The organism is Roseobacter sp. N2S, from assembly GCF_031454055.1.
Lineage (GTDB): Bacteria > Pseudomonadota > Alphaproteobacteria > Rhodobacterales > Rhodobacteraceae > Amylibacter.
The window spans coordinates 628,267-684,612 of the sequence record NZ_JAVDQB010000002.1; the positions used below are offsets into that span (position 1 = coordinate 628,267).

General features: G+C 56.0%; 57 protein-coding genes and 1 pseudogene (2 of these 58 cut by a window edge). 17 read left to right on the forward strand and 41 right to left on the reverse strand.

The window, feature by feature from the left end; translation table 11 throughout:
* The 7 genes from GGE09_RS08800 to GGE09_RS08830 form a co-directional block, all read right to left on the reverse strand.
* A protein-coding gene (locus GGE09_RS08800) for a mechanosensitive ion channel domain-containing protein (RefSeq protein WP_309745733.1) crosses the window boundary here: on the reverse strand, positions 1-417 show its 5' portion. 1,953 nt of this gene lie to the left of the window's left edge; the window shows 417 of its 2,370 coding nt (coding positions 1-417); its start codon is at positions 415-417; its stop codon lies beyond the left edge, outside the window.
* On the reverse strand, positions 417-1,577 hold the full coding sequence (locus GGE09_RS08805) for a 2Fe-2S iron-sulfur cluster-binding protein (RefSeq protein WP_309745734.1): 1,161 nt from the start codon (positions 1,575-1,577) through the stop codon (positions 417-419). Before GGE09_RS08805 ends, GGE09_RS08800 begins: the two co-directional genes overlap by 1 nt.
* A gap of 98 nt (positions 1,578-1,675) precedes the next feature.
* The gene (locus tag GGE09_RS08810) at positions 1,676-2,443 is read right to left on the reverse strand and encodes an HpcH/HpaI aldolase/citrate lyase family protein (protein WP_309745735.1); all 768 of its coding nucleotides are present in this window, start codon (positions 2,441-2,443) and stop codon (positions 1,676-1,678) included.
* An 11-nt stretch (positions 2,444-2,454) separates the two neighbouring features.
* Complete coding sequence (hpaH, locus tag GGE09_RS08815) at positions 2,455-3,255, reverse strand: 2-oxo-hept-4-ene-1,7-dioate hydratase (RefSeq protein WP_309745736.1); 801 nt, start codon at positions 3,253-3,255, stop codon at positions 2,455-2,457.
* On the reverse strand, positions 3,252-4,106 hold the full coding sequence (locus tag GGE09_RS08820; RefSeq protein WP_309745737.1) for a fumarylacetoacetate hydrolase family protein: 855 nt from the start codon (positions 4,104-4,106) through the stop codon (positions 3,252-3,254). The genes hpaH and GGE09_RS08820 overlap by 4 nt, the downstream gene beginning before the upstream one ends.
* A 147-nt stretch (positions 4,107-4,253) precedes the next feature.
* A complete protein-coding gene (locus GGE09_RS08825; RefSeq protein ID WP_309745738.1) occupies positions 4,254-5,288 on the reverse strand; it encodes an LLM class flavin-dependent oxidoreductase in 1,035 nt (344 codons plus the stop codon).
* Positions 5,289-5,333: 45 nt separating this feature from the next.
* Positions 5,334-5,855, reverse strand: coding sequence for a flavin reductase family protein (locus GGE09_RS08830; RefSeq protein ID WP_309745739.1), 522 nt, complete (start codon positions 5,853-5,855; stop codon positions 5,334-5,336).
* A gap of 109 nt (positions 5,856-5,964) precedes the next feature.
* Between GGE09_RS08830 and GGE09_RS08835 the strand changes: the two genes are divergently transcribed.
* Together GGE09_RS08835 and argE are read left to right on the forward strand one after the other, a co-directional pair.
* Positions 5,965-6,798: a LysR family transcriptional regulator gene (locus tag GGE09_RS08835; protein WP_309745740.1), complete on the forward strand. Its 834-nt coding sequence runs from the start codon at positions 5,965-5,967 to the stop codon at positions 6,796-6,798.
* Positions 6,799-6,888: 90 nt separating this feature from the next.
* The gene (gene argE / locus GGE09_RS08840; RefSeq protein ID WP_309745741.1) at positions 6,889-8,058 is read left to right on the forward strand and encodes an acetylornithine deacetylase; all 1,170 of its coding nucleotides are present in this window, start codon (positions 6,889-6,891) and stop codon (positions 8,056-8,058) included.
* Positions 8,059-8,095: 37 nt separating this feature from the next.
* On the opposite strand, the gene GGE09_RS08845 is transcribed toward argE, so the two are convergent.
* Together GGE09_RS08845 and GGE09_RS08850 are read right to left on the reverse strand one after the other, a co-directional pair.
* Positions 8,096-8,773 carry a DUF1028 domain-containing protein gene (locus GGE09_RS08845; protein ID WP_309745742.1) on the reverse strand — a complete coding sequence of 226 codons (678 nt, stop codon included), beginning with the start codon at positions 8,771-8,773 and terminating at the stop codon, positions 8,096-8,098.
* 229 nt (positions 8,774-9,002) lie between these two features.
* Entirely contained in the window at positions 9,003-9,689 is a 687-nt protein-coding gene (locus GGE09_RS08850; protein ID WP_309745743.1) for a winged helix-turn-helix domain-containing protein, read from the reverse strand.
* Between the two features lie 71 nt (positions 9,690-9,760).
* Here GGE09_RS08850 and GGE09_RS08855 point away from each other — a divergent pair, with 71 nt between their 5' ends.
* Both GGE09_RS08855 and GGE09_RS08860 read left to right on the forward strand, forming a co-directional pair.
* On the forward strand, positions 9,761-10,087 hold the full coding sequence (locus tag GGE09_RS08855; protein WP_309745744.1) for an NIPSNAP family protein: 327 nt from the start codon (positions 9,761-9,763) through the stop codon (positions 10,085-10,087).
* A complete protein-coding gene (locus GGE09_RS08860; protein ID WP_309745745.1) occupies positions 10,084-10,428 on the forward strand; it encodes an antibiotic biosynthesis monooxygenase in 345 nt (114 codons plus the stop codon). The genes GGE09_RS08855 and GGE09_RS08860 overlap by 4 nt, the downstream gene beginning before the upstream one ends.
* A 35-nt stretch (positions 10,429-10,463) precedes the next feature.
* Here GGE09_RS08860 and GGE09_RS08865 read toward each other — a convergent pair whose 3' ends face one another.
* The 4 genes and pseudogenes from GGE09_RS08865 to kynA form a co-directional block, all read right to left on the reverse strand.
* A complete protein-coding gene (locus GGE09_RS08865; RefSeq protein ID WP_309745746.1) occupies positions 10,464-11,624 on the reverse strand; it encodes a LysR substrate-binding domain-containing protein in 1,161 nt (386 codons plus the stop codon).
* A pseudogene (locus tag GGE09_RS08870) lies at positions 11,621-12,163 on the reverse strand (SRPBCC family protein); the annotation flags it as partial. The pseudogene GGE09_RS08870 and the gene GGE09_RS08865, both read right to left, overlap by 4 nt.
* A gap of 46 nt (positions 12,164-12,209) precedes the next feature.
* Positions 12,210-12,437: a hypothetical protein gene (locus GGE09_RS08875; protein ID WP_309745747.1), complete on the reverse strand. Its 228-nt coding sequence runs from the start codon at positions 12,435-12,437 to the stop codon at positions 12,210-12,212.
* A gap of 128 nt (positions 12,438-12,565) precedes the next feature.
* Positions 12,566-13,408 (reverse strand): tryptophan 2,3-dioxygenase, encoded by an 843-nt coding sequence (kynA, locus tag GGE09_RS08880; protein WP_405048538.1) that lies wholly within the window; start codon positions 13,406-13,408, stop codon positions 12,566-12,568.
* Positions 13,409-13,708: 300 nt separating this feature from the next.
* Between kynA and typA the strand changes: the two genes are divergently transcribed.
* Both typA and GGE09_RS08890 read left to right on the forward strand, forming a co-directional pair.
* Positions 13,709-15,532 carry a translational GTPase TypA gene (gene typA, locus GGE09_RS08885; protein WP_309745749.1) on the forward strand — a complete coding sequence of 608 codons (1,824 nt, stop codon included), beginning with the start codon at positions 13,709-13,711 and terminating at the stop codon, positions 15,530-15,532.
* Between the two features lie 310 nt (positions 15,533-15,842).
* Positions 15,843-17,258: a Glu/Leu/Phe/Val dehydrogenase gene (locus GGE09_RS08890; RefSeq protein WP_309745750.1), complete on the forward strand. Its 1,416-nt coding sequence runs from the start codon at positions 15,843-15,845 to the stop codon at positions 17,256-17,258.
* 75 nt (positions 17,259-17,333) lie between these two features.
* On the opposite strand, the gene GGE09_RS08895 is transcribed toward GGE09_RS08890, so the two are convergent.
* Together GGE09_RS08895 and GGE09_RS08900 are read right to left on the reverse strand one after the other, a co-directional pair.
* Complete coding sequence (locus tag GGE09_RS08895; RefSeq protein WP_309745751.1) at positions 17,334-17,822, reverse strand: hypothetical protein; 489 nt, start codon at positions 17,820-17,822, stop codon at positions 17,334-17,336.
* 97 nt (positions 17,823-17,919) lie between these two features.
* Positions 17,920-18,867 (reverse strand): NAD(P)-dependent oxidoreductase, encoded by a 948-nt coding sequence (locus GGE09_RS08900; RefSeq protein WP_309745752.1) that lies wholly within the window; start codon positions 18,865-18,867, stop codon positions 17,920-17,922.
* Between the two features lie 231 nt (positions 18,868-19,098).
* Between GGE09_RS08900 and GGE09_RS08905 the strand changes: the two genes are divergently transcribed.
* Positions 19,099-20,010, forward strand: a complete 912-nt coding sequence (locus tag GGE09_RS08905; RefSeq protein ID WP_309745806.1) for a pirin family protein — start codon at positions 19,099-19,101, stop codon at positions 20,008-20,010.
* 74 nt (positions 20,011-20,084) lie between these two features.
* Here GGE09_RS08905 and GGE09_RS08910 read toward each other — a convergent pair whose 3' ends face one another.
* The gene (locus tag GGE09_RS08910; RefSeq protein WP_309745753.1) at positions 20,085-20,456 is read right to left on the reverse strand and encodes a hypothetical protein; all 372 of its coding nucleotides are present in this window, start codon (positions 20,454-20,456) and stop codon (positions 20,085-20,087) included.
* A gap of 207 nt (positions 20,457-20,663) precedes the next feature.
* Between GGE09_RS08910 and GGE09_RS08915 the strand changes: the two genes are divergently transcribed.
* Positions 20,664-21,014: a DoxX family protein gene (locus GGE09_RS08915; RefSeq protein ID WP_309745754.1), complete on the forward strand. Its 351-nt coding sequence runs from the start codon at positions 20,664-20,666 to the stop codon at positions 21,012-21,014.
* A gap of 19 nt (positions 21,015-21,033) precedes the next feature.
* On the opposite strand, the gene GGE09_RS08920 is transcribed toward GGE09_RS08915, so the two are convergent.
* Together GGE09_RS08920 and GGE09_RS08925 are read right to left on the reverse strand one after the other, a co-directional pair.
* Entirely contained in the window at positions 21,034-21,210 is a 177-nt protein-coding gene (locus GGE09_RS08920; protein WP_309745755.1) for a hypothetical protein, read from the reverse strand.
* A gap of 207 nt (positions 21,211-21,417) precedes the next feature.
* The gene (locus GGE09_RS08925; protein WP_309745756.1) at positions 21,418-21,930 is read right to left on the reverse strand and encodes an alkylphosphonate utilization protein; all 513 of its coding nucleotides are present in this window, start codon (positions 21,928-21,930) and stop codon (positions 21,418-21,420) included.
* Between the two features lie 222 nt (positions 21,931-22,152).
* On the opposite strand from GGE09_RS08925, the gene GGE09_RS08930 reads away from it, so the two are divergent.
* On the forward strand, positions 22,153-23,091 hold the full coding sequence (locus tag GGE09_RS08930) for a M10 family metallopeptidase C-terminal domain-containing protein (protein WP_309745757.1): 939 nt from the start codon (positions 22,153-22,155) through the stop codon (positions 23,089-23,091).
* 110 nt (positions 23,092-23,201) lie between these two features.
* Here the strand turns inward: GGE09_RS08930 and lepA are convergent, their stop codons facing one another.
* Positions 23,202-25,001, reverse strand: a complete 1,800-nt coding sequence (lepA, locus tag GGE09_RS08935; protein ID WP_309745758.1) for a translation elongation factor 4 — start codon at positions 24,999-25,001, stop codon at positions 23,202-23,204.
* A 265-nt stretch (positions 25,002-25,266) separates the two neighbouring features.
* Here lepA and GGE09_RS08940 point away from each other — a divergent pair, with 265 nt between their 5' ends.
* Complete coding sequence (locus GGE09_RS08940) at positions 25,267-25,560, forward strand: hypothetical protein (protein WP_309745759.1); 294 nt, start codon at positions 25,267-25,269, stop codon at positions 25,558-25,560.
* Between the two features lie 6 nt (positions 25,561-25,566).
* Here the strand turns inward: GGE09_RS08940 and GGE09_RS08945 are convergent, their stop codons facing one another.
* The 3 genes from GGE09_RS08945 to hppD form a co-directional block, all read right to left on the reverse strand.
* The gene (locus GGE09_RS08945) at positions 25,567-25,965 is read right to left on the reverse strand and encodes an H-type lectin domain-containing protein (RefSeq protein WP_309745760.1); all 399 of its coding nucleotides are present in this window, start codon (positions 25,963-25,965) and stop codon (positions 25,567-25,569) included.
* A gap of 178 nt (positions 25,966-26,143) precedes the next feature.
* Positions 26,144-26,497, reverse strand: coding sequence for a Rieske 2Fe-2S domain-containing protein (locus GGE09_RS08950; protein WP_309745761.1), 354 nt, complete (start codon positions 26,495-26,497; stop codon positions 26,144-26,146).
* 8 nt (positions 26,498-26,505) lie between these two features.
* Positions 26,506-27,606: a 4-hydroxyphenylpyruvate dioxygenase gene (gene hppD, locus GGE09_RS08955; RefSeq protein ID WP_309745762.1), complete on the reverse strand. Its 1,101-nt coding sequence runs from the start codon at positions 27,604-27,606 to the stop codon at positions 26,506-26,508.
* Positions 27,607-27,760: 154 nt separating this feature from the next.
* Here hppD and GGE09_RS08960 point away from each other — a divergent pair, with 154 nt between their 5' ends.
* Positions 27,761-28,219 (forward strand): Lrp/AsnC family transcriptional regulator, encoded by a 459-nt coding sequence (locus GGE09_RS08960; protein ID WP_309745763.1) that lies wholly within the window; start codon positions 27,761-27,763, stop codon positions 28,217-28,219.
* Between the two features lie 52 nt (positions 28,220-28,271).
* On the opposite strand, the gene GGE09_RS08965 is transcribed toward GGE09_RS08960, so the two are convergent.
* Positions 28,272-29,432: an MFS transporter gene (locus GGE09_RS08965; protein ID WP_309745764.1), complete on the reverse strand. Its 1,161-nt coding sequence runs from the start codon at positions 29,430-29,432 to the stop codon at positions 28,272-28,274.
* An 82-nt stretch (positions 29,433-29,514) separates the two neighbouring features.
* Positions 29,515-30,705, reverse strand: a complete 1,191-nt coding sequence (locus tag GGE09_RS08970; RefSeq protein WP_309745765.1) for an aminotransferase class I/II-fold pyridoxal phosphate-dependent enzyme — start codon at positions 30,703-30,705, stop codon at positions 29,515-29,517.
* Positions 30,706-30,917: 212 nt separating this feature from the next.
* On the opposite strand from GGE09_RS08970, the gene GGE09_RS08975 reads away from it, so the two are divergent.
* Positions 30,918-32,852 (forward strand): monovalent cation:proton antiporter-2 (CPA2) family protein, encoded by a 1,935-nt coding sequence (locus GGE09_RS08975; protein WP_309745766.1) that lies wholly within the window; start codon positions 30,918-30,920, stop codon positions 32,850-32,852.
* On the opposite strand, the gene GGE09_RS08980 is transcribed toward GGE09_RS08975, so the two are convergent.
* Positions 32,849-34,858 (reverse strand): hydantoinase/oxoprolinase family protein, encoded by a 2,010-nt coding sequence (locus GGE09_RS08980; protein WP_309745767.1) that lies wholly within the window; start codon positions 34,856-34,858, stop codon positions 32,849-32,851. The two genes, GGE09_RS08975 and GGE09_RS08980, sit on opposite strands and share 4 nt — an antisense overlap.
* 179 nt (positions 34,859-35,037) lie before the next feature.
* On the opposite strand from GGE09_RS08980, the gene GGE09_RS08985 reads away from it, so the two are divergent.
* Positions 35,038-35,832 carry a crotonase/enoyl-CoA hydratase family protein gene (locus GGE09_RS08985; protein ID WP_309745768.1) on the forward strand — a complete coding sequence of 265 codons (795 nt, stop codon included), beginning with the start codon at positions 35,038-35,040 and terminating at the stop codon, positions 35,830-35,832.
* A 40-nt stretch (positions 35,833-35,872) separates the two neighbouring features.
* Here the strand turns inward: GGE09_RS08985 and GGE09_RS08990 are convergent, their stop codons facing one another.
* Positions 35,873-38,380, reverse strand: coding sequence for an AsmA family protein (locus tag GGE09_RS08990; protein ID WP_309745769.1), 2,508 nt, complete (start codon positions 38,378-38,380; stop codon positions 35,873-35,875).
* On the opposite strand from GGE09_RS08990, the gene GGE09_RS08995 reads away from it, so the two are divergent.
* Positions 38,372-39,280 (forward strand): DMT family transporter, encoded by a 909-nt coding sequence (locus GGE09_RS08995; protein ID WP_309745770.1) that lies wholly within the window; start codon positions 38,372-38,374, stop codon positions 39,278-39,280. The genes GGE09_RS08990 and GGE09_RS08995 overlap by 9 nt on opposite strands.
* Positions 39,281-39,287: 7 nt before the next feature.
* Here the strand turns inward: GGE09_RS08995 and GGE09_RS09000 are convergent, their stop codons facing one another.
* From GGE09_RS09000 to rimM, 7 genes are all read right to left on the reverse strand, one after another.
* Positions 39,288-40,097, reverse strand: a complete 810-nt coding sequence (locus tag GGE09_RS09000) for a division plane positioning ATPase MipZ (protein WP_309745771.1) — start codon at positions 40,095-40,097, stop codon at positions 39,288-39,290.
* A 224-nt stretch (positions 40,098-40,321) separates the two neighbouring features.
* Complete coding sequence (rpmE, locus tag GGE09_RS09005) at positions 40,322-40,543, reverse strand: 50S ribosomal protein L31 (RefSeq protein WP_309745772.1); 222 nt, start codon at positions 40,541-40,543, stop codon at positions 40,322-40,324.
* A 187-nt stretch (positions 40,544-40,730) separates the two neighbouring features.
* The gene (locus GGE09_RS09010; protein ID WP_309745773.1) at positions 40,731-41,666 is read right to left on the reverse strand and encodes a hypothetical protein; all 936 of its coding nucleotides are present in this window, start codon (positions 41,664-41,666) and stop codon (positions 40,731-40,733) included.
* A 207-nt stretch (positions 41,667-41,873) separates the two neighbouring features.
* Complete coding sequence (rplS, locus tag GGE09_RS09015) at positions 41,874-42,257, reverse strand: 50S ribosomal protein L19 (protein ID WP_309745774.1); 384 nt, start codon at positions 42,255-42,257, stop codon at positions 41,874-41,876.
* Between the two features lie 303 nt (positions 42,258-42,560).
* Positions 42,561-43,403: a tRNA (guanosine(37)-N1)-methyltransferase TrmD gene (trmD, locus tag GGE09_RS09020; RefSeq protein WP_309745775.1), complete on the reverse strand. Its 843-nt coding sequence runs from the start codon at positions 43,401-43,403 to the stop codon at positions 42,561-42,563.
* A gap of 9 nt (positions 43,404-43,412) precedes the next feature.
* Positions 43,413-44,414: a hypothetical protein gene (locus GGE09_RS09025; protein WP_309745776.1), complete on the reverse strand. Its 1,002-nt coding sequence runs from the start codon at positions 44,412-44,414 to the stop codon at positions 43,413-43,415.
* Positions 44,404-44,934, reverse strand: coding sequence for a ribosome maturation factor RimM (gene rimM / locus GGE09_RS09030; RefSeq protein ID WP_309745778.1), 531 nt, complete (start codon positions 44,932-44,934; stop codon positions 44,404-44,406). The genes GGE09_RS09025 and rimM overlap by 11 nt, the downstream gene beginning before the upstream one ends.
* 360 nt (positions 44,935-45,294) lie before the next feature.
* Between rimM and GGE09_RS09035 the strand changes: the two genes are divergently transcribed.
* Together GGE09_RS09035 and GGE09_RS09040 are read left to right on the forward strand one after the other, a co-directional pair.
* Positions 45,295-47,130 (forward strand): ABC transporter ATP-binding protein, encoded by a 1,836-nt coding sequence (locus GGE09_RS09035; RefSeq protein WP_309745779.1) that lies wholly within the window; start codon positions 45,295-45,297, stop codon positions 47,128-47,130.
* The gene (locus GGE09_RS09040; protein ID WP_309745780.1) at positions 47,127-48,941 is read left to right on the forward strand and encodes an ABC transporter ATP-binding protein; all 1,815 of its coding nucleotides are present in this window, start codon (positions 47,127-47,129) and stop codon (positions 48,939-48,941) included. Before GGE09_RS09035 ends, GGE09_RS09040 begins: the two co-directional genes overlap by 4 nt.
* A 108-nt stretch (positions 48,942-49,049) precedes the next feature.
* Here GGE09_RS09040 and bluB read toward each other — a convergent pair whose 3' ends face one another.
* The 7 genes from bluB to GGE09_RS09075 all read right to left on the reverse strand — a co-directional run bounded on the left by bluB (position 49,050) and on the right by GGE09_RS09075 (position 54,811).
* Complete coding sequence (gene bluB / locus GGE09_RS09045; RefSeq protein WP_309745781.1) at positions 49,050-49,679, reverse strand: 5,6-dimethylbenzimidazole synthase; 630 nt, start codon at positions 49,677-49,679, stop codon at positions 49,050-49,052.
* 22 nt (positions 49,680-49,701) lie between these two features.
* Positions 49,702-50,088, reverse strand: coding sequence for a 30S ribosomal protein S16 (gene rpsP, locus GGE09_RS09050; protein WP_309745782.1), 387 nt, complete (start codon positions 50,086-50,088; stop codon positions 49,702-49,704).
* Between the two features lie 60 nt (positions 50,089-50,148).
* A complete protein-coding gene (locus tag GGE09_RS09055) occupies positions 50,149-50,457 on the reverse strand; it encodes a chorismate mutase (protein WP_309745783.1) in 309 nt (102 codons plus the stop codon).
* Positions 50,454-50,978: a GNAT family N-acetyltransferase gene (locus GGE09_RS09060; protein ID WP_309745784.1), complete on the reverse strand. Its 525-nt coding sequence runs from the start codon at positions 50,976-50,978 to the stop codon at positions 50,454-50,456. The genes GGE09_RS09055 and GGE09_RS09060 overlap by 4 nt, the downstream gene beginning before the upstream one ends.
* Positions 50,975-52,486, reverse strand: coding sequence for a signal recognition particle protein (gene ffh / locus GGE09_RS09065; RefSeq protein WP_309745785.1), 1,512 nt, complete (start codon positions 52,484-52,486; stop codon positions 50,975-50,977). Before ffh ends, GGE09_RS09060 begins: the two co-directional genes overlap by 4 nt.
* Before the next feature lie 224 nt (positions 52,487-52,710).
* Positions 52,711-53,298: an NAD(P)H-dependent oxidoreductase gene (locus tag GGE09_RS09070; protein ID WP_309745786.1), complete on the reverse strand. Its 588-nt coding sequence runs from the start codon at positions 53,296-53,298 to the stop codon at positions 52,711-52,713.
* 130 nt (positions 53,299-53,428) lie between these two features.
* A complete protein-coding gene (locus tag GGE09_RS09075) occupies positions 53,429-54,811 on the reverse strand; it encodes an FAD-binding oxidoreductase (protein WP_309745787.1) in 1,383 nt (460 codons plus the stop codon).
* 94 nt (positions 54,812-54,905) lie between these two features.
* On the opposite strand from GGE09_RS09075, the gene GGE09_RS09080 reads away from it, so the two are divergent.
* The gene (locus GGE09_RS09080; protein ID WP_309745788.1) at positions 54,906-55,799 is read left to right on the forward strand and encodes a DMT family transporter; all 894 of its coding nucleotides are present in this window, start codon (positions 54,906-54,908) and stop codon (positions 55,797-55,799) included.
* A gap of 28 nt (positions 55,800-55,827) precedes the next feature.
* On the opposite strand, the gene GGE09_RS09085 is transcribed toward GGE09_RS09080, so the two are convergent.
* Positions 55,828-56,346 carry the end of a DUF3131 domain-containing protein gene (locus tag GGE09_RS09085; RefSeq protein ID WP_309745789.1) on the reverse strand. Its footprint extends 849 nt past the window's final position, so 519 of the gene's 1,368 nt are visible here — the last part of the coding sequence; its start codon lies off the right edge, out of view — the gene reads right to left on this strand; it ends in the stop codon at positions 55,828-55,830.

Consider the following 56,346-nt stretch of genomic DNA (forward strand, 5'->3'; position numbering starts at 1 on the left):
AAAGGTCAGAATATAGGTCAGCGAACGCACTTTTTGCGAGGTGGACAATTCGCTCTCCCATTGATCCGCCAGAACTTGGGGAATGTCGGGCACAATGCTCCACGCCAAGGCCAAGGACCGCGCCCGCTTGCCGAATTGCGCTAACTGGCCCTCGATCTGATCGCGCAAAGACACATCTGCACTGACAGCGGCGGCGGTCTGGCTGGTTGCACTTTCGCGCAGCCAGTCCTGAATTCCGGGATCGCCCAACAGGCGCAGAAATTCTTTGACGTCATTGGGGGATGGCGCGGGCACTGTGGCCGGTTCTTGTGCGCTGCTCGTGGACGGGATCATCTGCGCGACGCTTGGCGTGCCACCGGACAGCGCCACAAGAAAGACAGCGACCAGCGCCAGAAAATACGCGCGAAGCCCCCCCATCACACCGCTCTCTTTTGTGCAGAGTCGCCGGGCTTTCCGGTCTGTTTATAATCCAGATCGGAATAATCCGCCTGTATCACACGCTCGACCTGTAACTTTCCAGCCGTGGGATGCAACTGGCAGGCCAAACGTTCCGTCGGGCCTGCGTTCCAATGTTCCAAAACTTTGCGTTCCATCGCATCAGGCGGCGGCAAGTGATCCGCCCCTTGCATCACCCGCACACGGCAGGTGCCACAGCGCCCGCGTCCGCGACAGACATTGGCATGGGGCACATCATTGATCCGCGCCATTTCCAGCAGGGTCAGCCCCGTTTCGGTCGAAAACTGCGCAGGCCGCCGCCCCAGATAAGCCACATGCACCTGCCCCCGTTTCCAGCGTGACACCCGTATCCACCGTGCCAGAAACGCCAAAGCCACCAGCGCCAGAGACATCTGCCCCACCATACGCCCGTCTTTTTTGGCCTTTGCGATAATGTCCGCAGCCTCGGCCCCGTCCACGGACATGCCATCCGCATTGGGATCGTTTTGCATCACATAGCCCGTGCCGCCCTCTGCAATCGGGATCACCTGACGGCCTGCCTCGACATAACCCAGCATGGCGAGAATGGGCACAAGCACCACAAAGGGATAGAAAAACCGCATGGTCCGCTCAGACCCGTCGCGCGACCGCAGCCATGTATAAATCCCGATCGCCCCGTGCAACCACGCCACCACCAGCAAAACCACCTGCCGCAACCCGTCCAACGGCGACAGGTTCCAGAAAAACCGCAGCACCAGATCATAGGTCGCCACCAACCCCAAATCCGCATAGGCCATGATCCCGAACACATGGGGCGCCAGCAGTGGAATAATCAGAATCCCTGCCACCATCTGCGCCAGATCATAGGCAGGTAGGCGCAGCGTATTCCGGTAATAGAGCGACACCAGCGCGGTCAGGAAATGCAGCGTCATCGCGAAGACCAAAAGCTGGCGAAACCCCGGCCCCGTCCACAAACCGCTCAGCACCCAGCGCCATTTATCCATCAAGGCAACCGAATGCAGCCCCAGAATAAGATTGGTCAAATGGCAGGTGATAAAGGCGAACAAGATCAGACCGGTGCTGATCATAATGGCGCGGCGATAGGCAACAGCAGGATGTCCGGGTGCAGTCGCGTCTGGCATTCAGTTCAATCCCTTAAAAGAAAATACGTGCCGTTCACGGCAGGCGAATGGGTTGCGGAACAGCTTTCCACACCCCATCCCGCTCTGCAAGGATTTGATCAGTCCTTATAGGCCGCCGCAGTTTTGCGCAGGCCTGTCGCCAAGGTTAATGCGTCCACCGCAACGGCGGCAAAATTCGCACCCCATCCGATGGCTTTGCGGGCGAATTCCGGGTCCACACACATGATGCCAGCCGCCTTACCCGACGCGCGAATGCGCTTAACAGCATCCTCCATCGCCGCCTGAACCTCTGGCGCATCCGGATTGCCCAGATACCCCATATCCGCCGCCAGATCGGCAGGCCCGATAAACACCGCATCCACGCCCTCAACCGCCAGAATATCATCAAGGTTATCCAGCGCCCGCTGGGCCTCGACCTGAACAATCAAACACATCTGCCCGTTGGCCGTGGTGGTGTAATCCGCAATCCCCATCCAGCCAGAGGCCCGACCAAGGGCCGCCCCGACCCCGCGCACGCCTTCGGGTGCATAGCGCATTGCCCGCACCATCGCCTGCGCTTGGTCGCCGGTTTCCACCATGGGCACCATGACAGTTTGCGCGCCCGCATCCAGAACCTGCTTGATGATCCAGTCTTCGCCCACAGGCACACGCACAATCACCTCAGAGTCCGAGTTTTGCAACGCGCCGATCTGATTTGAAATCTGGGTGATCCCGTTGGGGCCATGTTCACCGTCAATCAGCAGCCAGTCAAATCCAGCCGTGCCCGCAATTTCGGCCGCATAGGGATCAACCAGTCCCAGCCAACAGCCGGTTTGCAACTGACCCGCCGCCAGTTTTTGCTTTAATGTATTCACAGGTGCCGCCATAGGAGTGGTCCTTATTCAAATGAGATTTCAACCCGCCCGAAATCGGCGTAATCGGCGACAAAGTGACTTCCCGCAGGGGCTTCGATAGGGCGAATGAACGATCCAGACAAGACCACATCGCCGCCCCGCAAGCCTCGGCCATACTCTGCCAGACGTTGAACCAGCCAAACCATGCCCATAACAGGATCGTTCAGAACACCCGCCCCCAAGCCGGTTTCCTCGACCGTATCACCGCGCGACACAATTGCACCAACCCAACCTAAATCAAAAACATCAGGCGCATGACGTTCATTTCCCAGCACTATTCCTGCATTCGCCGCATTATCCGCAATTGTATCAAATACCTTACGGGCCACACCGGTTTCAGGGTCTTTGCGCAAAATACGCGTGTCCAGAATTTCAAGCGCTGGGGCCACATATTTCGTGGCCGCCAAAACATCCGCTCGGGTAACATTCTTGCCAGACAGATCATCGCGCAAGATAAAGGCAATCTCGGCTTCAATCCGTGGTTCGATAAAACGCCCCTTTGGAACCCTGCTGCCGCTGTCAAAAAACATATCCTCAAACAGCACGCCACTGTCTGGAATATCAATGCCCAGCGCCATCTGCATCGCCCGACTGGTCAGACCGATTTTCCAGCCCTTAACACAGCCACCTGCGGCCAGTTTCGCTGCAACAAAGGCGTCCTGAACGGCATAGGCATCTTCCATGGAAATATCGGGGTAAACCACCGACAGGACACCCGTTTGCACGCGGGTATTCTCGGCGTTCACCAGTGCTACAGCGGCAGCTTTGATCTGATCGGGGGTCATTCGTCCACCACGCCATTGCGCAAAATTCCGATGCCTTCAACTTCCACTTCGATCACATCACCGGGCTTCAGGAACTTGGGCGGATCAAACCGCGCACCAGCACCCGTTGGCGTTCCCGTCACAATCACATCGCCCGGCACCAAAGTGGTAAATGTCGAAATATAGGCGATTTGTTCCGCATGGGGAAACATCATCCGGCTGGTGCGATCACTTTGGCGCACCTCACCGTTCACCCGCGTTTCCAGCTTGATATCAAGCAGCTGCGATGGGTCCTTAAACGGAACCAACCAAGGGCCAATCGCCCCCGAGCCGTCAAAATTCTTGCCCTGCGTTACGTTAAACTTGGCATGGCGCACCCAATCGCGCAACGTGCCCTCGTTACAAATCGACAGCGCGGCAATGTGGTCCAGCGCATCCTCTTTCGCAATATGCCGCCCGCCTTTGCCGATAACAATCACCACCTCGCCTTCATAATCCAACTGATCCGAGGCTTTGGGCCGCGTCAAAGCCACGTCATGCCCAACAAAAGACCGCGCAAAACGGGGAAACAGCGACATATGTTTCGGCGCTTCCTGCCCGTCTTTATACTCTGCGTTGCGATCGGGATAATTTACCCCGACACACAGTATTTTCTCTGGCCGTGGAATGGGAATCTCATAGACAAACGTGCCATCCGCATGGGTCACATCCAGCCCGTTTGCCGCAGTCTCCAAGGCATCAAACCCGTCATTTTCAATCACTTCACGCAGGCTCGGCCATTGGGGAAAAACAGGGGACAAAGCAATCATCCCGCCCGCCCCAACTGCCCCGTAAAACGCCGCACCATCAACCGAATAGCTTGCAAACTTCATAGCTTCATCCCCGCCAGTTCCATTTTGCCAGCACAATAGTCGATAACACGTTAACTATCAACCCAAAACAAATCCACTCCCGCGCAAGGCTTCAAAGTTCCCAAAATACTCAAAAAACGGGCAAAAACTGACACCCCAAAAACGAACTCAGGCAAATTCCGGCATAACTTCGTCGATGAACAGTTGCAGGGACCGTTTCTGGTTTTCCATCCCCAACCCCATTGAGGCATAATACAAGAATCCATCCACCCCCAGTGCTTCGTAGGACTTCAGTTTAGTCACCACCTCTTCAGGGCTGCCAAACATCAGGTTTTCCTCTAGCATGGCGGGGTCCACCCGCGCGTTTCCCTCGAGCTCTGTCAGCGGGACAGGATCGGGAAAGCCGTTTTCCACCGCGCCGCGCTGCATCATCAGGTTGCCGAACTGGCTTAACACAGCGCGGATCGCGCTGAGCGCCGCTTGCCGATCCGCCTCGGTATTATAGACAGCCGTGTGGCGCATAGTGGTGAATTTCCCCGTGTAATTCGGGTTCAACCGCGCCTTAGAATCCTCTAGCCGATCTTTATAGGACTCCAGTTCGCTGATCGGCATGGTCAGGGGCCAAGACATGATATTGTGGTTGTTTTCTACTGCATAATCATAGGTGATCGGCGCACGGGCGGCCACCCATACGGGCACATCTTGCTGCACGGGCTTGGGGCAGGACGTGGCCTTGGGAAACTGCCAATACGCGCCGTTGTGTTCCACATCCCCTTTCCACAATGCCTGCACCACAGGCAGCATTTCCTGCATGTACTTGTAGCTGTCCTTTTGATCCAGCCCCGGCTTCATCCGGTCAAATTCCCGCTGATACGCCCCTGACCCGATGCCGAATTCCAGCCGCCCGCCTGACAGTAAATCCAGCATGGCAGCCTCGCCTGCCAGATTGATCGGGTGCCAGTAGGCGGCGTTCACAACCCCTGCCCCAAGGCGGATGTTTTCTGTGTGATCCGCCCACCATGTCATCAATTGGAACGGGTTCGGCGCGATGGTCATTTCCAGCGCATGGTGTTCGGCGGCCCAAGCCACCTCAAACCCGGCGTGATCGGCCATTTTCACCATTTCAAGCGTGTGATCCCGCACTTCTGCCATAGAGGTCTGCGCGGTCATCCGTTCCAAATTGATTGCAAGATGAAATTTCATAACCATTTCCTTTCGTGGGATAAATTGGTTTGTTTGGGGGGCTGGTCACACATCCGTCTGGCCGTGACTAAATTCCCCAAACTTGCCGTCAAAATAGACCAAAGGCGGCGCGGCATCCGTTCCCGCCCAGGTCACCCGTCCGAAAAAGGCAATATGGCTGCCGCTTGGCACCGCCTGATCCACATCACAGGAAAAACTGGTGCAATCTTCGATATGGGGCGCGGCCCAATCCGAATGAGCCACCTGTTCAAACCGATCCGCGACCTGCAAATCATCGCTGCCAGCAAAACGCAGGGCAGTTTCGATCCCATCGCGGGGCAGCACACAGACGGCAAAACACCCGTTTTCCCCCACAGCCTTTGCGATGCGACTGTCGCTGCGCAAACAGACCATCACTGTCGGCGGGTCTGCCGAAACCGAGGTAAACGCACTGACGGTCGCACCGTGTTTTCCCGCAGGGCCATTGCTTGTAACAACCGTTACCGTAGACGCCACATGCCGCATAGCCGTAATAAAAACATCACGCGCAACCGTTTGTGGGGGGGAGGGTTTAACAGGTTTCAACATTGCCGCGTCCTTGCTTTGACTGCTTCTACAAGTGTTATCCCGCGATTCTTTCTATTTGAAAAACGAATTTATCTGCATATAAAGTTCGAAAAAATCGAACTGACAAACCATGAACCTAATAAACCTGCAAAACTTTCTGTCGATTGTGGAAACCGGCAGCCTGATCCGCACCTCCGAGCGGATGAACGTGACCCAATCCACTGTCACCGCGCGTCTGAAAACCCTAGAGGACGAACTGGGTCAAACCCTGTTCCTGCGCCATAAAACCGGCGCGACCCTAACCGCCAGCGGGGTAAAACTGCGCCGCTATGCGCAGGTGATGGTTGAGTTGTGGAACCAGGCCAGACAAGAAACCGCAATGCCGGACGGAATGGACGCGGTGTGTAATTTTGGCTGTCATTCCGACCTGCGGGGCGGAATGGGGCAGCATTTTCTTGAAAGCCTGCGCCACAGCAGCCCGCGCGTGGCGGTGACGGCGTGGTCAGGCTCTGGCGCTGATCTGGCCCGCTGGCTGGATGCGGGGCTGGTGGATATTGCACTAACCTACCAGCCTGCGACACAACAGGGCTATCGCCTGTACAATTTGCCCGACGACAGATTGACCCTTATCAGCACAATACCCGACAGCCCGCTGCGCTTTGATCCGAACTATATTTTTGTTGAGGGCGGCGAGGAATTCGGGCGCGATCACGCAGCCTTTTACGCCGATGCCGATGTGGCTCGGCTGTCTTTTGGCAATGCCGATTGGGCGCTCGATCATATTCTGGCCAATGGGGGCACGGCCTATCTGCCATTGCGACTGGCCCAGCCCCATGTGAAATCAGGGCAGTTGCATATCATTGCCGAGGCACCGCAATTCGCGCGCAAGACCTATTTGATTGTAAACGAAAAAGCCGCTGCTGATTGGGACTGGCTACCGCCTTTGATAACCACATTACAGTGAAACCCGCCCAAACGGATCGGGTCACGTCTGGTAATTCTGGATCAGAGGTTTAAGGGAGAGGGAACGACATCATAGCCCTAGGGACGCCTTATGAACACCATCGACATCCTCGAAAAACTGATTGCCTTTGACACAACCTCGGCCAATCCCAACCTAGAGCTGATTGAATGGTGCGCCGATCTGTTGCGCGATGTGGGCGCCGATGTGACGCTGATCCCTGATGACACAGGCCATAAAGCCAATCTGTTCGCCACCATCGGCCCTGTGGGAAAACCCGGCGTGCTATTGTCTGGTCACACCGATGTGGTGCCGGTTGCTGGGCAAGACTGGACCAAGCCGCCGTTTCAGTTGACCCATGCGGATGATCGTTATTACGGGCGTGGCACCTGTGACATGAAGGGTTTTGTAGCCAGCGCCTTGGCCGCAGCCCTGAAGGCCAGCGCGCAAGAGCTGACCACACCACTGCACCTGGCCCTGTCCTATGACGAGGAAATCGGCTGTATCGGGGTGCGCAGCCTGATCGAGATGTTGGAATCCGCACCGTTTCGCCCCGCCATGTGTATTGTGGGCGAACCGACCAATATGCAGGTCGCTGTCGGGCACAAGGGCAAGACCGCTGCTAAGGCGATCTGTCTGGGGCGCGAGGGTCATTCCGCGCTGGCCCCCCAAGCGGTAAACGCAATCTATCTGGCCACCGATCTGATCAACGAGATCCGCCGCATTCAGGACCGACTGGCCGCAACAGGCGCGCAGGATTTTGACTATGACGTGCCCTATACCACCCTGCATGTGGGGTTGATCAACGCGGGTGTCGCGCTGAACATCGTACCGAACCGCTGCGAAGTAACCTTTGAAGTGCGCAATCTGGCCGAAAACGATCCGGTTGCCCTGATGGATGAAATCAAAGAGCGGGCCGAAGAAATTGCCGAACGCGCCCGCGTCATTGCCCCTGAAGCGGCCATCGAAATCGAAATGACAGCAAATACCTACCCCGGCCTTGCCACTCCGGAGGACGGGGTGGTTGTGGCCTTTGTAAAATCGCTTCTGGGCGCCAATGACACGATGAAAGTGGCGTTTGGCACTGAAGGCGGGCTGTTTTCATCCCGCGTGGGCATACCCACAGTGGTTTGTGGCCCGGGCAGCATGGCACAGGGGCATAAGCCCGATGAATTTGTCAGTGCCGATCAACTGGCCAAATGTGACCAGATGCTAGTGGCCTTGGTAGATCGGCTGGTCGAAGGCCTACCCGTTTCAGACTAAGCCACAGCAACATGTTTATACCCTTGTAACGTCTGGTTTATTCATCCCCCGGAACGCCGTACGACGGGGCCGCCAAAGGATCGACCGCACGGTTGGTGTAATCCTGCATTTGCGGTTCATACTCCGTCCACAGGCGGCGCAACTCTGTGATTGGGGCGGTTTCGTGCCAATCCACCCGCAAATCCACCAGCGGCCAAGGGTGTTCATGGGCCACCAAAAGGGCAGCGGAATGGACGGGGCCTTCCTCGCCCCCGCTGGCAAGACCGGCTTCAAGGGCGGACAGCAGGCGTTCGGGCAACGTCAGGTCAGGATGGGCGGCAAAGTGATCCACCATAATCTGCGGCAACTCGGCTGATTTCAGCAGATTGCCTGCGGCCACAACCCCCTGCCCGATAGCCGTTCCGTTGGTGCCAAGCGTATTGCCCCCCGAAAACAGCGCGGTGTTGCCTTTGGTATCCACCACAGCAACTTGACGGAATTCGGGGTGAGGTTCACGGTCCATCACCGAGGTCAGCGCTGTATCAGGCGCATCCCCTGACTGCACCCAATCCAGCACATCCGGCCCGATTTGCGGGTTGGTCACATTCTGGCTGGCAACCGCCCCGACGCCCGCCCGCACATGGGGACACCGAGATCCCACCGCAATCGAAGAGGTGGTGATCGCAACGCCCACCATATTGGTGCGCGGGCAAAAAGCCGTAATGGAAAAAGTCATAGGCACTCCGTCAGGGATAGAGGTCAGGGGTAGGAACGATAGTATCGGCCCGAGGGTGATAAACTGTTGCAGGTTTTCTTGGCCATTTGCGACAATCTGTTGGGAAATGGCGTTTCAGTGGCAAAAGACTGCCTGTTTTTAGGGGAATGATAGGATCTGCGGCGGCTTTGATCTTGGCGGGCGTCAGGTTTTGGATATTTGACCCAAAAAGAGCCTGCGCTGTTCGGGATTACCTACCCTGTTCAAAGGTGGCACGAAAGGCCGCTTCGCCGTTGGGTGTGAAATGAATGATCCGTGTGTCGGGCAATCGACGGGCCCAGCCTATATCTGTGATATGGGTCAGGATTGCGGTGCCCAAACTGCCAGCTAGGTGTGACCTGCGCGCAGACCAGTCCAGACAGGATTTGCACAGGGGGCGGCGGGGTCGTTCTATGGCGGCAAAGTCAAGACCCATTTGGGTAAACCGCTCTGCGCCCCTTGGGCTGAGCTGCAAATCCGCGGGTTCCCCCGTGATCCAGCCATTGGCGCGAAGACCGTCGTACAGTGCCACACCCAGTTCGCCTGCCAGGTGGTTGTAGCAGATGCGGGCTTTGCGCAGGGCGGGGTCTTTGGGGCCGGTGCGGGTACGGGTCAATCCCCGTTTGGCGGCCAGCGCCATGATGTTTTCCAGCAATGCACCCACCTCATCGTCTGCCAGCGTGAAATATTTATGGCGGCCTTGTTTGCGCGGTGAAATCAGGCGCGCCGCATCGAGTTTGGCCAGATGGGCGCTGGCAGTTTGCAGTGTTATACCCGCCTCGGAGGCCAGTTCGGACGCGGTCAATGCCTTGCCCGACATCAATGCGGTCAACATATTCGCGCGTGCAGGATCACCGATCAACGCGCCGATCAAGGATATATCGGGGCCTTCTTTCATAGTTCGACCCTAGGCGAAGCATTAAACCCAATCAAGGGGCTAAAAGGGGGCATCAACCAAAGGAGCCGACCATGATCACCTGTTTTATCCGCTATCACATCGACCCGACAAAAAAGGAACAATTCACCCAATATGCCCGAAATTGGGGCGAAGCCATCCCGCGTTGTGGCGCGGATCTGATCGGATATTTCGCCCCCCATGAGGGATCCAGCACACTGGCTTACGGGGTTTATTCCATCGAAAACCTTGCGGCATATGAGGCATACCGCGCCCGTTTAAGTGCGGACCCTTTGGGGCGGGAGAATTATGAATTTGCCCAGAAAGAGAAGTTTCTATTGCGCGAAGATCGAACTTTCCTGAAGCTGGCCTCTGCACCACATGGGGAGGGGTCTAGATGATCGCGGTTATATTCGAAGTTATTCCAGCAGAGGGACGCAAGGCCGAATATCTGGGCATTGCAGCAGCGATGCGGCCACTTCTGGAGGACGTTGAGGGGTTTATCTCGGTGGAGCGGTTTCAAAGCCTGACCGATCCGGACAAGCTGTTATCCCTGTCGTTTTTCGAAGATGAAGCCGCCGTTGAACGCTGGCGTGCCCTGTCTGCCCATCGTGGCGCGCAAGCCAAAGGGCGCGGCGGTGTGTTCACAGATTATCGCCTAAGGGTGGCCCATGTGCTAAGGGACTACGGGCTGACAGATCGGGATGAAGCCCCGCAGGACAGCCGCGCGGCCCATGATTAAACGACCAGAAAAGCAGTGGCGCGATCTGGCACGGTTTAGGAAAACAGTTCCTTGCAAACGGAGATAAACGGTTGCGCCGCCGCAGGCAAATGGGCGCCCCGTTTGGTAGCAAGGACCGTATGAGAGGGCCGGGTGGAGGCGGGCAACGGACGGGTCACCAGCGCGTGCCCGTCATAGCTGAGGTTGCTGGCGGGTTTGGTGGCAAGGATGGAAAACCCAAGCCCCTGCCCCACCATCCCACGCACCATTTCATAGGACGGACAGTGGTATTTCACCTGCGGCGTCAGATGTTGGGCGGCAAAAATCGACAGGAAATAATCCGCCGTGGGCGGGGCATCCAGCAGCACCATCGGATGTTTGGTCAGGGTTTCCAGCGTCAGGTTCGGCTCGCTTGCAAGCGGGTGGTTTTCCGCCAGTAAAATATAGGGATTCATCGTAGCCAGCGGCGTGGTTACAATATCGTCAGGCAGGTCGATATCGTACATTAAGGCAAGGTCAATATCGCCTGCACGCAACCCTTCGATTAGGCGGCGATGATCGCCGTCCATCAGGCGCAAATCGGTGCTGTCATCCTTGGCGAATTCGCCGATAATACGGGGCACCACAAAGGGGCCAAAGGTATGAAAACAGCCAATCCGCAGGGCCGTATCCGATTGTGAGGTGGCAAATGTGGTCACCGGATCAATGCGAATGGTCCGCCCGTAGGCGCGGTTGGCATAGATCAGCGGGGTGCCACGACTTGCGGTGAAAATATCCTGCACCTCGCCGACAAAAACATGGTGGGTGCCGATGCGTTCTGCGCTGATGACCTTGCAGTCAAAGGCGACCAACGGGTCCACCACACGGGGCGCGCCGGTTTCCATCGGGGCCCAGTCTGCACATTCGAATTTATCGGCGAATTCCTTGCGAAAACGCCCTGCAAATGTATCAGAGATAAACGACTGATCATCGCGCAGCAGGTTCACGCAGAAGTTGCCGTTTTCAAGAATCAGCGGGGCTGCGCTGGCCTCGTGATGGACACAAACCAGCAAGGTAGGTTTGGGCGAATCCGCCGAGACCGAGGTCATCGCTGAAACAGTCACCCCGCCCCTGCCCGCCGTGCCATCTGTGGTGACGATATTGACCGTGCAAGCGGCGTGGGACATGCCGCCCAGAAAGGCTTCGCGCAGTTGTGGGTCGGGGGTGTATTCGGTCACGGGGCACCTGTTTGTATTCGGGAATTCAGATAAGTCGCGAAATCATAGTTCGGTCGTTCCAGATGGGAAAGGTGCCCGGGTGCGGCCAATTGGGCGCACAGCCCACGGTAAACCTTTTCGGTGCAGCCGCGATCCTCGACGTTGACGGTATCTAGCAGGGTTTTTAGCGCGATGAAATGCTGTTGGGCTTCCGCATCCTGTTCCCAGTCCTGCGACATGCCACCGCCAAAATTGATCCGCACCTTACCCACGCCTTCGGGGTGCAGGGACAGATACCAGAAATATCCGGGCGTCAGTGTGATCAACAGGCTTGGATAAGTCGCCAACAGCCATGTGGTGCGCCGCATTTCCCGCTTAAATCGTGTGTTGTCAGGATGGGCCAGCGCAATTTTCAGCCCGTCGTCTTTCAGGATCGTATGATAGTTAAACGCGGGCAATCCGGGCGGGTAGATCATGCCTTCCAGCTTGGACAGGCCACCGATGGTACCTGCGTGACAGACTGGCAGATGGTAACTTTCCTTAAAGTCCTCGGCCAGCACCGTCAGGAAATCCAGCTGCCTAATCCACAAAAAGGACCCGGGCCCCTTATTCCGTTACTGTTTTTTCTGACAAGACCGTGCTGATCTGGTTCCCCACATCCGTAGTACCGTCCACCGTCAGGGCAACAATAATGCCACCGACCACTGCCATGGTGGCGGTCAGAACGACCCAGTCCACTGTCACGGCGCCGTCTTCGGCAGTGATCCAGCGTTTCAACTGATCATAAGGGCGGACTCCCTGCGCCCACGCGCAAGCGTTACCGTGTTTTACCATTTTTCTGCCTCTCAATTTGCCGCCGAAAGCTCGTCCCAATCGTTGGCAGTACGCTACACAGTATGCGACCCCTAAGGTATTTCTGCGGCAAAATATGGCGAAACTAAGGTATTTCACCAGCAGGCGCTTTAAAGGACTGTCCGCACCGACCAAAGCTCTGGAAACAGTTCCACCTTCAGCATATTTTGCAAATAGGTGACGCCCCCCGTGCCGCCCGTGCCCTTTTTATTGCCGATAATGCGTTCAACAGTTGTGACGTGGTTGAACCGCCAGCGGCGGAAATAATCTTCGAAATCCACCAGCTTTTCGGCCAGTTCATAGGCCTGCCAATATTTTTGCGGATGCTGATAGATTTCTTTCCATACCGCCTGCACCCCGTCCGAATGGGGCAGCTTCACGGAGACATCCCGCTCCAATACCTCAGTTGGCACATTGAACCCCTGCTCTGACAGATGGCGCAGCACCACATCATAGAGGCTTGGCTTTTGCAACTCGGCGACCAAGGCCGCGTGCAAATCAACCCTGTGGGCGTGGGGTTTTAGCATGGTGTGATTGCGGTTTCCCACGATATATTCCACCAGACGATATTGGTGGGATTGAAACCCTGATGACTGCCCCAATGCATCGCGAAACGCGGTGTATTCCGACGGCGTCATCGTGCGCAAAACATCCCAAGCCGAATTCAACTGCTCAAAAATCCGCGCCACACGGGTCAGCATCTTGAACGCAGGGCGGGTTTCATTGCGCGCAATCAAATCCCGCGCTGCATTTAATTCATAAATCGCCAGCCGCAACCAGATTTCCGAGGCTTGGTGCTGTACGATAAACAACATCTCGTCATGGGCGTCCGACAATGGGTGCTGGGCGGTCAGAATTGCATCCAACCCCAGATAATCCGTGTAAGACATTTTATCCGCAAACGACAAAGTCGCCCCCTCGGTGGGATTTTTCGGATCAGACGACATAATCATACCTCTTTTAAATCTTCATCACTTTTGTATCGCCTAAGCAAAACTTTGCAACGCAAACACGGTCCGTTCCTTTGAATAACGCACGGAATCCAACAACATACCGCGCCAATTCCAACACAGAGCGCCCCTGCCACCCCCTGCTCTTTTTGTTTAAAAAATATCCTCGGGGGGAGCGGCCGCGCCGCGAGGGGCAGAAAGCCCCTATTTGCTTGGCTGAATCGAAAGTTAAACCTAGCCATTCCTGAATAAACCCTGTAATGCCGCGCCAAACCCCTTATTTTCCGACACAGGCGCTTCTTAATGGAACTTAGAAATATCGCGATCATCGCGCACGTTGACCATGGTAAAACAACCCTCGTTGACGAGCTGCTGAAACAGTCAGGTGCATTCCGCGCCAATCAGGCTGTGGCCGAACGGGCTATGGACAGCAACGATCTGGAACGCGAGCGTGGCATCACCATTCTGGCGAAAGCCACATCCGTTGAATGGAAAGGCACCCGCATCAACATCGTGGACACCCCAGGCCACGCCGATTTCGGCGGCGAGGTAGAGCGGATTCTTTCCATGGTAGACGGTGTTGTCCTGCTGGTAGATGCTGCCGAAGGCCCGATGCCGCAAACAAAATTTGTGACTTCCAAAGCACTGGCCCTTGGGTTGCGTCCCATTGTTGTGTTGAACAAAGTTGACAAACAAGACGCTGAACCGGACCGCGCGCTGGACGAATGTTTCGACCTTTTCGCCAGCCTTGGTGCCGATGACGAACAGTTGGATTTCCCCTCCATGTACGCGTCAGGCCGCTCTGGCTGGGCCGACATGGAACTGGACGGCCCCCGTCAAGACCTGTCCGCGCTATTCGACCTGATCCTGAAGCACGTTCCTACACCAAAACAACTGGCGAAAATGGACGAGCCATTTTCGATGCTGGCAGTAACCTTGGGCGCTGACCCGTTCATCGGCCGCGTTCTGACAGGCCGTGTTGAAAGTGGCACGCTGAAAACAGGCGAGACCGTTAAGGCGCTGAGCCGTGACGGCACACAAATCGAAAGCTTCCGCGCCACCAAGATCATGGCGTTCCGCGGCCTTGCCCAACAGCCTATTGATATGGCCGAAGCAGGCGATATCGTCACCCTTGCAGGCATGACCAAAGCCACCGTGGCCGACACAATTTGCGCCACATCCGTGACCGAAGCAATCGCCGCCCAGCCTATCGACCCACCCACGATTTCTGTAACTTTCGGCATCAATGACAGCCCTTTAGCGGGTCGCGATGGTAAAAAAGTGCAATCTCGTGTGATCCGTGACCGTCTGATGAAAGAGGCAGAAACCAACGTTGCGATCCGCGTGACCGACTCTGAAGGCGGCGAAGCCTTTGATGTTGCGGGTCGTGGCGAATTGCAAATGGGTGTTCTGATCGAGAACATGCGTCGCGAAGGCTTCGAACTGTCGATCTCCCGTCCGAAAGTTCTGTTTCGTGAAATCGACGGCGTTCGTTGCGAACCTATCGAAGAAGTAACCATTGATGTGGATGACGAATATTCCGGTGCTGTGATCGAAAAAATCACCGGCGCGCGCAAAGGTGATATGACCGAGATGAAACCGGCTGGTGCTGGCAAAACACGGATCATCGCCCATGTGCCATCCCGCGGTTTGATCGGGTATCACGGCGAATTCCTGACAGACACACGCGGCACAGGCGTTTTGAACCGCGTGTTCCACGAGTGGGCACCGCATAAAGGCCCAATCCCGGGTCGTCGTGCTGGCGTTCTGATCTCGATGGAAAACGGCACTTCGGTCGCCTTTGCACTGTGGAAACTGGAAGACCGCGGCAAATTCTTTATCGGCGCACAAGAAGCGGTTTACACGGGCATGATCATTGGCGAACATTCCCGCGAAAACGATCTGGAAGTGAACCCGCTGAAAGGCAAACAGCTGACCAACGTTCGTGCATCAGGCACCGACGAGGCTGTGCGTCTGACCACCCCTGTCACCCTGTCTTTGGAGCAAGCGATTGCCTATATCGACACGGACGAGCTGGTCGAAGTGACGCCAAATGCGATCCGTTTGCGCAAAATCCATCTGGACCCGCATGAACGCAAACGCGCGGCGAAATCTTACAACGGTTAAGGTTCAGGCCTTTCTGCAAGATGTGATCAAGAGGCGGGTTTTCCTGCCTCTTTTTCGTTTGGGCGGTTGAATTGATGGGTTTGCTCGCGGCTGTCAGGGGCCTCCGGCGGGGATATTTTGGGAAAATGGAAATCAAAGGGAGGCTTTTTCCTTTGATTTTGTTAATCGGGCTCTTCGTCCATTAAATGCCTAAAATTTCAGCAAAACATGGTTGCCCTTTGTGCGACATTCTGACCTTATGGACAGGTCACGCAGCGTAATCAAAATCAACGCGTGGCAGCACAGGTTTCACCAATCTACAGGGACGCACATGTCACGCAAAGCTGAGCCGAGTTTCCGCGAATCCACCAACATTATGTTCAATCGCGCCGTGCGCTTGATGGACCTGCCACCTGGACTGGTGGAAAAAATCAAAGTCTGTAATGCGACCTATACCGTGCGCTTTGGTGTTCGGTTGCGCGGCGACATTCAGACCTTCACGGGTTATCGCTCTGTTCATTCCGAACATATGGAACCTGTAAAGGGCGGCATTCGCTTTGCCATGTCGGTCAATCAGGACGAAGTCGAAGCGCTGGCCGCCCTGATGACCTATAAATGCGCGCTTGTGGATGCGCCGTTCGGGGGATCAAAGGGCGGGTTATGCATTGATCCGCGCGAGTGGGATGAGGACGAATTGGAACGGATCACCCGTCGTTTCGCCTATGAACTTATCAAACGCTCGCTGATCCACCCGTCGCAAAACGTGCCCGCCCCTGACATGGGTACAGGCGAGCGGGAAATGGCATGGATTGCTGACCAATACGCGCGGATGAACACCACGGACATCAATGCGCGCGCTTGTGTGACAGGCAAACCGATCAGCGGTGGCGGCATTCAGGGCCGAACCGAGGCCACAGGGCGCGGCGTTCAATATGCCCTGCAAGAGTTTTTCCGCCACCCCGAGGATATGAAGATCGCTGGATTGGAAGGTTCGCTCGACGGAAAGCGGGTGATTGTTCAGGGCTTGGGGAATGTGGGGTATCATGCTGCCAAATTCCTGTCTGAAGAGGACGGCGCCAAAGTGATCGGCGTGCTGGAATTTGACGGTTGCATCACCAATAAAGACGGCATCGACATCGAAGACCTGAAGCAGCATATTATGACCACGGGCAGCACCAAAGACTATTCTGGCGGTGACTGGCATGAACCCGGTTCGCCGATCATGGAAATGGAGGCCGATATTCTGGTTCCTGCGGCCATGGAAGGCGTCATTAATCTGACCAATGCGGCAAATATCAAAGCGCCGCTGATTATCGAGGCTGCAAACGGTCCGATCACATCCGGTGCTGATAAAATCCTGCGTAAAAAGGGCTGTGTCATCATACCTGACATGTATGCCAACGCGGGCGGTGTGACGGTGTCTTACTTTGAATGGGTCAAAAACCTCAGCCATATCCGCTTTGGGCGGATGCAACGTCGTCAGGAAGAGGAACGCCACCGTCTGTTGATCAACGAACTGGAATCTGTTTCAGGGCAAAAGCTGTCTGACACGTTCAAGCAACGCTATCTGCACGGCGCTGGCGAGCTGGAGCTGGTGCGTTCCGGTTTGGAAGACACCATGCGCGGGGCCTATCAATCCATGCGCGAAGTCTGGCATGAGCGCAAAGATGTGACTGATCTGCGAACAGCGGCCTATCTGGTCTCCATCGGTAAGGTCGCTAGCAGCTACCGCGCCAAAGGGTTGTAAGATACTGTTCTAAAATGCAAAAGGCTGCGCGAGATCGACGTGCAGCCTTTTTTGTATCGGAATAGCATAGGGAATTCAGGCCAGTTCAGGCCCCATGACCCGTTCCATGATCAGCATTTCAATCGCCTCAGCCATGGCTTTATTCTGGGCTGGATGGGTCGCCCCGCCAATGCCCAGCCGTTTGCCCAGCCGCCAGTACAGGCCGGGTGCCCAGCCTTTCGGCTCTGGCTCTACCATACGCACAAGAAACCCGTTGGACGGCTTGAACGCAAACACGCCGCGATCCACTTCGCGCATATTATACAGCGCGCAAATCAGCGTCCCCTGCCCGTCAAACAAGCCCTGACGGGTCAGATACAAGCCCGTTGCCGTCACACGCAGATTCCATTGCGCCTGCCAGATGAACAATAGCCCCAACAACGGCGTTAACAGCTTTAACCACCAGATTTCAGGGGGTTGCACGAAAGCGGCAAGGATCAGAACCACCCCGAGCGCGCCCAGAGACAAGGCACCGAACCAGCGCCGACCCAGTGAAGGTTCCAAACTTGCGATTACATCATCCATGGTGCATTTTAGGCCAAATCCCCTGCCCTTGACCAGCGGGAACTTGGCTGCCTCACCAACAGGCGGGTAACAGCAGAATAGCGGCGCAATCTTGCGATCATCGGCCCTTTGGCACCACCTCATACCCAGCCGCTTCGGGTTCATCATCGGTCATTTCGGGCGGGAAACCCGGGGCTAGAATGGACAACCCTGTTGCCTCTTCCAGACGCTTTATAATGTTTGGGGACAGTTCGCGCGTACCGTATCTGGCAATGCCATCGTCAAAAATCCGCCCTAACAGGGGCGAGATTTCAAGGGGTACATTGTTGCGCTCTGCGATCTGTTGGAACAGTCCGATGTCCTTTTTCACAAGGTCCATGGTGAAAGAAATATCCCGCGAGCCGTTCAAAATCACCTGACTTTCGGTTTCATGGGAAAAAGAGTTGCCCGAACTGATGCGGATCGCCTCATATGTGGTGTTCAGGTCCATCCCAGCGGCTTTGGCTGTGACCAATGCCTCGGCATTGGCGACCAGATGAACCGTTGCCAGATAATTCGTCAGCACCTTCAACATCGAGGCCGAACCGAGCGGTCCCGTGTGCAAAACCCGCCGCCCCATAATCGTCAGCAGCGGCAGAACCCTGTCAAATGTTGCCCGATCACAGCCTGCGAAAATGGCGATATTTCCTGTATCCGCGCGGTGGCACCCGCCTGATACGGGGCAATCGACTGCTGCACCACCCGCTGCGATCACCTGTCCGCCCAGCCGTTCTGCTTCGGCCTGATCGGTGGTCGACATCTCCATCCAGATTTTACCCGTGCCGACAAATGGCAGCATGTCTTGCATCACGGCATCAGACGCGGCGGGCGAAGGCAGGCATGTGATCACCGCATCGGAATCCTGCATCAATTCACCAGCAGACTGCGCCGCCTTCGCGCCTTTTGCCACCATTGCGTCCATCAATGTGGGGTTCAAATCCAACACGGTTAAATCCACACCATTGCGCAACAGGCTGCCTGCCAGCTTGTGCCCTACATTTCCCAGACCTATAAATCCGACTTTCATTTGTTCTGCCCTGTTTTAGTTTCCTATCCCCATCACAAGCCGTAGTGCCACAAAAGGATAGCCTGTCTGCGACACAGCCTGTGAAAATCTTGGGGAAACGGGGCATTTTTGGTTAGGAATATAACCCATCGTTGCCACAGGACGAACACTGCTTTGCATTCGGGCCGCTTGGCGAAGGGGCTGTAAATCCCTAAATTGACACCAAACACGTTTCATAGAGGAGTCATGACCATGTCAATCCGACCCGTAAAATCCACCAGCCAGGCCCAGCCAACGATGGAAGGCGCTGGCGTTCATCTGCATCGTGCTTTCGGGTTCAACGACCCGACCGAGCTTGACCCATTTCTGCTGTTCGACGATTTTCGCAACGAAATCCCCTCTCATTATGCGCAGGGCTTTCCCTGGCATCCCCATCGCGGCATCGAAACCATCACCTATGTTCTTTCGGGTGAGGTGGATCATGCCGACAGCCTTGGCAATGAAGGCAAACTGGCGGCTGGGGATGTTCAGTGGATGACGTCTGGATCGGGAATCCTGCATCAGGAAATGCCACGGGGCAACGCCAACGGGCAAATGCACGGGTTTCAGCTTTGGGCCAATCTACCCAAAGATCTGAAAATGACCGATCCGCGTTACCAAGATGTAGAGGCCAAAGAAATCCCCGTCATTCTTGAAGACGACGGCACCCGCGTCAAAGTGATCGTTGGCAATTTCTGGGGTAAAACCGGCCCTGTGGACGGCATTGCCGCCGACCCGCAATATCTGGATGTCTATGTGCCTGCGGGTGTGAAAAAGACCCTGCCGGTAGACACCTATCGCCGCGCCTTTGCCTATGTTTTTGAAGGGGCTGGCGTGTTCGCCGGGGCGTCTAGCCCGACGGGGGTTTTGCTGGAAAAAGAGGTGATGGGTGAAGAGGTTAATATCCGCGATATGTCTGGCAATCGCACTTTGGTGAAATTTGACACGGGCGACAGTGTGACCGTTCAAGCTGGCGAGGAAGGCATCCGCTTTCTGCTTATTTCGGGGAAACCGATCGAGGAACCTGTGGCATGGCACGGGCCGATTGTGATGAACACACAGGCCGAACTGCAACAGGCATTCAAAGAGTTGCGCAACGGCACGTTCATACGGCCAGCCCACTAAGGCCTTATAAAATATAGCATTCTCCGTTCAGGCCATTGGTCTGCACGGGGGATGCCGAAATGATTAAGTCAGTTTCAAATAGCGCCCAGCCATTTTAGCAGCGCAAAATAGACCACGCCGAACATCATCAGGTTCAACACCAAAGCCCCGAGCCAATTAATCCGTTCGCGGGATTTATCCCGTGCAATATCAACGCGATCAAAGGCTTTTCGTTGGCTGGAAACAATCGCATCCACCCGTTTGCGATCCACCTGGCCACGTCTGCGTGGATGGGCCGTGCGACGCCGTGCAGATTCCAGATAGGCCACATCCGCTGCCACGCCTTTTGGCAATCGACGCCCTGCGCGGCGCAATTTGGCCAGCAACGATCCTTTACGGAAACTGAATTTGTCCGACACCATGGCGTCGATCTCGGCCTCTGCCGCGTCAATTACTTTATCACTCACAAAACTATCCCCCCAAAGGATAAGCCGACGATAAAGGGGTCTTCTGTGATTCTCAACACGACTTTGGTTCTGCTATTGAACCCACCAAAGTAGAACCACAATACCAGGCACCTATTGTTCGTTTTCTAGCAACGCTGATGTAGGAAAAATCGGCTAATTTTGCGGGTAAAATCTTGATAGAAAGCCGCCAACTGAAGGAGAATTCGAATGTTTAAATATGTAACTTGGGGCCTATCTGTGCTCGTCACGTTGATAATGCTAAAAGGCGGCTATGGTAAGTTGAGCGGCAATCCAGCCATGCTTGGCGCATTTCCGATGATGGGACTGCCAAGCTGGTTTGGCTATTTCATTGGTGCTTGCGAATTGGCCGGCGCGATTGGCATCTGGTTGCCCCGCCTGCAAGCCTTGGCAGCCTTGGGCATTGCGATCATCATGGCAGGCGCGGTTTATTTCCATGTTGCCTTCACTCCGCTGCAAGGTGGCATTCCAGCCTTGCTCGTTTTGTTAAGCTGTGTGTTCATCTTTACCCAACGCAAAAACCAAGCCTTCTGGGCCTGACATCAAACTTTCGCACGGGTTAACCCGTATCGCAATTGATGCGGGCATCCGTGTGAACAGCCCCGCCGACCACCGTTTGGCGAAGTACACGACACCCTGTCACCCGTGCAATGGCCACCAACGCCTGCGCCTGTAACACGGTCACAGGCGCGCGGGAGTTTGGGGTTTCCCGTATCGCCTGTGCATGACTGGCCAAATAATAAACCTTAAAAACATTATCCCGCACCTGCACCGTTTTTGATGGCGCATCCGCCCAGATATAATCCGGCGAGGGAGTTGTGCAGGCAATTAAAAGGCCAAAAAAGGCGAGGCAAAGACATCTGAGCATGCCTCACTTAATCGGCAACCCGTAAATTAACGGTAAATGCCCGCAGCTTTTCTGCGAGCGTATTTCTTTTCACACCTATTTCTTCTTAACAAAGGCCGTCAGGATCACAATACGCTGGCCTTCAACCCGTCCCTCAATATGGGCGGGGTTGTCCAGAACCAGTGAAATGCCCCGCACAGCAGTGCCCCGTTTGGCCGTAAAACCACCGCCTTTAACAGGCAAATCCTTGATCAAAACAACGGTATCTCCATTGGCTAGTGAAACCCCGTTGCTGTCACGATGACCGGTGTCACGGATCACACCGGATTCCGCCCAAGCCAATGTCTCTTCGTCAAGATAGAGCATGTCTTTCAGGTCACGGGCCCAATCCTCGGCTTCTAGGCGTGACAACATACGATAGGCCAAGACCTGCGTTGCCGCATCCTCGGACCACATAGAATTCGACAGGCACCGCCAGTGGTTCGGGTCAGGTTCGCCGGTTTGTTGCGCAGTACAGACCGCGCAGAGATCGACGTTTGAATAGACACCGTCCCGAGGCACCCCAAAGGGGCTGACGGCATCATTTGATTGGCACAGGGCACAAGACATTAAAGCAAGCCTTTTGTTGGATCAGCGCCGCTGTACCAGAATTCCCCCTTTGCCAACAAGCCCGTAGCAGCCAAAACACAACCCTTGGTATTCACTGTCCCATCAAAGTCTAAATTTTCCGTTCATTCATGCGAATTAACCCAAAAATAACTTGCGTGACCGTATGTTTGTCGGCAGATTTCCGTCCATTCAACAACTTCATTTCACTGAAAGGATTACAGCGTGTTTCTTACCAATCCAAAAGACCTAGAATCTTGGGCGGCATATGTCAGCAGTCTTGTTTCATTTTCCGGAAATACGGACCTGATCAACGGGTTTAACTGGACAAATATCTCAAAAATGACCGTTGGGAACTACCTGACCCTGCTGGATTCCGTAGAAACCGCCTTTGACTCTTTTGACTGGTCGTTCATCGCGAACATCCTGCCCACAATCCGCACGCAGATGAGCAGCCTTGGACTGGGTGCTGCCGAAATCAACGCAGCCATCGGCGTATTGGAAGAATTCATCGACGGCGATCATTCTCTCATCACTGAGGGTTTTGACGTCATCCGTGAACATCTGGCAGGTTTTGGCCCCGGCACCGACCTGATTGCAGCCCTAAGCGGCGATCCGGTTGACAGCGGCATCCGCCTTGATGGCGACAACAGCGCCGAAACCCTGACCGGCACTGCATTTGATGACTATCTTTCCGGCGGCGGCGGCGATGATAAACTGCTGGGGCTGGCCGGCAACGACAAGGTTTTCGGCGGCAGCGGCAATGACATTCTACGCTCTGGCGCAGGCAAAGACGCGTTGAACGGCGGCATTGGACGGGACAAGGTCGAGGGTGGCTCTGGCAATGACGTGCTAAAGGGCGGCGGCGGCGCGGATGTGTTGAAAGGCGGCGGCGGCAAGGACAAGATTATTGGCGGCGGCGGCAATGACAAGCTTTGGGGGCACAAAGGCGCGGATGTCTTCGTCTTCAAAGCGGGCGACGGCAAGGACACCATCAAGGATTTCCAATTGGGCCAAGATCGGATCAATTTAGCGGGCGCCGATGTAGATGAGATTAAATTTATCAAAAAAGGCGGGGACGTATTGCTAAGCTACGACGACATTAAAGTTCTGGTCGAGGACGTCACACGCAGCGACATGATGGACGACGGCAACTTTATTTAACAAACTTCAAAACGCAAAAGGCGCAGAGGTTTCTGCGCCTTTTTGTTCGAAAAATGTTATTTTGGGCCACGCATATGCAAAGAACCTCAAAATAATGTTGGAAGCCTCACTTAGCCGTCCATCTTCAGTGCCGAAATAAACGCCTCTTGCGGGATATCAACCTTGCCGAACTGACGCATCTTCTTCTTACCGGCTTTTTGCTTGTCCAGAAGTTTACGCTTACGCGAAACGTCGCCGCCATAACATTTGGCCGTCACATCTTTTCGCAGCGCAGACAAGGTTTCGCGTGCGATAATCCGGCCACCGATGGCGGCTTGGATCGGGATTTTGAACATGTGCTGCGGGATCAGGTCTTTGAGCTTTTCAACCATCGCCCGCCCCCGTGTTTCGGCGCGATCCGCGTGAACCATAGTAGACAGCGCGTCCACAGGTTCTTCGTTCACAAGGATCTGCATCTTCACCAATTTGTCGGTGCGATAGCCTTCCATTTGATAATCGAAGCTGGCGTAACCTTTTGTTACGGATTTTAGGCGATCATAAAAGTCGAACACCACTTCATTCAAAGGAAGGTCATACACAACCATCGCACGCGTCCCCGCATAGGTCAGGTCCAGCTGGATACCGCGGCGGTCTTGGCACAGTTTCAGAACGTCACCCAAGTATTCGTCCGGCACAAGGATCGTCGCCTTGATGCGCGGTTCCTCGATATGGTCCACATGGGTCAGATCGGGCATGTCAGCCGGGTTGTGCAATTCGGTAATTGTGCCGTCCCGCATGTGGATATGATAGATCACGCTTGGCGCTGTGGTGATCAGTTCGATGTCATATTCCCGTTCCAGACGGTCACGGATCACTTCAAGGTGCAACAAGCCAAGGAAGCCACAGCGAAAGCCAAAGCCCAGTGCGGCAGAGGTTTCCATTTCAGTGCTGAAAGACGCGTCATTCAGGGAGAGTTTAGAAATCGCCTCGCGCAGGTCTTCGAATTCAGCATTGTCTACGGGGAAAAGCCCGCAAAAAACAACGGGTTGACTGGGCGCAAAACCAGGAAGCGGGGTTTCACAGCCCTTTTTCTCGGACGTAATCGTGTCGCCCACTTTAGTGTCGCGCACCTGTTTGATCGAGCCTGTCAGAAAGCCCATTTCACCGGGGCCAAGCACGTCAATGTTATCCATCTGCGGGCGAAAAACACCGACCCGATCCACCAGATGCACCGTGTTCGAGGCCATCATACGAACCCGATCGCCCTTGCGCAGGAACCCGTCAATCACGCGCACCAATACGACAACACCGAGGTAGGCATCGTACCAACTGTCCACCAGCATCGCTTTGAGCGGCGCTTCGGGATTGCCTTTTGGCGCAGGCAGGCGGGTGACAATCGCCTCTAGAACATCAGGAATGCCGATGCCTGATTTGGCCGAAACCAAAATCGCATCCGACGCATCAATGCCAATCACATCTTCGATCTGTTCACAAACCCGCTCTGGCTCAGATGCCGGCAGGTCGATTTTGTTCAGGACAGGCACAATTTCATGGTTCGCTTCAATCGCTTGATAGACGTTGGCCAGCGTCTGCGCCTCGACCCCTTGGGTGGAATCTACGACCAAGAGAGAGCCTTCCACCGCACGCATGGAGCGGGAGACCTCATAGGCGAAATCCACGTGACCTGGGGTGTCGATCAGATTCAAAACGTAATGTTCGCCGTCCAGCGCCGTATACTCGATCCGAACCGAATTGGCCTTGATGGTAATGCCCCGTTCCCGTTCGATATCCATCGCGTCGAGCATCTGCTCTTTCATGTCGCGATCGGCCACGGTGCCAGTGGATTGAATAAGCCGATCCGCCAGCGTGGATTTGCCGTGGTCGATATGGGCTACAATGGCGAAATTGCGGATTTTTGATAGGTCTGTCATGGTTTTGGATATGGATGGAAAGCGGGGTTTGGTCAATGGGGATTGAACAAATCCCCCCTGTTTCGCGCGCGTTTTCCAAACAAGGGGGCCACCGCCCAAAAGCAACAATCAAAGCGATGCCCTCCGATAGCAGCCCGCCCGAAATAACCGTTCGCAGAATAATTGTCGCAATACCCCGACTTAGCTGCGGGTAAACTTGCCTCAACCCGCTTTTTCTGGCAAAAGATCCGTTAACGAGCGCCAAATGCGCCATATTGAGGTGGTAATGAAACATATTTTAACGGCGACTATTATCGCCTTGCTTGCATCCCCTGTGGCTGCTGGAAAAATCGAGCGGGCTTGCAAATCATCTGAACGGCGCGTCGCGGCCAGTCTTTGTGTCTGCATCCAGCGTGTGGCGGACAATCAGCTGACCCGCACCGATCAACATCTGGCGGCAAAATTCTTTAAAGACCCGGATTTGGCCCAAGAAACCCGCCAATCCGATGACAAACACAAAGAAAAATTCTGGCTGCGCTACAAAGCTTTTGGCGCCATGGCCGATAAAACCTGCCGTTAAAGCCGTTTAGCCGTTTCCGCCACGCCGCAAGGCACTGACCGGAACGGCGGAACCGATTGCGGACCAGCTGGCGGATGCACGGGCGATTTTGGTGTCATCCCATGTCACAAAGGCCAACACGAAACCTTCTCGGGTGATGTCTTCGGCGGCGATGTTGAAGCGCAGATTTTGGGCGTGGGATGTATCCATTCCCGAAACCCCGACCGTCACATGGGGTGGTTTTTGAAACGGTGCGGCAAAGGCCACGGGCACACGCACGGCACGGTCCCCCTCACCAGCCCACATAGGGTCGTTCTGGTCAACGTGATTGAACACCTCACCCGTCGCGGTGATAATCTGCATACCCACCAACGGCGATGTTGTCTGTTGAGAAAACTGTTGATCCTGCGCTTTAGTCCCGTCCATAGATTTGCCTGTGCAGCCTCATTTGAAAGATGATACCCGTTTGATGCCATAAAACCAGTTATTTTATGGCATCATCGCAGTGCACATAGGTCGAACCCTCGGGGAGGCCCGAAAAAAATCACGCAGATTTTAGATAAGTTTTAAGGTTTGAGGTAAACGACGGGCAGGGTTGGACGGATTAGCCGCCAATCACCCAATCCGAACCGCGCTGTTTCAAAGGGATCGGGCTGAGCGCGCAATTCAATCCAAAGCCCGACACCCCCTGCCCTGTCTGCGCATCAAAAACCGCATCGTGATTGGTACAGATCAGCCGCGTGCCATCCGCACCCAGCACATCCCCGCGGCTGTCGAGCGGCAGGAACTGATGGGGACAGGCGTTGACAAATGCCCGTGTGCCCCCATCGTCCTTTAGTACCAGAACCGGAAACTCCCCCAGTGTCAGTGCGGTCACCCCCCTGCCCAGCGCATTGTCGGCGCAAAGGGGCGTACCCGCGGCTGGCGCGTCGGGAAAATCAGTCCAATCCAGTGTCATAGTATCCGTTATTCCGCCGCTTGGATCACGCCGCGCTCGATCTGGTCGGCTTCGATGCTTTCGAACAAGGCTTTGAAGTTGCCCTCGCCAAAGCCGTCGTCGCCTTTGCGCTGGATAAATTCAAAGAAGATCGGCCCGATCACAGTCTTGGAAAAGATTTGCAGCAAGATGCGGGTTTCACCGCCGTCCACCACGCCTTCGCCATCAATCAGGATGCCATGCTTTTCCATCCGTTCAATCGGCTCTTCATGGCCTGCAACCCGTTTGTGGGACATTTTGTAGTACATCGGCGGAGGCGGTGGCATGAATTCCAAACCCCGTCCGTTGATTTCATCTGTTGCCGCGTAAATGTCTTTGGCGGCAACGGCGATGTGCTGAATGCCTTCGCCTTTATACTCGCGCAGGTATTCTTCGATCTGGGATTTATCATCCGCACTTTCGTTGATCGGAATACGAATCCGTCCACAGGGCGAGGTCAAGGCGCGGGAGGTCAGCCCGGTTACTTTCCCTGCGATGTCAAAGAAGCGGATTTCACGGAAGTTGAAGGTATCACGGTAAAATGCATACCATGTGTCCATGTTGCCGCGGATCACGTTATGGGTCAGGTGGTCAAGGTAGTAGAAGCCCACGCCTTCGGGTTTGTCAGTGATGTGGAAATCATATTCATCCGCATAGGCGTTTTCGCCTTCGCCATAGGTGTCAACGAAATACAAAAGTGACCCGCCGATGCCCACAACCGCTGGAACATCCAGACATTTATCGTCGCCCGTGTAGGATTCCGCACCCAGTTTGACTGCGTGGTCATGGGCATGTTGCGCATCCACAACCCGCCACGCCATAGACGGGGCGCAAGGGCCGTGATCGTCCACAAAGCGCATACCGAAAGAGCCAGGCTCGGCGTTCAGAACATAGGTAATGTCGCCCTGCTGCCACAACTCGATCGCTTTGGTCTTATGGGTGGCGGTATGTTCATAGCCCATCTTGATAAACAACTTGCGCAGCTCTTCGGGGTCGCGGTGGGCGAATTCGACGAATTCGAAACCGTCGGTGCCTGCCGGGTTAATATCAGAAATGGTAGACTTTGGTGCGTCGTGTGGAAACGGGCCCATGGGAAACCTCCGGTTGGTGTTGCGTGTTTCGTGCATAATATCCCCAGATGCGCGCAAAATGTGCGCATAATCGGGGGGGCTTTGTTGATTTTTTGATTGATTGGCGCATATTAGGCAAATATCCTGCATGAAAATTGCACAAAGGCAAAACATCATGCTTGATTCCACCGACCTGCGCCTGTTGTCCGCCCTACAGGAAAATGCCACCGCCACCGCGCAAGAACTGTCGGAACGTCTGAACATGTCAGCCAGCCAGATCGGGCGGCGTCGGCAAAGGTTAGAGTCCGAGGGCTATATTATTGGTTATCACGCGGTACTGAATGCAGCCAAACTAGGGCTTTCGGTGCAGGCCTTTGTGCAGGTGTCCATGTCAGGTCACACGCCGACAAACGCGCGGGAATTCCAGCGTTTGGCACAAGATCGCCCCGAGGTGGTCAGCCTTTGGACCTTAACAGGTGAGGCGGATTACATGCTGCGGGTTTATTGCCCATCACTGGCGGCGTTGAACACGCTGGTGCATGATGTGTTCCTGCCCCATGAGGCTGTGGCGCGGGTGCAGACCAAGATTGTGATGGAGCAGTTGAAAAAGGATGCCGGGTTGCCTGTTGGCTAAGGTTTGGCTGATTTTCGAGGGGGGGATTAGGTATTTCCGCTCAAAAGAAGACCTAGGCGGGCGTGATTTTGGCGCGTTTACGGGCGAGGCCGAGGTGAACGGCGATGCCAGCGCCGTAAGCCAACAACGCAAAGACAATCAGGCCGTAGAATCCCATCCACCCGATCATCACAAGCACAACCGGCGTGCCCAGCGTGTTACCAAGATTGCCCATCTGCGCCACAGCACCTTGGGCATGGGCGCGGCCTTCGGCGGTTGGGTTAAGGGCCGGAATGGCTGAGAAATTGGCCCCTTGGACAAAGCCGAGCGAGGCGAACAGCAGGACCACAAAGACCGGATTCCCGTTTGAAATCGCAAAGCATACAGTTGCCAGCGCCGCACCAGAAAAGCCAAGCACAACCACATTGACAGCGGACATCCAGCGTTGCAGCAGAACACCCAGTGTCATCGACACTGAAATACCCGCCAGCGGCATAATTCCCAACACCAGCGTGCGGCTTTCCGGAGCGATAAACGGCGGGATGACGGTAAGGATGGCCACAAAGGTCAGCGTGTAACACAGCCACGCAAGGCCGGGTGCTGATTTTGCCGGATCGCTATAGATTGTCAGGTGTTGGCGCAGCAAACCCTCAGTCCGGGTGCGGGGCGGGATCACATCGCGCGGGAGAACTGCCCAGAGGGCGGCAGCCATGCCCAGCATCCAGATCGCATGGACCCAGAACAGGCTGGTAATGCCGAAATGGGCCACAAGCGGTGTGCCGAACCAAGCGGTCAAGGCGTAGGCAACGCCGAAAAACGTGCTCCACAGGCTCATGGCGAGGGGTTGGAATTGCGGCTTGGTGATCTGAGAAATCAGGGTCGGTGCGGCGACCACGACGACCAGATGGGACGCGCCCTCTATCAGGCGCACAGCCAGCATCCATTCCAGCGCGGGCAAGGTGGCTTGGATCACGGACACGACCGCGCCCAGCAGCATGCCTGCAATCAGCAAGCGGCGCACACCGTAACGCGCCACGATCACCCCTGCGGCAAGGCCGAAAACGATACCGAGCAGGCTGATGCCAGACACCAGAAACCCCAGTAGCGATCCTGCGCCAGAGGTGCTGTAAAATGCGGAAAGATCAGCAAAGACCAGCGAGAATTTGGCAAACTGCGCTGCCGCCCCCAAGCCTGCGAACCACAGGAGGAGAACCGTCAGGAGGGGTTTATTCACAAAGGCCATACCCGCGTTTTGACGCGCGCCCCACAAGAGCGCAAGTCTGAAAACACGGTAGCCGTGATTTGCTTGACCTTACTCAGGTGCCAAAAGCGCGGGGCTGCGTAAAGCAATTTTCCGCTGCCATCACGATAACTTGGGCGACGGCGTCTACTTCGGCTTCGCTCAGGCGTGCGGGCAGTCGTACGTCACAGGCGCGCATCAGCATGGCACGGGTTTTTGGCAGTTCTCGGTGTTCGGGCAGAAATTGCCAGTTCCAAAAGGCGCGGGCGTTGTCACGGGACAGGCCGAACAGTTGCACTTTGACGCCCAAGCGGCTGGCTTCATGGACAAAAGCCTCGCATTCGGCATCAGGCAGGTTGCATAAATTGAACTGGATGCTGTCGGGGGCGCGGACCTCACCGATAAGCGGTTCGGGTACCTTCAACCACGGCGTTGCATTTAGCGCAGCGGCCAGTCTGTCGTGATTGCGCCGACCATCGGCAACACGGCGGGGGATTTCAGCGATTTGCGGGCGGATGATGGCGGCTGACAGGTTGGACAGGCGCAGATTATACAGGGGCAGTTTGTTCTGCCAGCGCGCGAAAGCATTGGTCAGGTGGCCGTGTTTCTTCCAGTTGTGTTCATAGGCGCCAGACATGATCACGGCGCGGGCCACCAGATCCGCATCATCGGTGATCAGGATGCCACCCTCACCTGCGTTAATCAGTTTGTAACTTTGGAAGGAAAAACACCCCACACGCCCGATGGTGCCGATGTTGCGCCCCTTCCATGTGGTGCCAAGGGAATGGGCCGCATCTTCGACCACGGGAATATCGCGGGCATCACACAGGGCCATAATCGCATCCATATCAGACGTATGTCCGCGCATGTGGCTGACAATCACCGCGGCGATATTATCGCTAAGCTGGTGTTCAAAATCCGCCAGATCAATACGGTAGTTTTCACCCACTTCACACAGAACCGGCACACAATCCGCGTGGATCACAGCCGAGGGCACCGCCGCAAAGGTGAACCCCGGAATCAGCACGCGGGCATCGCGCGGCAGATCCAACGCCTTTAGGCTTAGGAACAATGCAGCCGAGCAACTGGATACGGCGAGCGCATATTTTACCCCTAACGCTTCGGCAAATTCTTGTTCCAGCAAAGTCACAGGCGCATTTTCAGAGGCGGTGTAGCGAAATAAATCCCCTGATTGCAAAAGACGTTCAATTTCTGCCTGTGCGGCGGCAGGAATGGGTTCAGCATCGTGCATATTTGGCAAGGTCATATTTTTCGCTTTCCCGAAAGTAAGTTTCGACTTTCATAAACGCAATTTGTAACAACCCCAAGACGATTTTTTGACTTTCGGCTGGCAGATGCACAGGGCGGGCGGTATTTCGCGGAAGCATTCATTATTCCACTGAAATCCCTGCTTTAGCCCTTGTCTGGCATTTCAAAGCGAATACCCTTGCACAAACGCAAGACCCAAACAGGATTTCTATGGAAAGTTTTCTTCTTCAGGCCTCTATTTATCTGGCTGCCGCAGTGATTGCGGTGCCTTTGGCGAAACGGGCCGGGTTGGGCTCGGTTCTGGGATATTTGATTGCGGGGGTGGTGATCGGGCCGCTTACAGGGCTGATCGGAAACGAGGCGAAAGACCTACAGCATTTTGCCGAATTCGGCGTGGTTATGATGCTGTTTATCGTCGGGCTGGAACTGGAACCCCGCGCGCTGTGGGATATGCGCCATCGGTTGATCGGGCTTGGCGGCTTACAGGTCTCCCTGACAACGCTGGCCATTACCGCCGCCTTCAGCCTGTTCGGCCAGCCGTGGTTTATTGCCTTGGCAATCGGGTTGACCTTTGCCCTGTCCTCCACCGCGATCGTGGTACAAACCTTGAATGAAAAGCAACTGATGCAAACCCAAGGCGGGCGCTCGGCCTTTTCTGTGCTGTTGACGCAGGATATTGCTGTCATTCCGATGCTGGCACTGATTCCGCTGCTGGCTTTGGGGGATTTCAAGAACTTCGCCAGCCACGGCAAAGACACCCATGCCACCATGTCCCTGATCGAAGGCCTGCCCGGCTGGGGGGTAACCTTGGTAACGCTGGGGGCTGTGGGGGTGGTGATCCTGTTCGGGGTTTATTGCACGCGACCGATCTTTCGCTATGTAGCGCGGTCCCGCCTGCCCGAAATTTTCACGGCCATCGCTCTGTTGCTGGTGTTGGGCACGGCACTTTTGATGACAATGGTCGGGCTTTCCCCCGCTTTGGGCACGTTTCTGGCGGGGGTTGTACTGGCCAACTCTGAATTCCGCCACGAATTGGAAAGCGACATTGAACCCTTTAAAGGTCTGCTTTTAGGGTTGTTTTTCATCACCGTGGGCGCGGGGATCAATTTCAACGTGCTTTGGGCCAATCTTGCGGCGATCCTTGGCATGACTTTGACAGTGATGCTGATCAAAGGGCTGATTTTGGCGGGGCTCAGCGTCTTGTTCAAACTGAAAGGCCGCAATCAATGGCTGTTTATCCTGTCGCTGGCCCAAGCGGGCGAGTTCGGCTTTGTTATGCTGTCCACGACGGTGCAGACCAATGTGATCCCCTATACCCTGTCCCAACAACTGTCGCTGATCGTGGCCCTGTCCATGTTGCTGACCCCGTTGTTGTTCATCGTTTATGACCGTTTGACCCATAAAATGGTGGATGACACGCAGAACCACGAAGAAGATGAAATCGACGAGCAAGGCACCGTGATTATCGTGGGCATCGGGCGGTTCGGCCAGATCGTCAACCGGCTGGCGCTGGCCACGGGGATTAAAACCGTTGTGATCGACCGTCAAATCGCCCAGATCGACGCCATGCGGCGCTTTGGGGTGAAGGGCTATTTCGGGGACCCGACGCGCCCTGATCTGATGCATTCCGCCGGATTGATGGAGGCTAAGATCTTGGTGGTGGCTGTGGATGATCAGGCCGCTGCCATTAAACTGGTGGAGCACGCCCGCAAGGAACGCCCTGACCTTTACATCATTGCCCGCGCCTATGACCGCGACCACGTCTATCGTCTGTACCGTGCGGGGGCGGATGAAATTGTGCGCGAAAGTTTCGACAGTGCCTTGCGAGCGGGGAAATACATGCTGCAAGGCATGGGCTGGGCGGAATTTGAGGCGGAACGCGCCCGCGAGCAATTCTTTGAAGCCGACCGCCATGCGCTGGCTGAGCTGGCTGGCCTGTGGGATCCCGACATTCCGAACGAGAAAAACGCTGAATATGTAGATCGGGCCAGACGGGTGAACACAGATTTGTACACCAGCTTCCTGTCCAACCTCAGCCAGATCGTGGAAGCCCCTGCTGACGCGGAAGACGTGGCAGAGGACGACACAGAGCAATCAGACAGCACAGAGCCGGACGCCGAAAATTCCGGCGCGCCAAGAAGCTAGCCTGCTATTCTGGGGCGTCCTGACGCAATGGCGGTGATTTCAGCCTCAACAAAGACATTGCGCCCCTCGACCGAAGCGTTGCGCATGGTGTTTTCCGTGCGCACGCGAATACCTTCAGCGCCGGATGCTTTGGCATCGGCCAGGGCGGCGCTGCTGAGGTGGGTTTCAAGGGCGTTAAGGGCCGTGTCCAACTCGGTGAAATCCTCGGGTCCATCATGGAAATGCACGCGGTAACGGTTTTCCCCTGCGCTGGTGATCAACCCCGATTTGCGCATGGAAACCTGCCCCACAACCGCGCCAATCGCATTGGCGACGCCCGCATGTTCGGGCAGGATCATCCGCGTGGACAATCGTTCCCCCACCGCGCCGTAGTAGCTGTGGGCAGAGGCCCCAAGCCCGATCACCGGCAGGTTTAATCCAACATCCAGCGCCACCAAACCACGATAATGCTGCGTGCCAAAACGGGTCAAAACATGACGCGCCAATTGCGCGGCAGGCAGTTCAAAATCGGTCTCATCCTCGCCAAAGGCGGCTTCTAGCAGAGTTTCGCAGGTCTGTTGCGTCACCTGATCAATGATGTTGCGCGCGATGGTTTCCGCATCCGGCGCAATGCGCATCCCTGACCCGTTGCGCTGGCGGGCAAACAGGGTCAGCGCAGTGTGAGCCGCGTGCCCGTCCCAACTGTCCAGAATGCCCAGAACATGGGCCGCATCAGATGGCGTGACGGCCGAAATCATCACCAATCCCCGCGACACCAGTTTGGTCAGTGCCGATGCCTCCATCCGGTTGGTCAGCAATTTGCCCATTTCCCAAGCCTGATCGCCCAGCCGGTCCAGCACGCGGGCCTCCCGCTCACTTAACCCACCCGGCGCATGGCCCGAATGGCGGATCGGCACCACAAAACGCCCGTCATATTCGCTCAGCCGTTCTTTGGTGATCTGCTGCTCTAACGCGCGTTTAACCACCTCGGGGAATTGCTGTGCGGCCAATGAAATCGGCAGCACGCGGCGAGGGCCAAGAGTTAGACCGCCTGACAACCCGTCCCGCTCCAGATGGACTTCGCTGTCGCCGCCAAGCCCTGTTGTGCGCATGGCAACTGCCTCGACCATGGTGCGGAACCCGCCCACTTGTGCGCCTTGCGGGTCAATCATCGGACGTCCGTCGCGCAGCACGGCCACATCAGTGGTAGTGCCGCCAATATCACTGACCAGCGCATCTGTTTCCTGGGTCAGCCAGCGGGCCCCTACAATGCTGGCGGCTGGGCCTGACAGAATGGTTTCAATCGGCCGCTCCCGCGCCATTTCAGCGGAAATCAACGCACCGTCGCCGCGCACGACCATCATCGGGGCGGTGATGCCGATGGTTTTCAGATAGCTTTCCGTGGCCCCGATAAGATGGTCAATCATCCCGATCAGCCGCGCGTTCAGCACCGCAGTCATCGCCCGTTTCGGGCCGCCCAGCTTGGCCGACAGTTCGTGCGAACAGGTCACAGGGGCACCAGTTTCAGCGCGGATAATATCCCGCGCGGCAATTTCATGAGCAGGGTTGCGGGTGGCGAACTGGCTGGCGATGGCAAAGCCTGAAACAGCGCCATCCAACCCTGCTAAGGCATAGCGCAAGGCGTCAGCGTCAAAGGGGGCCGCTTCAGTTCCCGCGTGGCTATGCCCCCCCGCGACCGAGATCACCGGATCCCCGCGCAGGGCCTCATCCAGCCCTTGGCGGGCGATGTCTTTGGCCCCGAACCCGATGAACACCAGACAGACCCGCGCGCCCTGCCCCTCAACCAGCGCATTTGTGGCAAGGGTTGTAGAGAGGGACGACAGCGCGATCTGGTCCGGCGTGACACCGGATTGCGCCAGCACCGCCTGCACGGCTTTGCCCACGCCTTCGGCCAGATCATGGCGGGTGGTCAGGGATTTCGCGGTTGCGATCACTTCATCCTCGCCGCGGATCAGAACCGCGTCCGTGTATGTGCCACCTGTGTCTACACCCAGAAGAATTGCCATGGTCTGCTCCTAAAACTGCTCTGTGGTTCTAGACCGATCCCACAGGCCCGTCAGGACAAAAAGCGACCTATCCCACAGGTTTTTCACACGCTCCAATGCGAAACGCCACGTCACCGCAAAGGGGGCTTCTAAGCGGTGTAATTTTGGCGCAAACTGCCCCGACAGCAGGGAGAAACCGCATGTATGAGCGTCTGACCATCGAAATCAAAGATCACGTCGCCGAGGTGATGCTGAACCGCCCCGAAAAGAAAAACGCGCTGGATACGCAGTTTTTCGATGAACTCGCAGCGGCGGGTGAATCGTTAAAAGGGAACAAAGATGTGCGTGCTGTGGTGATCTATGGCGCGGGCGGCTGTTTTTGCGCAGGTATTGATACCAGTGCATTAATGGAATTTGCCGCCACCATAGATCAGGTACGCGCCATGCTGGCCACCCCGCCTGAAAACGGGCGCGGCAACAGGTTCCAGCGCCCCACCGTGGTCTGGCAGGAATTGCAGGTTCCGGTGATCGCCGCCATTGAAGGCGTGGCCTTTGGCGGCGGCATTCAACTGGCGCTGGCTGCGGATTTCCGTTTTATGGCCCCCAGTGCCAAAATGTCGATTATGGAGGCAAAATGGGGGATTATTCCCGATATGGGCATCACCCAATCCCTGCCCCAACTGATGCGTGCGGATCAGGCAAAAGAGCTGATCATGACCGGCCGTGTGGTGGAAGCTGACGAGGCCTTATCCCTTGGCCTTACCACGTGGATTTCGGATGATCCTATCACAGCAGCGCGGGCCATGGCAGCAAATCTGGCGGCCCGTTCCCCGGAAGCCGTACAGGGCAGCAAGGCGCTGGTGGATCAAGTCTGGCCTGCAGGATCAGAGGGGCTGGCGCTGGAAGGTAAGCTACAATCCAAGATCATCGGCTACCCGAACCAGATGGAAACCGTCACAGCGCAAATGCAAAAGCGCGCACCAGTTTACAAATGATGCGGCGGGCCTGTGATTGGCCCACCGCATAATCTAAAGCCTAGTCAAACAGCTTGCGCAGGGCGTTTCCGACCTCGTCTTCCAGTTTATCCTTGGCGGTTTCTTCCAAGGATTTCGGCTGTTCGGCAGTCCCGTTCTTTTTGGCCAGTTCCTTTTGCAGCTTGGCTTTCAAAGCTGCTTCGGGGTCTTTCAGCTTGTTTTTTACATTTTCCAGCTTTTCTTTGGCCTTTTGAACATCCGCATTGTCTTTCAACTTTCCATCCAGCAGCAGGTTCAACAATTTATCCAGATCGGGGCGGAATTTCAGGTTATCCCACGGCCCCGTGATGATTACAGGCACAGAAAACTCTGCATCTTTGGACAACCGCGTTGGCGTCACCACATAGTTCATCGCCTGCCCGCCGATATCGACCGATCCTTTACCCGCAGCCTTAAACAACGGGCTGATCAGTGACAGATCGACGTTTTGCAACACGCCCTTTTCCATGGAAAACGTGCCATCCAAACTGGTGAATTCGGTTGCGCCTTCAAAACCGCCAAAAGCCGATTGCAGGTTGCGCATCATGGCGGCCAGATCAATGCCCTTGATGGCGCCGTTGCCAAAGGTCACATCGCCCTTACCAGACAACGAGGTCATGATCTGGTCCAAGCTGCCGCCACTGCCGTTCAGCGCCAGATGGGTGGTGCCTGTCCCGCTAAGGCGGTCCATTTCCAGCAATTGCCCCAGCAAGGGTTCCAACTGCACATCGCGGGCTGTCAGATTGGTGTCAAACGCCACCGTATTGCCACCACGCAGGCTGATCGTGCCAGACAACGCCCCTTGAAACGCACGCACTTCGCGCAGGTTCAGGGTCAGCAAGCCGTTGCGCAATTTCGCCGTTACATCGGTTTTACCAAGCGCGCTGACGCCCAGATCAATGCCCGCGGCCGTCAGCGTCACATCCGCATCCACCGCGTCCAGCCCTTGCAGGCGGATCGGTTCTTTGGACCAGCCAGAAGCCGTGGCCCCGCTGCTGCCAGAAGACCCGCTACTGGTGTCAGCGGTATAGGCTTTCAGGTCCAGCTTGCCCGCGCTTAACGAGGCCTCAATCAAGGGGCGATCGGCAGGCTTGAAGACAATTTCACCAGACACTGTGTTCTGATCCAGCGTGATCTGCGCATCCTTCAAACGGGTCTGACCGGATGCTGCCACCCGCAGATTGCCCGAAACCTTGGCGGTTTGAAACGTGCCTGCAGGGGTGCCCGCATCCACACCGGCGATTTTCATCACACCGCGCAAATCGCTGAATCTGGCCGTCACATCGCCTGACAGCAGGTTCGGACTGCCCTGCCCCGCGCGCCCCTTAAAGCCAAGGTCTCCCATTCCCCCCAGCGACAAGGACAGATCGGTGGCGAATTCAGGGGTATCAAGCCAGCCGTCATCACCTGTCAGCGTCAGCTTGCCCGCCAGCGGCCCTGACCCGTATGTGCCATTCAGCGCGGTTTCCACAAAAACACCCGCCTTTGACAGCAGCAATTTCCCCTCAAGGGCTACATCGCTAAGTGCGGTCAGTTGTGTTGGCGCGGCAAGGCCAAGACTTGCCAGTGTTTTAGCGGGATCCGCCATTTGCGCGGTTATGGCGGCGTCTATTGTGGGCACCGGATCGCCCAAACCTACCATACCTTTCAGCGCAACACTGTCATCGCCAAAGGAAAAAGTGCCATCCACAGGGGAAATTCCCTCTCCCAGCAGCGCTGGCCAATTGTCCAGCGTGGCGGCAACTGCACCGATGCGCCCGTCAACGGCCGCAGATAGATCGACAACGGCTTTGGTCTCGCCCTTTGGCAGGGATACAGTGCCGTTGATCCCGCTCAGCGTATGGGTGGTGCCTGCGCTGCGATCACTGAAAATCACCTGCCCGTCCTCGATCCGCCCCAATTCCAGCGAAGGCGTGGCGCTGGTGGTCGTCGCAGCAGTCGTCGTAGCAGAAGTGCCTTCTGTTGCCGCAGTCGCGCCTGTGCTCAGATCCCAGTTCACGCGGCCGTCTTCGGCCCGTTCCAGATGCACCACAGGGGACAGCAGTTCGAATGTTTCGATTTCAACCGTGCCACCGATCAGCGCAGACAGGTTCACCCCGACCGAGGCCCCCTTAGCTGTGACCATCAAAGGTTCGGTCGCCCAATCTGCGTTGGAAACGGTAATCGCGCCGGTTTTAACGCCCAAAGTCGGGAATAACGTGGGGCTGAAATCCCCCGACAGAGTCAATGTGCGTCCAGTCTGTCTTTCCAGTTGATCCGAGGCCAACTGCCCGATCCGATCCGCAGGCAGCATGAACAAAAGCGCCACTGCCACAACAACACAGGCCACAAGGGCAACAAATATTCTAATAATCCAACGCATCATCTCTGCCTTACAATTTTCCCATATATGTGGGGTAATTTCGCTAAAACTCAACCGCGAAACGGGTGTTTTGGCAAAACGGGCAAGATTTGGCACCCCGAAACGATCCAGCACAAGAAACGGGTCGCCCAGCCCCGAGATTTGCGCCATAGCGTAGGGATGAAACACGTATCACACCCTATGAGCCCGCTTGAATGGGCAATGCTTTTCGGGCTGTCACTGGTCTGGGGCGGGTCGTTCTTTTTTGTGGCGATTGCCGTGACCGAACTGCCGCCGATGACTATCGCACTGGCGCGCGTCGGCGGCGCGGCATTGATCCTGCTGCTGGTCCTGCGGTTTTTGGGGATCAAAATGCCCCGCAGCAAAACCGTTTGGCTGGCGTTTTTGGGTATGGGGCTGATCAATAATGTGATCCCCTTCAGCCTGATCTTTTGGGCACAGACCGAGTTGGCCAGTGGTGTCGCATCCATCCTGAACGCTATGACGCCGATCTTTACCGTGATCGCTGCGCATTTCCTGACGCAGGACGAACAGATGTCACGCGGGCGGATTGCAGGCGTTGTGTTGGGGTTTACGGGTGTGTTTATCCTGATGGGTGGCGGTGTAGGGATGGAGGGCAAGTTGCTACCCCATCTGGCGATTTTGGGCGCAGGGATTTCTTATGCTTTCGCGTCGATCTTTGGCAAACGGTTTGCCCGTCTTGGCGTGCCGCCTTTGGCCACGGCCACAGGTCAGGTCTGTGCTTCGACGATGATCTTGGTGCCCGTGGTGATGACGCTGGATCAACCTTGGCTGCTGCCGCTGCCGTCCGCCCATGTGGTCTGGGCGCTAACGGGGTTGACGGTTCTATCCACGGCTTTTGCCTATTTCCTCTATTTCCGCATCCTGTCCACCGCTGGCGCCACAAATCTTGCGCTGGTGACATTCATCATTCCTCCCAGCGCAATTCTGCTGGGCGTGATGGTGTTGGGAGAGGTTCTGAGCTGGAACCAGATTGCAGGCCTGGCCGTGATCGGCGCAGGGCTGGCGGCCATTGATGGTCGGATTTTCGGGCTGTGGCGACGTTAAAACAGTCCTAAAAGTCCACGTTTACATCTGGCAGTTTCAATTCCGCCACCAGATCGCGGACTTCCTGACGGGCCGCCACATTGGAAATATTCAACGATCCACCGCCCACATCTTTGATGTCCAACAGGGTCAGCCCGTGGGGGAATAGTTCCCGAAACACAACGCGGTCGGAAAAACCGGGGGCCAGACGAAAACCAATCCTGCGGGACAGGTCTTTCAGCGCGGCGCCGACTTTGCGTTTGTTGTGCATGTTTTGTGCGCCAACCCGATTGCGGGTCACAATCCAGTCGATGGGTTTCGCACCGGTTTCAGCGCGAGCCTTGCGTGCTTCCCAAACCATTTCGGAATAAACGCTAGGGCCTGTCACTGCATTGGTTTCAGGGTCCACACGGGCCAAAAGGTCAAAGTCGATGAAACTGTCGTTCATCGGCGTGACCAATGTGTCAGCCATAGCATGGGCCAGTTCTGCCAGTGCCGAATGTGAACCCGCACAATCCACCACGATAAAGTCGTTGTCTTCATCCAGCAGCAGGATCGCCTTTTGGAAAGCGACCAGCGTCGCCTCATCCCCGGGCTCCAAACCAAGCTGTTCGGCAGTTTTCATTTCTGCCAACTGCGGCAGAGGCAGCGGGATATCGTTCTTTTTCACGTAATCTACGCGATTTTCCACATAGTGGCCCAGCGTTCGCTGACGCAGATCAAGATCCACAACACCTACTTTAAAACCGCTGCGCAGAAGGGCGGTTAGAACATGCATGGCTGTGGTCGATTTGCCAGAGCCGCCTTTTTCATTTCCGAAGACGATGATATACGCCATTGGTGTCCCCTGCCCTGATTATTGTAGAGAGTTCTATTGTGTGGGCTTGGCCGCACTATGGCGCATGGATTATTCGAATACAATATTGTTTCCAATACGGAAACGCCTGCCTGTTGCGGAAATGTTCGCCTGCGGCGATGTAAACCGAAACAATCTTAAGTAATCCTGAATCAAAAACGCCGTCCCACTGCGGAACGGCGTTTTCAAAAGAGCGAAAGACTGGCTTAGAAGCCAAGGCCTTCGTATTTCTTTTTGAACTTGGATACGCGACCACCGGCATCCATAAGTTTCTGGTTGCCACCAGTCCATGCCGGGTGCACGGAGGGGTCAATATCCAGAACCAATGTGGACCCTTCTTCACCATAGGTGGAGCGGGTTTTATAGGTTGTGCCGTCGGTCAGTTTGACCTCGATCATGTGGTATGCGGGGTGCAGGTCTTTTTTCATATCTAAGCTCCAAAGTGTAGGACTGATCCGATTGCGGCAAACAATAAGTATCCGGTAACGCGGTCGCCCTGCATGAATTACAGAAATCGGCGTATAGACCAGAAAAACCAACGGGGCAAGCGGTTATCTTGCCCCGCTGGGGTGTGCGATTGGGGAAACTTTCGCCCCACCTAAAATTGGTCAGGATTTACATCCGCGACATGCGCAAAGCGCGTAAATCCTCGGTCGAGTAAGGTCGTTCAAAGACGCGGGAAATTTCAAAGTCATTCTCGGCCTGACGGCGATCACGGTGGGCGATGAAACACAGGGTGGCCCCCGCGCTCCACAGGCTGACCATCCAGACAAAGCCTGCGATCGGGAATAGAACCAGTACAGCAATCATCAGATACGACGCCGTACTGGTGGGCGCGGTTAATTCCTCGACGCTTGTGACTTGCAGCAGGGACAGGCCGTCAAACACCGGCATGGTCAGCAGGACAAAGCCGTACACCAGTACCAACCCCGTGACGATTGTGCCTGCCACCAGCATCAGCAGGAACATCCGAAAGGCCGAGGCCCCGAACCCCCAGAAAATCTCATAATTGCGGGCTTTGGGGCTGCAAGCCGCCGCATTTGCCGCCACAGGAACCGCCAGCGCGGCATAGGCGAATTGCGACAGGGTCTGGGTCACAGCGAAATACCCATAGACCGAGGGGCGTGACAGCGTGGCCATCAGGGCTGCGGTTTCTTCGGGATCGCCGGACGTCACGGCGCTGATAGCCATGTCCATATCAAAAATCCCCATCTGCGCGGCAACCCAATAGGCCCCTACAGAAATGCCGGTCATCATAAAGTTGAAAATGGCAAAGAAGCGAAAGAATTTGAACGAACGCAGGAACAGCTTGCCCAGATCGGTGGGGGTCACCGCGTCCGCGACAATCAAGCCGGAGCGAATGTTCACAAAGAGCATGAACACCATCAAAGTACCCGCACCAAAGCCCAGCAGGATCAGGAAAATGATCGGGCTTTCCGCGAAAAAACTGAAGATCGCATAAAGTATGGCCGCCAGCAAAGCCCAACAGGGCAACGCGCGCCAGAATATAGACAGAGACAACGCGAATGTGCGCATCATAAAGGAAAGCATGCTGATCACCCTGAAAATCAATCGCAACAGCGCTTAGGGTGGCACAGGATTATGGCGGGAATTTGGAAACTATGGCAGGGAACTGCGAAAATTTGTGGTGAATTGGAAACAGGTAACGCCTCTGCGTCGGTAAAATAAGAGATTTCAGGGTCCACAAAAGAAAAGAGCGGCCCGAAGGCCGCTCTCAAACGCTCAACGAAACGGAGTTTACGCTTCGGAGCCGCCCAATGGACGATAGTTTGTTTTTTCCGCGATACGTGCGGATTTACCACGACGATCCCGCAGGTAGTACAGTTTCGCGCGCCGTACACGGCCACGACGGACAACAGTGATGCTGTCGATGTTGGTGGAGTGCAGAGGGAACACACGTTCTACGCCTTCACCGAAAGAGATTTTGCGTACTGTGAAAGCCGCAGCGATACCAGAACCGCCTTTACGTGCAATGCAGACACCTTCGTAGTTTTGCACACGAGAGCGCGTGCCCTCGGTCACTTTATACCCTACGCGGATGGTGTCGCCTGCTTTGAAGTCAGGGATTTCTTTGCCAAGAGTGGCGATTTGTTCAGCTTCGAGCTGTTCGATGACGTTCATCGTTTTAGTCCTTTTTGCCCGCCATTTTATTGGCGAAGTTTGATGTCGGCCTCATAGCTCTTGGTCTTCTTCCGGGTCCACCGCAGTGCCCGCCAGAGATAAGGTGACGTTCCTTTTGAATGTGGTCTTTTCCGATCCCCAGTGATCCGCGCGCGAAATTGGGAAGAACCAAAGGCGGCAGCGCGACTCGGATCGGGTCAGAGCACGGGGTCGTATAGGGCGCGCGGGGCAACTATGCAAGGGTTTTGCAGGTGTTTGGCCTGTGGGACGTCTGAGTATTTGGGGAACATTGAAGCGGCTGTGTTAGTCTTTGTCCGCTTGGTAGGCGGCCCACATGTCTGGGCGGCGGGATCGGGTGATCTTTTCGGATTGTTCGCGGCGCCATTTTTCCACATTCCCGTGGTGGCCCGATGTCAGGGTTTCAGGGATTGTGCGGCCCTTCCATTCGGCGGGGCGGGTGTATTGCGGGTGCTCCAGCAGGCCGTTTGAGTGGCTTTCCTCTTCAGTAGAGGCAGCATTGCCCAGAACATCCGGCAACAGGCGCACGGTGGCGTCGATCAGGGCCTGCGCAGCAATTTCGCCCCCTGTCAGTACAAAATCCCCGAGCGAGACTTCCTGAACGTTATATTCTTCAAGCACCCTTTCATCCACGCCTTCAAAGCGGCCACATAATAGGGTCATGCCTTCAGCCTTTGAAAACTGCTGGGCCATGGCTTGGGTAAAGGGTTTGCCCCGTGGGGACAGATAGATCACCGGCCAGCGGTGTTGATCCACTGGCGTGCCCGGACGCGCCGCATCAAAGGCCGCGCCCACCACATCGGCTTTCAACACCATGCCCGCGCCGCCCCCCGCAGGTGTGTCATCCACATCGCGGTGTTTTCCGGTGCCAAACTGACGCAGATCAATCGGGTCGAGCGCCCATTTGCCATCTTGCAGGGCTTTGCCGATCAGGGAGTGACCCAGCACACCCGGAAAGGCATCCGGAAATAGGGTGATCACCTTGACCCGCCAAGCCCCTGCGATATCAGGCGTGTTGGTCATCAACTCGGTCGGCTTCAAAGAAGGGCGTACAGCCAGACGCCCGTGGGAACGGGTCAGGCTGCGGGTTTTCATCCCGTGGGATAGTGGTTTTTTATCGTCGGACATGGGGGCGGATTAATCTGTTGGGGCGGGTTTGTCTATCGGGCTGGCGACATAGCTGTGCAAGGCGGCGGCAAGGTTTGCGGTTTCCTGTGGCGGGGGCGTGTTGCTAAGTAGGCGTTTGCCCAGTTCCACACCGTAAAAAAACCGCAACAGCGGCATTTGATCGGGCTGCGGCAGCGGGCCGAACCCTGTCAGAAAGGCGCTAAGATCGCTTTCGGGCATCCAGCCGGATGCAGGCTGGCGATAGCTTTGCGCCTGCGCCAGAAACCGCGCCATGTCTTTGGTCAGGGCAAGACTGTGTTGGTTTTCAATGTCGATGCCGATCATATCGGGGCCATCGCAAATCAGGTTCAGACTGGCGAAATCCCCGTGGGTGCGGGCTTTTTGCACAGGCACCCCCACCAGATCGGGCGCTTGCTGGCGCAGGCAGGTTTTTAGGCTGGCAATCAGGGATTTATGGGGGGTGTTTTCGGCGGAAGGTAGGGTTTTGATCCATTTCCACGGGCCAAAATTGCCGATGCTGGTGCGATCACTGGTGTAAAGCCCCAGCCACGCGCCAGCCTGCTGCAACTTTTGACGGCGGGTCGGGCCATCGGCGGTTTGCAAAATGCGATCCAGTCGGGTGCCTGCCTGAAAGGCGCGCAGGGTAATGCCAGTGCCATCTAGCAGCGCCACGGGCTGGCACACCCGCAAGGAACCAGAGTGCATGATCTGATAGCGAGAGGTTAATTCCGCATGCACCAATGCAGCCTGTGCTGCGCCCTGCCCCCCGCGCCCCTGTTTCCCGTGAAAATGTTTTAACACCACAGGCTGATCGTTCAGTCGGGCTGAAAAAACGGCGCGGTCTTCGGCGACGCGCAGGCAGTCTTCGACAAACAGGCCAGTCAGCTGGGGATGGGTTTGTAATGCCGCATTTAAGGCCGCAAAGGCTGCGTTTTCGCGGGCGTGTTTTTCGGCCCGCTTATCCTTGTCCCGCTGGTCTGTGGTCAAATCCTGTGCAGGATCAACCGTCATCTATCACACCATCGGGCATCACACCCTCGGGCAAATCAACCACGATCCGCTGGGCGGTCAGATCCACGGTTGGCACGACTTCTAGGGTGAAGGGCAGCAAGATGTCCCCCCCCGACTTCAGGCGCAATTCGATGATGTCACCCGCGCCGTGATCGTGCATTGCGCGCACTTTGCCAAGGATTTCACCCCCCGTATCCACCACCGTCATACCGATCAGGTCTGAATAGTAGTATTCGTCATCCGGCAGATTGGGCAGGGCCGTGCGGGGAACAAACAACCGCAGCCCGCGCAGTTTTTCAGCTTCGTCCCGAAAGCGGATGCCTTTAAAGCGCACAGCAAAGCCGCCTTTTACCGGACGTGCGGCGGTTATTTCAAAACTTTGACTGCCATCTTCAGAGGCCAAAGCACCATAGCTGACCACATCCTCGGGTTCGGCGCAAAATGATTTCAGACGCAATTCGCCTTTGGCCCCGAAAGCCCCCATAACCGCCGCAACGCATATCGTATCGTTCTTTGCCAAGATCAGGCCCCAGTCTATTTTTCGTAACGCACCTGTCCCAAATACCCCGCCCAAAGCCCAATGAAAAGCCGTTCTGTCATAACAGGGATTTACGTCCCCGATCCCCTTATGGGTATTTTGGCAAAAGAAAGGGGTGACAGGTATTTTTCGGGGTGCTACATCTTTGCCATCAACAAAGAGGTGAAGCATGAATTGCTGGAAAATCGAGAAGGCTGGGAAAACCCTATAGCCCCTTGATGTGGGCGTTTGCCCATCCTCAATCACGCCACGTTGTTGCCCCTTGGCCGATCAGGCCGCTTCCTGACTTTTAGTGTCATTCCAACGCGTGGTGCACCTTTATGCTCCTGTTGAAAGTTTGTTATGTACCGTTTTTTTGAATCTATCGTCGATCCTTTTGCCAAACGAGACCTTGGCACCCCGCCGCGCAATATCTGGGCCTTTGTGCGCAGTGAATTGTATCCGTTTCGAAAGCTGCTGCCCTGGCTGTTGCTGGCCGGACTGGGCGTGGCGCTGCTGGAAACTTGGCTGATCAGCTATAGTGGCAAGATCATTGATTATGTGAACCAAAGCGATGGCGCGGCCTTGTGGGGGCGGTATGGCTTGGAACTGGCAGCCGTAGCGGCCCTGCTGTTGTTCGGGCGGCCAATTGTGTTCTTTCTGAACGGGATTTTGCAACACCAAGCCCTGTCCAGCGCCATGCGCGATCAGGTGCGATGGCGGGCGCACAATCACATGCTGGGTCAAAGCCGCGAATTTTTTCACAATGATTTCGCAGGCCGGCTGGCCAACCGCGTAATGCAGATCGGCCCAGCGGTGGAAGACAACGTCTTTACCTTTTTTGATGCGGTCTGGTTTGTGTCGATCTATTTCCTCAGTGCTTTGTGGATCATGTCGTCGATCAGCCCTGCGCTGGCACTGCCGATGCTGGGCTGGCTGGTCGCCTTTATCGTCTATATCGTCATCATGGGGCGCAAGATTTCTGCCGCATCTGAATCCATGTCGCAGACCCGTTCCATGGTCACAGCGCGGATTGTGGACGCCTATACCAATATCGAAAGTGTTAAGCTGTTTTCGGGCGATGCGCGGGAGCGGGACTTTGCCTTGCAAGCGGCCCAAGCGGATCGGGAACGCTTTATGGTGTTCTTGCGGCTGTGGACGCGGATCAGGCTGGATCTGGGGATTCTGACGGGCATCCTGATTGTGGGCGTGGTTGGGCTGGCCCTGTATTACTGGTCCAAAGGCGCGGTGACTGTGGGGGAAATCAGCGCCGTGACCGCGCTGGTGATGCGCTTGTCTGCCATGACCGCCTGGATCATGTGGGTCAGCGCCCTGCTGTTTGAAAACGCAGGTAAAATCCACGAGAGCATGGAGAGCATTTCAGCGGATCACACGGTCACAGATGCCCCCAACGCCCCTCCCCTGACGGTTCCAGCGGGCGAAATCAAACTGGTGGACGTGGCCCACCACTATGGCCGCGATATGGGCGGGTTGAACGGATTGAACCTGACCATTGCGGCGGGTGAAAAGGTCGGGCTGGTCGGGCGATCCGGCGCGGGGAAAACCACGCTGGTCAACCTGTTGCTGCGCTTTATGGACCCTGAAACAGGTCGGATCGAAATCGACGGTCAAGACATCAGCGGCGTGGAACAGGAAAGCCTGCGCGCAGCCATTGGCATGGTCACACAGGAACCCGGGCTGATGCACCGCTCTGTGCGCGACAATATCCTGCTCGGCGCGCCCGGTGCATCGCAAGCCGCGATCACAAATGCGATCACCCGCGCGGATGCGGCTGACTTTATCCCCGACCTCGAAGACCCTAAAGGCCGCCGCGGTATGGAAGCCTATGTGGGCGAGAGGGGCGTCAAACTGTCGGGCGGGCAACGCCAACGGATTGCGCTGGCCCGTGTGGTTCTGAAAGATGCCCCGATTCTGGTCTTGGACGAAGCCACAAGCGCCCTAGATAGTGAAAGCGAAGCCGTGATCCAGAACGCCTTGTCTGGCGTGATGGAGGGCAAAACCGTCATCGCCATCGCCCACCGCCTAAGTACAATTGCGCGGATGGACAGAATTGTGGTGCTGGACGACGGGCACATTGCCGAGATCGGAACCCATACCGAATTGCTGGCCAAAGGCGGGCTCTACGCGGGGTTCTGGTCCCGCCAATCGGGTGAAATGCTAGGACTGGACGCTGGATGAGACGCTTTGCTGGATTGATTGACGCTTTTGCACGGGCCGACGGCCCCCCACCACAAACATTGGGTAGGTTTTTTCGCTGGGCGTTAAGCGGCGCTTTCGGCTGGCTGGCAGTGGCAGGCATCCTGTCGGCCTTTGTCGGTACATTGGAAGTGGTCACAGCCATCCTGCTTGGCAAGGTCATCGACGGGGCTCTGAACAGCGGCCCTGCTACATTCTGGGATCAAAACCTGACGCTGTTGCTGATGGCCACAGGCTTTTTTCTGGTGCTGCGCCCTCTGGCCTTTGGCGCATCCTCGACAGCCAACTCCGTACTGGTTGCCCCGAACGTGAACCCGCTGGTCCTGACCCGGCTGCACCGCTGGACACTGGGCCAGACCGTCAGCTTTTTTGACAATGATTTCGCAGGCCGCATCGCACAAAAACAAATGCAGGCGGCGCGGGCCATGACCGATGTGGCGGTCGAGGTCATTAACGTGGTGTTTTTCGCATTGGCTTCCCTGATCGGATCGGTGTTGCTGCTGACTTCCATCAACGGATCTGTGGCTGTGGCCCTGGCGGTTTGGGTGGTGGGGTATCTGCTGCTGATCCGCTGGTTCATGCCGCGCATCCGTGAACGATCCAAGGCGCGGGCGGGCACGCGTGCCATGGTATCGGGTCAGGTTGTGGATACGATAACCAACATCAAGACCGTGAAACTGTTCGCCCATGCCGACCACGAAGACCGCGCGGCCATCGGCGCAATTTCCGAATTCCGCGACCGCGCGCTGGATTTCGGCATCCTGTCCGCAGGGTTCCGCCTGACCCTGATGATGGTCGCAGGCCTGCTGCCTGTTGCCCTGATTGGCGGAACGCTGTGGCTGTGGTCCCTTGGACTGGCGACCGCAGGTGATATTGCCGCCGCAGGAACAATTTCCATCCGCATCGCCCAGATGACAGGCTGGGTCAGCTTTACCCTGATGGGCATCTGGGCCAATGTGGGGGAGGTCGAGGACGGCATGCGCACGCTTACCCCGCGCCACCGTCTGGATGAATCCGACACGCCAAAAGGGCTGGATGGCACGGGCGAGATTCGCTTTGACCACGTCAGCTTTGGCTATGGTCGGGACGGCAACGGGGTGCAGGACATCGACTTGACGATCCACGCCGGCGAAAAACTGGGCATTGTGGGGGCTTCGGGCGCAGGGAAATCCACCTTGGTCGCCCTGCTGCTGCGCCTGTATGACGTCGAAGACGGGGCGATCCGCATCGGCGGGCAAGACATCCGCGACGTCAGCGAAGAAGACCTGCGCCGCCAGATCGGCATGGTCACCCAAGACACCGCCATGTTCAACCGCTCGTCCCGCGACAACATCCTTTATGGTCGCCCCGACGCAACTGAGGCCGAGTTGATCCTTGCCGCCAAACGGGCCGAAGCCCATGACTTCATCCTTGATCTGGAAGACCACAAAGGTCGCAAAGGTTATGATGCGCATTTGGGCGAACGGGGCGTGAAACTGTCAGGCGGTCAACGGCAACGGATCGCCTTGGCCCGCGCCATCCTGAAAAACGCGCCAATTCTGGTTCTGGACGAGGCCACATCCGCGCTCGACAGCGAAGTCGAAGCCGCTATACAAACCGCCTTGGATCAGGTGGTCGAAGGCAAAACCGTGCTGGCCATCGCCCACCGCTTGTCCACTATCGCCCAGATGGACCGGATCGTTGTGTTGCACGCAGGGCAGATCGTTGAAACAGGCACCCACGACGAATTATTGGCACGCAACGGATATTACGCCAACTTCTGGGCCCGCCAAACAGACGGGTTCGCCGCCTAGACGCAGCGTAGAAGCCTCCGGCGGGGATATTTTAGGAAAGAAGAAGCACGCCCGGCTCTTTTTGGAGAAATATCCCGGGGTTATAGGGGCAGCGCCCCTATGCAGGTTTCACCGCTCGTAAACGGTGACGGTTTCTGCCCGCTCTTCCCAGCCTTTGGCTTCTAACTCGGGCTGTAGGCTTTCCTCGGTCGGGTAGCCAACGCAGAGATAGGCCACCAGAGACCAACTGTCAGGCACGTCCAGATCGGCGCGCAATTGATCGGGATCAAAGATGGAAACCCAACCAACCCCCAGACCATAGGCGCGGGCGACCAGCCAGAACGACATGATCGCAGATACAACGGAATAGCGGCGGGTTTCAGTCATTGTGGCCGCCCCTAGCCCTGAACCTTTTTCGGTGGCTTCATCGCAAAACACCGCGAATTGTACGGGGGCTTCTTTCATACCGGCCAGTTTCAGGCTTGCGTAAGTCTTGGCCTTTTCACCGCTATATCCAGCCAGTGCAGCGTCATTTTGGGCTTGGAAATTAGCATAGGCTTTGGCGCGGGCCGCATCCGAGGTGATGCTGATAATGCGCCAGGGTTCAGACAGGCCAACGGAAGGGGACAGGCGAAACGCGTCCAGACATTCGGCAAGGCTGTCTTGGGGAACGGGGGTGGTTTTGAAGTGGCGCACATCGCGGCGCCACTTCAATAGATTGACGAATTCGGATCGAAATTCTGGAGTGAATTTATGCATGTCGATCCGGACCAGCCTGTGCTTATTCAGCAGCGGCTTCTTCAGCAGGTGCAGCAGCGGCTTCGGCAGCGGCGGCAGCTTTGGACGCTTTTTCTTCAGCGCGCGCTACGGCTTTTTTGCCTGGCTCTGCTTTTTTCATGTTGGCACGCTCTTTTTTGGCAATAATGCCAGCAGCTTCCAGAAAGCGGGAAACGCGGTCTGTTGGCTGTGCGCCTTCGCCGAGCCAGTACTGAACGCGTTCCACGTTCAATTCAACACGGTTTTCGTCGTCTTTGGCCAGCAACGGGTTGTATGTGCCGAGTTTTTCAACATAGCGGCCATCGCGTGGCATCCGTGTGTCTGCAGCAACAACACGGTAAAAAGGGCGTTTTTTAGAGCCGCCGCGGGCCAGTCTGATCTTCATTGCCATGGGTTTATCTCCTTTAGATGGCTGGGTCGGGTGGGGTTTTACCCACCTTACATTCGGGTGTTAGGATTGGTGTTGTTTGTGGTGTTGGATAACTTCGCTGATGATGAAGTTCAGGAACTTCTTGGCGAATTCGGGATCAAGATCCGCGCTTAAAGCCAATTCTTCCAGACGTTTAATCTGGTCGGCTTCACGGGTTGGATCAGATGGCGGGAGGTCATGGGCGGCTTTCAGTTTGCCCACGGCCTGTGTGTGTTTGAACCGCTCGCCCAGTGTGTAGACAAGGATAGCGTCCAGTCGGTCGATGCTGTTGCGGTGCTCTTTCAACAGATCGGCAGCTTTTTCTACGGCGTCGATCGCGGCGTCGGTCATAGGGCTGCCTCTGGTGTTGGATAACGGTAGATATGGTCTTCACCCATATGCGGGTTGTCATAGGCTTTTTCAAACCATGCACCCATGCGTTCGGCCAGCGCGATAGACCGCGTATTGCCCGGAATAATATGAGAGGACAGGGTTTTGAACTTCAGATCCTCAAAGGCCCATTGACGCGCCCGTTCGGCCCCTTCACGGGCGATACCGCGGCCTTCAAAACCTTCAAACAGGGCATACCCCAGTTCCGGTTCAGGCCAGCCTTCGGGGTTCCAGATGCCAGTCAGCCCAGCGCAAGCGCCTGTTGCTTTGTCGATTATGGAAAAATAACCGTAGCCGTGAATGTGCCAATGGCCCACGTTGGTTGAAAACCACCGCCAAGCGTCATCCCGTTTCAGCTTTGCCCCAAAACCAGCGCAACGATCCGAGGCGTAAAACGCCGCAAGCGGTTCGAAATCCGCAATTTGCGGGCCGCGCAGGATCAGATTCGCTGTTTCAAGGGTGGGGGCGTTGGTCAGGGTCATTTTTTCTTCCCGAAACCGGATAGGCCGGGTGGCAATTGCAACCCGCCGCCGCCCAGACCGGGCAAGCCACCGGGCAGACCGCCCATTTTCTTGGCGGCTGCTTCCAACTGTTTCGGGTCCATATCCGACGGCATTCCAGCCGGCATTCCGCCGCCTTTACCAAACATGCCCTTCATGGCCTGTTTCATCATGCCGCCTTTGCCCATTTTGCCCATCTTTTTCATCATGTCCGACATTTGACGGTGCATTTTGATCAGTTTGTTCAATTCGGACACTTCCATGCCAGCGCCCCGCGCGATGCGCTTTTTACGACTGGCTTGCAGGATGGACGGGTTGGCCCGTTCCTTTTTGGTCATGGACTGGATCAGGGCAACCTGCCGTTTCAGAACGCTATCGTCAAAACCCGCGTCTTCCACTTGTTTGGCCATTTTCTTCATGCCTGGCATCATCCCCATGATGCCTTCCATGCCGCCCATTTTTTGCATTTGTTCCAGTTGGCCTTTCAGGTCGTTCATATTGAACTGACCTTTGACGAACCGTTTCATCATCTTTTCGGCTTGTTCAGCCTCGATGGTTTCCTGGGCTTTTTCCACCAGCGATACGATATCGCCCATGCCAAGGATTCGGCCTGCGATTCGTTCGGGGTGGAATTCTTCCAGCGCGTCCATCTTTTCGCCCAGACCGACGAATTTGATAGGTTTGCCTGTGACAGCTTTCATAGACAGGGCCGCACCGCCGCGCCCGTCGCCGTCCATCCGCGTTAACACAACGCCCGTTACACCGATTTTCGCGTCGAATTCCGTTGCCACATTCACCGCATCCTGACCGGTCAGGCCATCGACCACCAGCAGGGTTTCGCGCGGATTGGCAATGTCACGTACATCGGCGGCTTGCTGGATCAATTCCTGATCAATATGCAAGCGACCCGCAGTATCCAGCATATAGACGTCATAGCCGCCCAAGGTCGCCTGTTGCTTGGCCCGTTTGGCGATCTGAACTGGCGTTTCGCCTTTGACGATCGGCAATGTATCCACGCCGATCTGTGTACCCAGAATCGCCAGTTGTTCCATCGCAGCCGGACGGTTGGTATCAAGCGAGGCCATCAGAACCCGCTTTTTATCCCGTTCAAACAGCCGCTTAGCCAGTTTCGCCGTAGTTGTTGTCTTACCCGAGCCTTGCAGACCAACCATCAGGATCGGAGCTGGCGCATTGTCGATTTTCAGCTTGCCCGCATTGGCATCATCGCCTGCCAGAAAATGCACCATTTCGTCGTGAACGATCTTCACAACTTGCTGGCCCGGCGTCACCGATTTGGTAACATTCTGACCTGTTGCTTTTTCCTGAACCGCTTTGATGAAATCCCGTGCCACTGGCAGGGAAACGTCAGCTTCCAGCAGGGCCACGCGGACCTCGCGCAGGGCCGTTGCGACGTCAGCATCCGACAAAGCCCCTTGTTTGGTAAGCTTGTCTAAAACGCCAGAGAGGCGGTCGGAGAGACTTTCGAACATGGCCTTGGCGTCCTTTCAGTTAACGCGGTTACGGGTCTATGTAGGCACCCTGCCCGATTTTCCCAGCCCAGACCATTTGCCATACGACAAAATCACCCGTGGGCGAAACTCGCTGACGGGTGGCGATCCTGAGACCGGAAGACAGGTGCTTCCAATGGATAGAGGGGATTTAGGGGGCCGAAGCCCCCTTGTCAAGTTGTGTAACAGCCGATGCAGGCAAAGCTTTAGGCAGCCAATGCGTCGATGGCGGCTTGTGCTTTTGGAACCACCGTATCCGAGTTGGCAACCAGAGTTGCTGCGTCGATGAAGGTCACATCGGTGATGCCGATAAAGCCCAGAACTGTCTTCACAAACGGTGTGGCGTGGTCAACAGGCGTACCAATTGGCACGCCGCCTGTGGCAACGATCACAATCGCACGTTTGTCTTTCAACAGACCCTCTGGCCCGTTTTCACCATAGGCAAACGTTTCGCCATTGCGCGCAATCAGATCGACCCAAGCCTTAAAGTTGGCAGGCACACCGAAGTTATACATGGGCAAACCCAGTACAAGTGTGTCGGCCTGTTTCAACTCGTTGATCAGGCTGTCGGACATTTCCAGTGCTGCTGTTTGTTCCGCAGTGCGGCTTTCAGCAGGTGTCCAGTTTGCGTTTAACCAGTCTTCGCTAACGGCTGGCAGTGCGGCGGCAAGGTCACGCTCGATTACTTTGGTATCGGCGCCGGACAGTTTAGCAACAGCACGGTCCACCAAAGGGCGCGATGCGCTGTCAGTGATACGGGCAGATGCGTTGATTTTCAGGATTGTTTTGGTCATTTCATGTCTCCAAATTCTGTTGAGACACACCTATTCCCCTAATCTTGCCAGCGGTAGGGCGTAGTTACGCAAAGCAATGTTCCAAAATCAGCAACAATCAAAGGATTAGCCGAAACACCGTTAGAAACGCCTAAACCACCTTGCCCGGATTGCAGATATTCTCGGGATCCAAAGCCTGTTTTATCGCCCGCATTATCGCCAGTTTGCCCGCGTCGCCATATTGGTTCAGTGCTACGCGTTTTTCTATACCGATCCCGTGTTCGGCTGAAAATGAACCGCCGATTTCTTTTAATCCATCCAGCACAGCAAGCTTGATTCCCTTTACCAGCGCAGGGGTAAGCGGTTCGGGATGGCAGACCGTGTAATGCAGGTTACCGTCCCCCAGATGCCCCAAAACATGAATGCGCAAAGCTGGATCCAGCGCTGCAACGCGGGTTTCCACCCGTTTCACATGACTGTCCAGATGGGCCAGCGGGATGGAAATATCAAACCACTCTGCATGGGGGAAAAACTTGAAAAGGGTTAAGGTGTCTTCGCGCAGCGCCCAGATATCGTTAGCTTGCTGGCCGGTTTGCGCGGCAATCGCATCCAGAATCAAACCCGTTTCAAACTGCTGTTCCAGCGTGGCGAAAACCATGTCCTCGGACGGGCCGTTGGGGCAATGGACCTCATAGATCACGTACAAAGCTGCGTCTGGCAAGGTTTGCAGCGGGTTTTGCGCCTGATGTTTGGCGTTTTCCTGCGCAAAATCCCGCCACATCGCCTCGGCGCGCAGCAGTTGGAGTTGCGGATTGGATTGCAGGGCTTGCATCACCACCAGCGCCGCCGCCGCATCGGGCAGTGCCAGTAAAAACGTGTCAGCAACGGGCGGCTCGGGCAACAGTTGCAAGGTCGCGGCGGTGATGATCCCAAGCGTACCCTCCCCCCCGATCAAAAGCTGTTTGACGTCATACCCCTCGTTGCATTTGCGCACATGGGCTAGATCGTTCAGAATCGTGCCATCGGGCAAAACCGCCTGAAGCCCCAACACCCGTTGCCGCATAGTGCCATTGCGAAACGCCTCCATCCCGCCGGCATTGGTTGAAATCATCCCCCCGATGGTCGCAGAATCCCGCGCCGCAATGTCAATCCCCGCCGTCAACCCCTTGGCCCGCGCTGCCTGTTCCAGATCCGCCAGCGTAGTGTTCGCGCTAACTTCAGCCGTGCGCGACACCGGATCAATCACGATGCGGCGGGGCATTTTATGACCCAAACACAGGATTTCCGCCCCTGTCCCCGTTGCCGCCCCCGCCAAACCGGTGCGTCCGCCCTGTGGGATCAGTGCGGTGCCCGTGGCCCGACAGACCTGAAACAACCCTACAATATCCTCCAGATTGCGGGGCGCGACAGCCAGCAGGCCATGGGTGTTTTCCGGCGTCACCACAGGATCGAGCACGGCAAATTGTTCCTCGCTCAAAAGGGCATCCGCGCTAAGGGCAGCGGTCAGTTCAGCAATAAGGTTGGTTTTCGTCATTATCGGTATCCTTCGCCGCCAGATTAACCAGATTGCCAGCATGTACCAGCACGATTGCCTTCTGTCCGACAATAGGTACAAAAGCCCCATGACAATGAACACCATCACCCAATCTTCTTATCGGCGCGGCCATGCAGCGATGCTGATGTTTTCCATCCTTGTGGCCGGATCTTTCCCGCTGGGGGTGCGAATCGCAAATATGGTTGATCCGCTGTCACTGACGGCACTGCGGTTTGTACTGGCATCGGTTGTGGTTGGGATTTTCGTCGGTTTAGGGCCAGGGGTGAAGCGATCAGATTTTGCCGCACCCTGGCGTTATCTGGCCCTTGGCGGCGTGTTTTCCATCTATTTCGTCCTGATGTTTGAGGCGCTGAAAACCGCATCTTCCGTTTCAACCGCCGCGATTTTCACCCTGACACCGATCATGTCTGCGCTGTTCGGGTATCTGCTGCTGCGTCAGGTGACGACCCGATGGATGGCTATGGCGCTAACGGTTGGTGGTGCCGGGGCTGTCTGGGTAATTTTTCGCGGAGACTTGAACGCCCTGCTGCGTTTTGATGTGGGCCGCGGCGAGGTGATCTTTTTCATCGCCTGTTTCGCACACGCTTTTTACACGCCACTTGTGCGAAGGTTGAACCGCGGAGAGCACCCGGTGGTCTTTACACTTGGCACCCTGATCGCAGGCGGGCTGATTCTGTTGGCTTTGTCTTTTCGGGATCTGATGGCAATGGACTGGATGGCCCTTCCACCGATTTTCTGGATCGGACTTGCGTATCTTTCGATCAGTTCCACCGCGATAACGTTTTTTCTGGTGCAATACGCCACGCTGTCCCTGCCCTCCGCCAAGGTGATGGCCTATACTTACCTGACTCCAAGCTGGGTGATTATCTGGGAACTGGCTTTGGGTGGCGGCGTTCCATCACCTGTTATTTTACTGGGCGTCGGGGCAACTATTCTGGCACTGGTGATGCTGTTGCAGCAGCGGTGATCCCTTTCAATCCATCCCAACCCCAGTTTCAGCGCCGATACATCGGGCCGAAAACCCGATAATGCAGCGCCTCTAGGACCACAGCATTTGTGTTCATGGTCAGGATTTCATTTGGGCTAAAATCCGATTCAAACAGGCCCGCATACCAGCCCCGTTCACTTTGCAAATGCTGCACAGCCTCAACCAGCATAGCCGCGTAATTATCCTGCATCAAAGCCCACCACCCAAAGCTCGCCTTGGTGGAAATCCCCCGCTTGTCCGAAACATTCTTCCGTCGCGAGGTGACAGACACAAACGGTGTGTGGTCCACCAGAATGGCGTTATAGGCGAAATAAGGCTTCCCTTTGATGTGATCCTCGCTCAGCGCGGTCAACTGGCCGGACTGTTGAAACCGGAACACCTGCGCCAGATACACCGCGCGGGCCACGGGAATGGATTCAGGCCGCCAGCCGAATTCCAATGCTTCCAGCAGGAAGGGTTCAGACGTTGTGACCGACGACACACCGTGTGTAGCCTGCGTACGAATATCGGCTGGCAGATGGATGCT

Coding starts and splice junctions, on each gene's coding strand:
- GGE09_RS08805 (WP_309745734.1), bottom strand. CDS start 1,577: ATGCCAGACGCGACTGCACCCGGACATCCTGCTGTTGCCTATCGCCGC.
- GGE09_RS08810 (WP_309745735.1), bottom strand. CDS start 2,443: ATGGCGGCACCTGTGAATACATTAAAGCAAAAACTGGCGGCGGGTCAG.
- hpaH (WP_309745736.1), bottom strand. CDS start 3,255: ATGACCCCCGATCAGATCAAAGCTGCCGCTGTAGCACTGGTGAACGCC.
- GGE09_RS08820 (WP_309745737.1), bottom strand. CDS start 4,106: ATGAAGTTTGCAAGCTATTCGGTTGATGGTGCGGCGTTTTACGGGGCA.
- GGE09_RS08825 (WP_309745738.1), bottom strand. CDS start 5,288: ATGAAATTTCATCTTGCAATCAATTTGGAACGGATGACCGCGCAGACC.
- GGE09_RS08830 (WP_309745739.1), bottom strand. CDS start 5,855: ATGTTGAAACCTGTTAAACCCTCCCCCCCACAAACGGTTGCGCGTGAT.
- GGE09_RS08835 (WP_309745740.1), top strand. CDS start 5,965: ATGAACCTAATAAACCTGCAAAACTTTCTGTCGATTGTGGAAACCGGC.
- argE (WP_309745741.1), top strand. CDS start 6,889: ATGAACACCATCGACATCCTCGAAAAACTGATTGCCTTTGACACAACC.
- GGE09_RS08845 (WP_309745742.1), bottom strand. CDS start 8,773: ATGACTTTTTCCATTACGGCTTTTTGCCCGCGCACCAATATGGTGGGC.
- GGE09_RS08850 (WP_309745743.1), bottom strand. CDS start 9,689: ATGAAAGAAGGCCCCGATATATCCTTGATCGGCGCGTTGATCGGTGAT.
- GGE09_RS08855 (WP_309745744.1), top strand. CDS start 9,761: ATGATCACCTGTTTTATCCGCTATCACATCGACCCGACAAAAAAGGAA.
- GGE09_RS08860 (WP_309745745.1), top strand. CDS start 10,084: ATGATCGCGGTTATATTCGAAGTTATTCCAGCAGAGGGACGCAAGGCC.
- GGE09_RS08875 (WP_309745747.1), bottom strand. CDS start 12,437: ATGGTAAAACACGGTAACGCTTGCGCGTGGGCGCAGGGAGTCCGCCCT.
- kynA (WP_405048538.1), bottom strand. CDS start 13,408: ATGATTATGTCGTCTGATCCGAAAAATCCCACCGAGGGGGCGACTTTG.
- typA (WP_309745749.1), top strand. CDS start 13,709: ATGGAACTTAGAAATATCGCGATCATCGCGCACGTTGACCATGGTAAA.
- GGE09_RS08890 (WP_309745750.1), top strand. CDS start 15,843: ATGTCACGCAAAGCTGAGCCGAGTTTCCGCGAATCCACCAACATTATG.
- GGE09_RS08895 (WP_309745751.1), bottom strand. CDS start 17,822: ATGGATGATGTAATCGCAAGTTTGGAACCTTCACTGGGTCGGCGCTGG.
- GGE09_RS08900 (WP_309745752.1), bottom strand. CDS start 18,867: ATGAAAGTCGGATTTATAGGTCTGGGAAATGTAGGGCACAAGCTGGCA.
- GGE09_RS08905 (WP_309745806.1), top strand. CDS start 19,099: ATGTCAATCCGACCCGTAAAATCCACCAGCCAGGCCCAGCCAACGATG.
- GGE09_RS08915 (WP_309745754.1), top strand. CDS start 20,664: ATGTTTAAATATGTAACTTGGGGCCTATCTGTGCTCGTCACGTTGATA.
- GGE09_RS08925 (WP_309745756.1), bottom strand. CDS start 21,930: ATGTCTTGTGCCCTGTGCCAATCAAATGATGCCGTCAGCCCCTTTGGG.
- lepA (WP_309745758.1), bottom strand. CDS start 25,001: ATGACAGACCTATCAAAAATCCGCAATTTCGCCATTGTAGCCCATATC.
- GGE09_RS08940 (WP_309745759.1), top strand. CDS start 25,267: ATGAAACATATTTTAACGGCGACTATTATCGCCTTGCTTGCATCCCCT.
- GGE09_RS08945 (WP_309745760.1), bottom strand. CDS start 25,965: ATGGACGGGACTAAAGCGCAGGATCAACAGTTTTCTCAACAGACAACA.
- GGE09_RS08950 (WP_309745761.1), bottom strand. CDS start 26,497: ATGACACTGGATTGGACTGATTTTCCCGACGCGCCAGCCGCGGGTACG.
- hppD (WP_309745762.1), bottom strand. CDS start 27,606: ATGGGCCCGTTTCCACACGACGCACCAAAGTCTACCATTTCTGATATT.
- GGE09_RS08960 (WP_309745763.1), top strand. CDS start 27,761: ATGCTTGATTCCACCGACCTGCGCCTGTTGTCCGCCCTACAGGAAAAT.
- GGE09_RS08970 (WP_309745765.1), bottom strand. CDS start 30,705: ATGACCTTGCCAAATATGCACGATGCTGAACCCATTCCTGCCGCCGCA.
- GGE09_RS08975 (WP_309745766.1), top strand. CDS start 30,918: ATGGAAAGTTTTCTTCTTCAGGCCTCTATTTATCTGGCTGCCGCAGTG.
- GGE09_RS08980 (WP_309745767.1), bottom strand. CDS start 34,858: ATGGCAATTCTTCTGGGTGTAGACACAGGTGGCACATACACGGACGCG.
- GGE09_RS08985 (WP_309745768.1), top strand. CDS start 35,038: ATGTATGAGCGTCTGACCATCGAAATCAAAGATCACGTCGCCGAGGTG.
- GGE09_RS08995 (WP_309745770.1), top strand. CDS start 38,372: ATGAAACACGTATCACACCCTATGAGCCCGCTTGAATGGGCAATGCTT.
- GGE09_RS09000 (WP_309745771.1), bottom strand. CDS start 40,097: ATGGCGTATATCATCGTCTTCGGAAATGAAAAAGGCGGCTCTGGCAAA.
- rpmE (WP_309745772.1), bottom strand. CDS start 40,543: ATGAAAAAAGACCTGCACCCCGCATACCACATGATCGAGGTCAAACTG.
- GGE09_RS09010 (WP_309745773.1), bottom strand. CDS start 41,666: ATGCTTTCCTTTATGATGCGCACATTCGCGTTGTCTCTGTCTATATTC.
- rplS (WP_309745774.1), bottom strand. CDS start 42,257: ATGAACGTCATCGAACAGCTCGAAGCTGAACAAATCGCCACTCTTGGC.
- trmD (WP_309745775.1), bottom strand. CDS start 43,403: ATGTCCGACGATAAAAAACCACTATCCCACGGGATGAAAACCCGCAGC.
- GGE09_RS09025 (WP_309745776.1), bottom strand. CDS start 44,414: ATGACGGTTGATCCTGCACAGGATTTGACCACAGACCAGCGGGACAAG.
- GGE09_RS09035 (WP_309745779.1), top strand. CDS start 45,295: ATGTACCGTTTTTTTGAATCTATCGTCGATCCTTTTGCCAAACGAGAC.
- GGE09_RS09040 (WP_309745780.1), top strand. CDS start 47,127: ATGAGACGCTTTGCTGGATTGATTGACGCTTTTGCACGGGCCGACGGC.
- bluB (WP_309745781.1), bottom strand. CDS start 49,679: ATGCATAAATTCACTCCAGAATTTCGATCCGAATTCGTCAATCTATTG.
- rpsP (WP_309745782.1), bottom strand. CDS start 50,088: ATGGCAATGAAGATCAGACTGGCCCGCGGCGGCTCTAAAAAACGCCCT.
- GGE09_RS09055 (WP_309745783.1), bottom strand. CDS start 50,457: ATGACCGACGCCGCGATCGACGCCGTAGAAAAAGCTGCCGATCTGTTG.
- GGE09_RS09060 (WP_309745784.1), bottom strand. CDS start 50,978: ATGACCCTGACCAACGCCCCCACCCTTGAAACAGCGAATCTGATCCTG.
- ffh (WP_309745785.1), bottom strand. CDS start 52,486: ATGTTCGAAAGTCTCTCCGACCGCCTCTCTGGCGTTTTAGACAAGCTT.
- GGE09_RS09070 (WP_309745786.1), bottom strand. CDS start 53,298: ATGACCAAAACAATCCTGAAAATCAACGCATCTGCCCGTATCACTGAC.
- GGE09_RS09075 (WP_309745787.1), bottom strand. CDS start 54,811: ATGACGAAAACCAACCTTATTGCTGAACTGACCGCTGCCCTTAGCGCG.
- GGE09_RS09080 (WP_309745788.1), top strand. CDS start 54,906: ATGAACACCATCACCCAATCTTCTTATCGGCGCGGCCATGCAGCGATG.